Source organism: Psychrobacter sp. 1Y4, assembly GCF_051847555.1.
Genome location: NZ_JBPYDE010000006.1, coordinates 57,672 through 115,342, shown reverse-complemented (window position 1 = coordinate 115,342; position 57,671 = coordinate 57,672). Strand labels below are relative to the sequence as shown.

The 57,671-nt window shown below is 43.1% G+C and carries 44 protein-coding genes, 1 other RNA gene and 1 pseudogene (2 of these 46 cut by a window edge); 22 read left to right on the top strand and 24 right to left on the bottom strand.

What is annotated here, in order from left to right; all coding sequences use genetic code 11:
• The 3 genes and pseudogenes from ACS8FC_RS06910 to ilvA form a co-directional block, all read right to left on the bottom strand.
• Positions 1-75, bottom strand: the 5' portion of a protein-coding gene (locus tag ACS8FC_RS06910) for an RNA-binding S4 domain-containing protein (RefSeq protein WP_439261531.1). 366 nt of this gene lie to the left of the window's left edge; 75 of the gene's 441 nt are visible here — the first part of the coding sequence; its start codon is at positions 73-75; its stop codon lies off the left edge, out of view.
• Between the two features lie 81 nt (positions 76-156).
• Positions 157-294, bottom strand: a pseudogene (locus ACS8FC_RS06905) (excalibur calcium-binding domain-containing protein); the annotation flags it as partial.
• A 359-nt stretch (positions 295-653) separates the two neighbouring features.
• On the bottom strand, positions 654-2,207 hold the full coding sequence (gene ilvA / locus ACS8FC_RS06900; protein ID WP_439261530.1) for a threonine ammonia-lyase, biosynthetic: 1,554 nt from the start codon (positions 2,205-2,207) through the stop codon (positions 654-656).
• A gap of 267 nt (positions 2,208-2,474) precedes the next feature.
• Here ilvA and rpiA point away from each other — a divergent pair, with 267 nt between their 5' ends.
• A complete protein-coding gene (gene rpiA / locus ACS8FC_RS06895; RefSeq protein ID WP_439296267.1) occupies positions 2,475-3,134 on the top strand; it encodes a ribose-5-phosphate isomerase RpiA in 660 nt (219 codons plus the stop codon).
• 135 nt (positions 3,135-3,269) lie between these two features.
• Here the strand turns inward: rpiA and argF are convergent, their stop codons facing one another.
• The 3 genes from argF to dnaB form a co-directional block, all read right to left on the bottom strand.
• A complete protein-coding gene (argF, locus tag ACS8FC_RS06890) occupies positions 3,270-4,193 on the bottom strand; it encodes an ornithine carbamoyltransferase (protein WP_439261528.1) in 924 nt (307 codons plus the stop codon).
• 191 nt (positions 4,194-4,384) lie between these two features.
• Positions 4,385-5,491: an alanine racemase gene (gene alr, locus ACS8FC_RS06885; RefSeq protein ID WP_439296266.1), complete on the bottom strand. Its 1,107-nt coding sequence runs from the start codon at positions 5,489-5,491 to the stop codon at positions 4,385-4,387.
• Between the two features lie 211 nt (positions 5,492-5,702).
• Positions 5,703-7,103, bottom strand: coding sequence for a replicative DNA helicase (gene dnaB / locus ACS8FC_RS06880; protein WP_299220218.1), 1,401 nt, complete (start codon positions 7,101-7,103; stop codon positions 5,703-5,705).
• Between the two features lie 345 nt (positions 7,104-7,448).
• On the opposite strand from dnaB, the gene pdxA reads away from it, so the two are divergent.
• From pdxA to ACS8FC_RS06865, 3 genes are all read left to right on the top strand, one after another.
• Entirely contained in the window at positions 7,449-8,519 is a 1,071-nt protein-coding gene (gene pdxA / locus ACS8FC_RS06875) for a 4-hydroxythreonine-4-phosphate dehydrogenase PdxA (protein ID WP_439296265.1), read from the top strand.
• A gap of 177 nt (positions 8,520-8,696) precedes the next feature.
• Positions 8,697-9,581, top strand: a complete 885-nt coding sequence (gene rsmA, locus ACS8FC_RS06870; RefSeq protein ID WP_439296264.1) for a 16S rRNA (adenine(1518)-N(6)/adenine(1519)-N(6))-dimethyltransferase RsmA — start codon at positions 8,697-8,699, stop codon at positions 9,579-9,581.
• The gene (locus ACS8FC_RS06865; protein ID WP_439296263.1) at positions 9,578-10,414 is read left to right on the top strand and encodes a symmetrical bis(5'-nucleosyl)-tetraphosphatase; all 837 of its coding nucleotides are present in this window, start codon (positions 9,578-9,580) and stop codon (positions 10,412-10,414) included. The genes rsmA and ACS8FC_RS06865 overlap by 4 nt, the downstream gene beginning before the upstream one ends.
• A gap of 77 nt (positions 10,415-10,491) precedes the next feature.
• Here the strand turns inward: ACS8FC_RS06865 and ACS8FC_RS06860 are convergent, their stop codons facing one another.
• Positions 10,492-11,421 carry a LysR family transcriptional regulator gene (locus ACS8FC_RS06860; protein WP_439296262.1) on the bottom strand — a complete coding sequence of 310 codons (930 nt, stop codon included), beginning with the start codon at positions 11,419-11,421 and terminating at the stop codon, positions 10,492-10,494.
• A gap of 105 nt (positions 11,422-11,526) precedes the next feature.
• On the opposite strand from ACS8FC_RS06860, the gene ACS8FC_RS06855 reads away from it, so the two are divergent.
• Positions 11,527-12,513: a zinc-dependent alcohol dehydrogenase family protein gene (locus tag ACS8FC_RS06855; protein ID WP_439261522.1), complete on the top strand. Its 987-nt coding sequence runs from the start codon at positions 11,527-11,529 to the stop codon at positions 12,511-12,513.
• A 132-nt stretch (positions 12,514-12,645) separates the two neighbouring features.
• Here ACS8FC_RS06855 and ACS8FC_RS06850 read toward each other — a convergent pair whose 3' ends face one another.
• Positions 12,646-13,521, bottom strand: a complete 876-nt coding sequence (locus ACS8FC_RS06850) for a LysR substrate-binding domain-containing protein (RefSeq protein WP_439296261.1) — start codon at positions 13,519-13,521, stop codon at positions 12,646-12,648.
• Between the two features lie 110 nt (positions 13,522-13,631).
• Here ACS8FC_RS06850 and ACS8FC_RS06845 point away from each other — a divergent pair, with 110 nt between their 5' ends.
• Together ACS8FC_RS06845 and ACS8FC_RS06840 are read left to right on the top strand one after the other, a co-directional pair.
• Positions 13,632-14,336 (top strand): SDR family oxidoreductase, encoded by a 705-nt coding sequence (locus ACS8FC_RS06845; RefSeq protein ID WP_439296260.1) that lies wholly within the window; start codon positions 13,632-13,634, stop codon positions 14,334-14,336.
• A gap of 14 nt (positions 14,337-14,350) precedes the next feature.
• Positions 14,351-15,220 (top strand): DMT family transporter, encoded by an 870-nt coding sequence (locus ACS8FC_RS06840; protein ID WP_439296259.1) that lies wholly within the window; start codon positions 14,351-14,353, stop codon positions 15,218-15,220.
• 128 nt (positions 15,221-15,348) lie between these two features.
• Here the strand turns inward: ACS8FC_RS06840 and ACS8FC_RS06835 are convergent, their stop codons facing one another.
• The 10 genes from ACS8FC_RS06835 to ACS8FC_RS06790 form a co-directional block, all read right to left on the bottom strand.
• A complete protein-coding gene (locus tag ACS8FC_RS06835; RefSeq protein WP_439296258.1) occupies positions 15,349-17,796 on the bottom strand; it encodes a site-specific recombinase in 2,448 nt (815 codons plus the stop codon).
• 321 nt (positions 17,797-18,117) lie between these two features.
• Complete coding sequence (locus ACS8FC_RS06830) at positions 18,118-19,902, bottom strand: acyl-CoA dehydrogenase C-terminal domain-containing protein (protein WP_439261517.1); 1,785 nt, start codon at positions 19,900-19,902, stop codon at positions 18,118-18,120.
• Between the two features lie 348 nt (positions 19,903-20,250).
• Positions 20,251-21,513: an extracellular catalytic domain type 1 short-chain-length polyhydroxyalkanoate depolymerase gene (locus ACS8FC_RS06825; protein WP_439261516.1), complete on the bottom strand. Its 1,263-nt coding sequence runs from the start codon at positions 21,511-21,513 to the stop codon at positions 20,251-20,253.
• A 56-nt stretch (positions 21,514-21,569) separates the two neighbouring features.
• Positions 21,570-21,995 (bottom strand): hypothetical protein, encoded by a 426-nt coding sequence (locus ACS8FC_RS06820; protein WP_439296257.1) that lies wholly within the window; start codon positions 21,993-21,995, stop codon positions 21,570-21,572.
• Between the two features lie 216 nt (positions 21,996-22,211).
• Complete coding sequence (locus ACS8FC_RS06815) at positions 22,212-24,005, bottom strand: acyl-CoA dehydrogenase C-terminal domain-containing protein (protein ID WP_439296256.1); 1,794 nt, start codon at positions 24,003-24,005, stop codon at positions 22,212-22,214.
• A gap of 359 nt (positions 24,006-24,364) precedes the next feature.
• The gene (locus ACS8FC_RS06810) at positions 24,365-26,074 is read right to left on the bottom strand and encodes a putative bifunctional diguanylate cyclase/phosphodiesterase (RefSeq protein ID WP_439296255.1); all 1,710 of its coding nucleotides are present in this window, start codon (positions 26,072-26,074) and stop codon (positions 24,365-24,367) included.
• 112 nt (positions 26,075-26,186) lie between these two features.
• Positions 26,187-27,065, bottom strand: coding sequence for a 16S rRNA (uracil(1498)-N(3))-methyltransferase (locus tag ACS8FC_RS06805; protein ID WP_439296254.1), 879 nt, complete (start codon positions 27,063-27,065; stop codon positions 26,187-26,189).
• 211 nt (positions 27,066-27,276) lie between these two features.
• On the bottom strand, positions 27,277-28,125 hold the full coding sequence (locus ACS8FC_RS06800) for a methylenetetrahydrofolate reductase (RefSeq protein WP_439296253.1): 849 nt from the start codon (positions 28,123-28,125) through the stop codon (positions 27,277-27,279).
• 11 nt (positions 28,126-28,136) lie between these two features.
• The gene (gene ahcY / locus ACS8FC_RS06795) at positions 28,137-29,561 is read right to left on the bottom strand and encodes an adenosylhomocysteinase (protein WP_439261510.1); all 1,425 of its coding nucleotides are present in this window, start codon (positions 29,559-29,561) and stop codon (positions 28,137-28,139) included.
• 339 nt (positions 29,562-29,900) lie between these two features.
• Positions 29,901-31,850 (bottom strand): TonB-dependent receptor, encoded by a 1,950-nt coding sequence (locus ACS8FC_RS06790; protein WP_439296252.1) that lies wholly within the window; start codon positions 31,848-31,850, stop codon positions 29,901-29,903.
• A gap of 412 nt (positions 31,851-32,262) precedes the next feature.
• Between ACS8FC_RS06790 and ACS8FC_RS06785 the strand changes: the two genes are divergently transcribed.
• Positions 32,263-34,215, top strand: coding sequence for a mechanosensitive ion channel family protein (locus tag ACS8FC_RS06785; RefSeq protein WP_439296251.1), 1,953 nt, complete (start codon positions 32,263-32,265; stop codon positions 34,213-34,215).
• 74 nt (positions 34,216-34,289) lie between these two features.
• Here the strand turns inward: ACS8FC_RS06785 and ACS8FC_RS06780 are convergent, their stop codons facing one another.
• The 5 genes from ACS8FC_RS06780 to ACS8FC_RS06760 form a co-directional block, all read right to left on the bottom strand.
• Positions 34,290-34,922, bottom strand: coding sequence for a DNA-3-methyladenine glycosylase family protein (locus ACS8FC_RS06780; protein WP_439296250.1), 633 nt, complete (start codon positions 34,920-34,922; stop codon positions 34,290-34,292).
• A 132-nt stretch (positions 34,923-35,054) separates the two neighbouring features.
• A complete protein-coding gene (locus ACS8FC_RS06775) occupies positions 35,055-35,786 on the bottom strand; it encodes a Smr/MutS family protein (protein ID WP_299220268.1) in 732 nt (243 codons plus the stop codon).
• A 69-nt stretch (positions 35,787-35,855) separates the two neighbouring features.
• On the bottom strand, positions 35,856-36,722 hold the full coding sequence (trpC, locus tag ACS8FC_RS06770) for an indole-3-glycerol phosphate synthase TrpC (RefSeq protein WP_439296249.1): 867 nt from the start codon (positions 36,720-36,722) through the stop codon (positions 35,856-35,858).
• Between the two features lie 78 nt (positions 36,723-36,800).
• A complete protein-coding gene (gene trpD / locus ACS8FC_RS06765) occupies positions 36,801-37,892 on the bottom strand; it encodes an anthranilate phosphoribosyltransferase (protein WP_439296336.1) in 1,092 nt (363 codons plus the stop codon).
• 146 nt (positions 37,893-38,038) lie between these two features.
• Complete coding sequence (locus ACS8FC_RS06760) at positions 38,039-38,662, bottom strand: anthranilate synthase component II (RefSeq protein ID WP_439261504.1); 624 nt, start codon at positions 38,660-38,662, stop codon at positions 38,039-38,041.
• Positions 38,663-39,400: 738 nt separating this feature from the next.
• Here ACS8FC_RS06760 and glnA point away from each other — a divergent pair.
• Positions 39,401-40,810, top strand: coding sequence for a type I glutamate--ammonia ligase (glnA, locus tag ACS8FC_RS06755; RefSeq protein ID WP_439261503.1), 1,410 nt, complete (start codon positions 39,401-39,403; stop codon positions 40,808-40,810).
• A 222-nt stretch (positions 40,811-41,032) separates the two neighbouring features.
• Positions 41,033-41,839 (top strand): DUF4124 domain-containing protein, encoded by an 807-nt coding sequence (locus ACS8FC_RS06750; RefSeq protein ID WP_439261502.1) that lies wholly within the window; start codon positions 41,033-41,035, stop codon positions 41,837-41,839.
• 96 nt (positions 41,840-41,935) lie between these two features.
• On the opposite strand, the gene ACS8FC_RS06745 is transcribed toward ACS8FC_RS06750, so the two are convergent.
• Positions 41,936-42,652, bottom strand: coding sequence for an SIMPL domain-containing protein (locus tag ACS8FC_RS06745; RefSeq protein WP_439261501.1), 717 nt, complete (start codon positions 42,650-42,652; stop codon positions 41,936-41,938).
• 266 nt (positions 42,653-42,918) lie between these two features.
• Between ACS8FC_RS06745 and ffs the strand changes: the two genes are divergently transcribed.
• From ffs to ACS8FC_RS06685, 12 genes are all read left to right on the top strand, one after another.
• Positions 42,919-43,015: signal recognition particle sRNA small type (gene ffs, locus ACS8FC_RS06740), an RNA gene on the top strand.
• A gap of 208 nt (positions 43,016-43,223) precedes the next feature.
• A complete protein-coding gene (locus ACS8FC_RS06735) occupies positions 43,224-43,820 on the top strand; it encodes a LemA family protein (protein WP_439261500.1) in 597 nt (198 codons plus the stop codon).
• Between the two features lie 35 nt (positions 43,821-43,855).
• Entirely contained in the window at positions 43,856-46,819 is a 2,964-nt protein-coding gene (locus tag ACS8FC_RS06730; protein ID WP_439296248.1) for a M48 family metalloprotease, read from the top strand.
• Positions 46,820-46,942: 123 nt separating this feature from the next.
• Positions 46,943-47,866, top strand: coding sequence for a hypothetical protein (locus tag ACS8FC_RS06725; RefSeq protein WP_439261498.1), 924 nt, complete (start codon positions 46,943-46,945; stop codon positions 47,864-47,866).
• A gap of 138 nt (positions 47,867-48,004) precedes the next feature.
• Positions 48,005-49,114 (top strand): 3-phosphoserine/phosphohydroxythreonine transaminase, encoded by a 1,110-nt coding sequence (serC, locus tag ACS8FC_RS06720; protein ID WP_439261497.1) that lies wholly within the window; start codon positions 48,005-48,007, stop codon positions 49,112-49,114.
• A gap of 361 nt (positions 49,115-49,475) precedes the next feature.
• Positions 49,476-51,308, top strand: a complete 1,833-nt coding sequence (locus tag ACS8FC_RS06715; protein WP_439296335.1) for an extracellular solute-binding protein — start codon at positions 49,476-49,478, stop codon at positions 51,306-51,308.
• Between the two features lie 86 nt (positions 51,309-51,394).
• Positions 51,395-52,174, top strand: coding sequence for a hydroxyacylglutathione hydrolase (gloB, locus tag ACS8FC_RS06710; RefSeq protein WP_439296247.1), 780 nt, complete (start codon positions 51,395-51,397; stop codon positions 52,172-52,174).
• A 42-nt stretch (positions 52,175-52,216) separates the two neighbouring features.
• Complete coding sequence (yejB, locus tag ACS8FC_RS06705) at positions 52,217-53,290, top strand: microcin C ABC transporter permease YejB (RefSeq protein ID WP_439296246.1); 1,074 nt, start codon at positions 52,217-52,219, stop codon at positions 53,288-53,290.
• Positions 53,290-54,372 (top strand): ABC transporter permease, encoded by a 1,083-nt coding sequence (locus ACS8FC_RS06700; RefSeq protein ID WP_439261494.1) that lies wholly within the window; start codon positions 53,290-53,292, stop codon positions 54,370-54,372. Before yejB ends, ACS8FC_RS06700 begins: the two co-directional genes overlap by 1 nt.
• 31 nt (positions 54,373-54,403) lie before the next feature.
• Positions 54,404-56,086: an ABC transporter ATP-binding protein gene (locus tag ACS8FC_RS06695; protein ID WP_439261493.1), complete on the top strand. Its 1,683-nt coding sequence runs from the start codon at positions 54,404-54,406 to the stop codon at positions 56,084-56,086.
• Positions 56,087-56,142: 56 nt separating this feature from the next.
• Positions 56,143-57,357 (top strand): low temperature requirement protein A, encoded by a 1,215-nt coding sequence (locus tag ACS8FC_RS06690; RefSeq protein WP_439261492.1) that lies wholly within the window; start codon positions 56,143-56,145, stop codon positions 57,355-57,357.
• Positions 57,358-57,515: 158 nt separating this feature from the next.
• Positions 57,516-57,671 carry the beginning of an iron-containing alcohol dehydrogenase gene (locus ACS8FC_RS06685; RefSeq protein WP_439296245.1) on the top strand. The gene runs 1,161 nt beyond the window's last position, so 156 of the gene's 1,317 nt are visible here — the first part of the coding sequence; it begins with the start codon at positions 57,516-57,518; the stop codon falls past the right edge of the window.

The window sequence follows — 57,671 nt, the reverse complement described above, 5'->3', positions numbered from 1 at the left end:
TTTATCGAGCCGCATACGCACAGTATCAGGTTTGCTGTGACTGGGCTGATTATGGTTTTTATTATGTTTACTCATCAAAACCTCATAGATATCAACTAAGTAAGATAATAATGGTGTTTTTTTTACAAATTAAAAGAGTAATGGTCTAAGTTAACATTAGTTACACCATTGTTTTTCACATGGTATACCATCGTGGTTACCGTCCATTTTTGTATTTGGGCAGTTATTTGTAAAGTATGTAGCTTCTGCGCATGAGGTCATCTGAGAGCAATGCTTTCTGCCATCGCATGAGAAGCTTGGTGCTGCTGGCTGTGACGTTAATACTGGACTTGCTGCCAAGATTGATGATGAAGTTGAATCCAAATCAACGTACGTTGGTGGTATATTATCAAGGTCATCAGATGTGAAAGCCACGCCAGTTGATGTATTAGTCGCAGTATTAGATATAGGATTATTCGTGAAATTTTTAGGTTGAAGGACTCTGTAGCCTACCATTGCTAATGTCAGCAATACAGCGATCATCAATATTTTCTTTATCACTGCTCAATACCTATTAATAATATTTACCATAAATGAACGCTATAAGTTCATCAATGGTAGTTTTTCAATCGATTAAAAACCACCATTGATACTAATAACTTGTGTCTATTTTACTACTTTAAAAACAACTGATAGCCGATATTGTCGTTTAGCATCGTACAGTCATAACCGATATCGAGTAGGGCGTCTTGTAATTGACGAGAGTTGCTCTCAGAAGCTTGTAAGCCGACCAACACGCGACCTTCGGCGGCGCCATGATTACGGTAATGGAAAAGCGTAATATTAAAGTCGTCGCCCAGCTTTTCTAAAAATGTCAATAAAGCCCCCGGGCGTTCAGGAAAGGTGATTTTTAGCAACTGCTCGTTTTCAACATGAGCATGACCGCCAATCAGATGACGAATATGCGATTTGGCGATATCGTCATCAGTTAAATCATGTGCTGTATAGCCGTCAGCCGTCAGTTGATTGTTAATCGTTTGACGTTCTCTCTCACCTTCTTTTAAGGCAATACCAACAAAGATTGAGGCAGGCTCCATTGAGTCTGGTGATTTTTTGCTATCAGCGCGGTAATTAAACTCAGTAATATTTCGTCCATGCAGACTACGGCAGAAGTTTAAGAAAGCACCAGTCTGCTCAGGGATAGTGACACCAAAGATGGCTTCTTTTTTCTCCCCGATCTCAGTACGTTCAGCGATATAACGTAGGCGATCAAAATTCATATTGGCACCGCAAATGATACCAACGCAGTTTTTACCTTGTAAATCATTGGCTTCAATATACTTTTTCATACCAGCGACTGATAATGCGCCAGCAGGCTCAACAATACTACGGTTTTCTTCAAAAATATCCTTAATGGCAGCGCAGACTTCATCGTTGGTACAGGTCACAACTTCAGGCTCGACAATCGGTCCTGAACGATCGATTTTTTGCGTACGTACGACGTCAAAAGGCAACTCACCAATTTGAGCAACTGCCACCCCATCGACGAACAAGCCAACTTGCTCAAGTCTGACTCGCTCGTCTGCTTCAAGCGCCGCTTTGAGAGATGCTGATTGTTCCGCTTCTACGGCGATGACTTTGACATGGGGAGCCACTTCACCCAAAAATGCTGCAACGCCAGAAATCAAACCGCCACCGCCTACCGCAACGAAAACATAATCCATATTGCGCCACTGCTGCGTCAGCTCAAGTCCGATAGTACCTTGGCCGGCAATGACCAATTCATCATCGTAAGGTGGGATAAAAGTTAAGCCTTCACGCTCAGCACGATCAATTGCATAACGGTTGGCTTGATCGAAGCTGTCGCCGTGCAAGTCGACATTACCGCCAAGCGCTTTCACCGCATCGACTTTGATATCCGGTGTGGTCGTTGGCATAACGATGATGTTGTTCAACGCTAATTTGCGTGCAGAGTAAGCAACGCCTTGCGCATGGTTGCCTGCTGAAGCGCAAATGACGCCGCGCGCTTTTTGCTCATCGCTTAATTGACTAATGCGGTTATAAGCCCCGCGCAATTTAAAGGATTTAACCGGTTGTAAGTCTTCACGTTTAAGTCGAATATCATTGGTAAAACGCTGGGTCAGCTTGGGTGCAGCCTCAAGTGGCGTTTGAATAGCAACGTCATAAACCGTGGCTTGCAAGATGGCTCGTACCCAATGAGATAGCATAATATTCCCTAAACAAGTAATGAATGAAGATAAAAACGAAATAGATTAGCCTATGCTGATTTTGGCTATCTTGCAAGACTCAATTGCAAGTTTTACTCAGAAATTGACGCTATATTCATGTCAAATAATGAATCATTCCGAATAGTGCAATAAAGCAAGGACTCAATGAGAATTGGTATTACGCTAACATCGAATAAAATCATCGGTTATAATAGCCGCGCATTTTACCTTTTTATAGTGTTAAGTTTATTTTGCCAAGGATTTATGATGAGTGATCAGCAAGCACAAAAGCAAGCCGCAGCCAAAGCTGCTCTAGGTTATATTGAAGATGACATGATACTTGGAGTAGGAACGGGCAGTACGGTCAACTGTTTGATTGAATTATTGTCTGCCTTAAAACTTGCTGGTGCTGTTGCCAGCTCACAAGTGACCGAAGATAAACTTCGCGCTTTGGGTATCGAGATTGTCGATCTAAACTTTGTCGGAACGCTTGATGTCTATATCGATGGTGCTGATGAAGTTAATGAACATCTACAGTTGATCAAGGGTGGTGGTGGAGCACTCACACGTGAAAAAATCGTCGCCGCAGCGTCTAATAAGTTTATCTGTATGGTCGATGAAAGCAAACGTGTAGATATATTGGGCCGAGATTTTCCAGTGCCGATCGAAGTGCTGCCGCAAGCACGTTCGTATGTTGCGCGTCAACTAGCAGCTTTGGGCGGTGAGCCTGTTTATCGTGAGGACTTTGTCACAGATTATGGCAATGTGATTTTAGATACTTATGATTTGGATGTTAGCAATCCAATCGCTCTTGAGAAAGAGTTGAATAATATCGTAGGCGTGGTGTGTAATGGTATTTTTGCGGCCAACCAAGCAGATGTATTGCTAAAAGCGGGTAGTGATGGCGTGACGACATTGACTCGTTAAAAAAGGCTCGTTGAATACTCAACGAGTTACTAATGGTAGACCAAACACTAAAAAGGCAGAACACTATAAATGTGCTCTGCCTTTTTTATGGATAATATCTGATTAATAGTTTGCTTAGTTATCTATGTTAGTCGTCTATGAAGGCAACTTGATTTTATCTTTTAATAAAAATTCCATCAAAGCTTTTTGTGCATGTAGGCGATTTTCTGCTTCATCCCATACTACTGAGCGTGGATCATCGAGCATATCGTGAGAAATCTCTTCGCCGCGATGGGCAGGTAAGCAGTGCATAAACACCACTTCAGGATCGGCCTTATCCAATAGCGACGGTGTCACTTGATAAGGAGCAAAACGACGCGCGCGAGTATTTTGCTCGGACTCTTGCCCCATACTTGCCCAAACATCAGTGACGATTAGGTTAGAATCTTTTGCGGCATCTTGAACATTTTCAACCAAGCTGACACAGTGAGAAAAGCGCTCCATTAATTTAGGATCTGGCTCAAAACCGTACGGCGCTGCGACACGTAGCTCAAAACCAAATTGATTAGCGGCTTGCATAAATGATGAGCACATGTTGTTACCGTCACCGACCCAGGTGACGATTTTATTTTCAATACTGCCGCGATGCTCATAGTAAGTTTGCATATCAGCGAGCAGTTGACAGGGATGAAACTCATCGGTTAGAGCGTTGATAATTGGGACGCCTGAGTACTTGGCAAAGGTTTCAACCTTTTCATGACCAAAGGTGCGAATCATTATAATATCGACCATACTTGAGATTACGCGAGCTGAGTCTTCTAACGGTTCGCCGCGACCAAGCTGCGTATCGTTTGGCGACAAAAAAATAGCGCTACCGCCAAACTGCCCCATACCCGTCTCAAAGGAGATACGCGTGCGAGTTGATGACTTCTCAAATATCATACCAAGCGTACGTCCGACAAAGGGCTGATATATCTCGCCTGCATGCTGCATCTTACGCAGCTCGCTTGCACGTTTGATCAGGTTTTCTAGCTCTTGTTTGGTTAAATCAGATAAGGTCAAAAAATGGCGCAAACTCATAGCAGTCCTAGCAGTCGATCACAGTCAATGAAACGTTATCAGCCGTCAATGGCGACAGTCAGCTTTAAGCTGTAGTGACAACAAACTTTTAGTATAGCGTAATTACTTTCAATGTAAACGCCAAATTTCGATAACCGTTGGCAGTCAGGTAGTGGGCCTGTAGCAGTAGGTTAAGCAAGAATACAGCTGCCCTATGCCCGCTTAGGACGAGCACTCAATCTACATAGTAGCTCGTAGCCAATCGTGCCTGCATGACTGGCCACTTCATCAACATGTGGCATGGTACCCCATAACACAACTTTGCTATCAAGCGCGATATCTACAGGAGCTGCACTCAAATCAACCACAATCATATCCATAGCAACTCGTCCACGGATAGGACAGTGGTAGCTTATATTACTATTGGCATCGACAATACAAACATAAGCATCGTCGCTAATGACACGTGGATAGCCGTCTCCATAGCCGATACTGACGAGAGCTGTCCTAGTGTCTTGCTTTGCAGTCCAGCGGCTGCCATAGCCAATGGCTTCACCAGTATTGACTATATGCATCGCCATAATACGAGCACTAAATTCCATCGCAGGTCGTAGGTTTAAGTCATCAGCTGATTGATCGATGACAGGGGAGCTACCGTACAGCATGATACCTGGACGTACCCAATCATGATGGTGTTCAGAAAAGTTTACTATGCCTGCAGAGTTACACAACGAGCCTTCGACATTTGGGGTTATATGCTGTTGCAAATACTCCAACATGTCAGAAAAGCGCTGTATTTGAGTGGCGTTTAGCGGATGGTCACGATCATCAGCATTGGCAAAATGTGTTGTAAGAATAAGTTGATAACCTGCATCGTGTAAACGCTGTGCCGCTTCTATAATTGTCTTTTCATCAAAACCTAAGCGATTCATACCCGTATTGTATTTTAGCCAGACCTGACGCGCTGGGCTATCCTCGGCTGGGATGTTCTCTAGTGCCCAGTTTAACTGAGGTGTGTGGTGAATCACGCAGCTGCAAGCATTATCGATGGCTTGCTGCCATTCATCAGCGCTAAATACCCCTTCGACTAGGCCAATCGCCTTATCCCAGCCCAATTGCCGTGCCTCTAATGCTTCAGTAAAGGTTGCCACACCAATACCATCTGCTTGATTTAATGCTGGCAATACAGCGGCCACGCCATGACCATAAGCGTTGGCTTTTACCATCGCCAGTACTTTAGCACCAGGCGCACGTTGTTTGACTTGAGTTAAATTGTGAGTAAGAGCAGCAGGGTCAATAGTAATGTTAGCGGTGCGCATAGTTCATTTCTTTATTAGTGTTTGGACGTTAGATAGTAGTTATAAATAGCAGTTGTAGTCAATCCACTATAAAAATGATACAGCAAGACTGGTATATGTTTTTCGCAGCCTCTGTCAGCGTAGACACAGCAAGCAAGAAAAATTTATACCAGTTGCGCATCACGTTACAGCGTAACGATTTTATAATAAATTGATAGTTGTTAATTTGATATTATTCATCGTCAAAAGTCACCCCTTGATAGTACTCAGGGGTCAGGTTGATAAAGCGGGTAAATTGACCCTCAAAACCTAGTCGTATGGTACCAATAGGGCCGTTACGCTGCTTACCAATGATGACTTCAGCCACACCTTTATGGTCTGAGTTTTCATTGTAAACTTCATCACGATAAATGAACATAATCAAATCGGCATCCTGCTCAATTGCACCAGACTCACGCAGATCAGACATGATCGGACGCTTATTGGGCCGATTCTCTAGGCTTCGGTTCAGCTGCGATAGAGCAATGACTGGGCATTCAAGCTCACGTGCTAGAGCTTTTAGGCTACGAGAGATTTCCGATATTTCTCCGACACGGTTACCATCAAGACTGGGGACTTTCATCAATTGTAGATAATCGACAATGATAGCGCCAATCTTACCATCATGGTTTTTTGCAATACGGCGGCAACGTGAGCGCAGCTCTGATGGTGGCAGTGCAGTACTGTCATCGATATATAAATGTTTGGATTGTAGATGCTGAATGGCATTCATCATCTTTGCCCATTCATCTTCGTTCATTTGTCCTGAGCGTAGATTGGTTTGATTAATCGCGCCCCACGAAGACAACAGACGCATGACGATAGATTCAGCGGGCATCTCCATAGAAAATACCACAACAGGCAGGTTTTCGTTAAACAACACGCCTTCTGCCAGGTTCATTGCAAAAGTGGTCTTACCCATAGACGGGCGTGCGGCGACAATGACCAAATCGCCCGCTTGCAGGCCTTGAGTTTTGTTATTTAGCTCAGCGAATGGGGTTTGCAGTCCAATCATACCGTCGGGATTGGATTTGAGCTCTTGGATTTTATCAATTACGTTAGTCAATACTGAGGTGATACCGACAGGTCCGCGCTGCTCAGCACGTTTGTTATGCTGCTCGTTGATACTAAAAATTTTACCTTCAACACTATCTAAAATATCACTAACGCTTTGATCTTTTGGGTTATATGCTAGAGTCAACATGTCGTTGCCAGTGGTAATAAGTTGGCGTAGAGTTGACAACTCTCGTACACGCTGAGCGTAGGCGGTAAGATTAAATAAGGTCGCTGGACTTTGGCTTAAAATGTCAGCCAAATAGCTGTCACCACCAGCAGTTTTGAGCAGCTTTTGAGCCTCCAGCCAGTCATGCACCATGACAGTATCATAAGGCTCATTTACCGCTGCTAAGTGAGCAATGGCATCGAATATGTGCTGATGACGTCCTGCATAGAAGTCATCTTTGGTGACGATATCAGCAATCTTGTCATAGGCCTCTTCAATACTCATCAAAGAAGCCAGCAATGCTTTTTCAATATCTATATTGTGCGGAGGCTGCTGATTGAGTAAATCGTCGGTTTTACTGGTGTCTGCCATGTGTACCTAAGTATATATATGAGTTGATGTATTGATAAGTTCATGCCTCTAAAAAAGACACAAGTATTGTGCTTGCTATGGACGTCGCATTAGACGCTATATTATAAAATGGCGCATCCAGCATTAAGAGTAAGTACCATAAAATAAGCTTCAAATAATGCTACAATCAAAAGCGAAATTCTAGCACATTATGATTACCATAAGACTGTTTATAGATACTTTTCTCTATCTTTGTCAGGCATATAACGGGTATATTTGGTAGGTATTACCATTATCCAAATGATTAACAGATATATATAAAATACGGTAAAATCAAATAGTTAAATAAAAATAAGAGGTGGATGTATGAGTCAAAAACAACCCTTATTAATCACCACAGGTGAGCCTGCTGGTATCGGGATGGACGTGGTTTTGTTACTTGCACAAGAAGGTAAGCTACAAAATTTTAATCGACCAATCTGGATCACAGCTGATGCCAATGCTATGCAGGCACGTGCAGAGCAACTACTAACTACTGGCGCACTAAAAAGCTGTCCAACTTGGCAAAGTATTACAGTGACTCCATCATCAATGACTGATGTAAATAATGCGGATTTTAATGTAGCAAATAATGCATTCTTATTGTTGGATGTACCTTGCCCTGCACCTGTGCGGGCAGGTCATATTAACACCAAGAATGCAGCAATGGTCGCCAAGCAATTAGAAATCGCTCATCAACTTGCAACAAATGAAACGGTAGCCGCTATCGTTACTGGACCGTTACAAAAATCTGCGTTAATTGACGTCGACATTAAACTTTTAGATGGCATGATGTTTAGTGGGCATACCGAGTTTTTTATGCAGCAAAGTGGTTGCAAAAAAGTAGTCATGATGCTGGCCAATCAGGCAATGAAAGTTGCGCTGGTGACCACTCACTTAGCGCTAAGAGATGTCCCTGCCGCTATCACCGCAGACAATGTCCGCCAGACAGTGCAAATTGTACTTGATGATATGCAATCGAAATTTGGTATGGCGAGTCCACGTATATTAGTTTGCGGGCTCAATCCACATGCGGGTGAAGGTGGACATCTAGGCATGGAAGAGATTGAAATTATCAATCCAGTATTACAAGAATTTATTGCCGCTGGCGTAGATATCTCTGAGGCCATGCCCGCCGACACGTTGTTTACCACTAGACATCTGAATAATTGTGATGCGGTGATTGCTATGTATCATGACCAAGGACTGCCTGTGTTAAAGTCGCATGGTTTTGGCGATACGGTTAACTTAACACTAGGATTGCCTTATATTCGCACCTCAGTCGATCATGGTACAGCGCTGGACTTGGCAGGTCGCGGCGAGGCAAGTGCCACAAGCTTGTATCAAGCATTAATCATGGCGAATGAAATGGCTGATAAATCATTGACTACATCATAAATGCGTAATTTAGCTCAGGGCTAAAATGCAGCCAGATTATAAGCTATGGTATAATTTTGCACCAATAACAAAGCTATAAAAGTCACCTTGTTCATCGTATTATATTGTCGATGTTCAAGACCAAGCAATTGTATTGCTCTACATTCTCATTTTTATTTTACTAATTAAGAATCTTTTATGTCCACAAACTCGTTTGATGCCAAGACACTAGCAGCTAGCTTGCGAACTGCCAAACACCAACCGCGAAAACGCTTTGGTCAGAATTTCTTGCATGACAGCAGTATTATTCGCCAGATTGTTGATAGTATCCGTTTGGATCGTAATGACAACTTAATAGAAATTGGTCCTGGTATGGGCGCGTTAACTGAGCCGTTATTGGCAGAAGTGGATGCCATGACTGTGGTCGAGCTCGACCGTGATTTGGCCGATAGTTTACGTATCCGTATTGGCGCAAACAGTCATCCCAATTTTACTATTGTAAAAGAAAACGCGATGAACGTGGATTATCGTGAATTTTATAGCACCGAGCGTGGCAAGTTACGTGTGGTGGGGAACCTGCCTTATAATATCTCAACGCCAATACTGTTTCATCTGCTCAGTTACTCTGATGTCATTCAGGACATGCATTTTATGCTACAAAAAGAAGTGGTCGAGCGCATTACCGCTGATGTGGGTAGCAAAACTTATGGTCGTCTGTCCGTTATCATGCAGTATCATTGTGAGACGGACTATTTACTGACCGTTCCTAAAGGCGCATTTAACCCACCACCAAAGGTAACCAGTGCTGTCTTTCGTTTGACGCCTCATATCGAAAAGCCCATTGTTGCAGAGGATGAGCAATACTTCGCTATCGTAGTACGTGAGACCTTTAACCATCGCCGCAAAACGCTGCGTGCTATTTTCAAAAAATCAACGCTACTGCCGACATTGAGTGAAGACGACTTTGCTGCTTGTGGTATCGATCCACAAGCGCGTCCAGAAACACTGAGCGTTAGCGACTTTGTAGCTTTGAGTAATCAGGCAAAAGTACAGAAGAATAAGACAACCATCGAGGAATTATGAGTTTTCGCCATCAATATGTTATCGGTGACTTGCAAGGCTGCTATGCAGCGTATCAAAAACTACTGCAGACACTTGATTTTGACCCTGCACAAGACAAGTTATGGTTTGCAGGAGACTTAGTAGCACGCGGAGAGGATTCGCTAAGCACTTTGCGTCACGTAAAGGTGCTGTGCGAGCAAGGTGCGGCTGCAACCGTCCTAGGAAATCATGATTTAAACTTGTTGGCCGTATGGCGCGGGGCAGCTAAAATTAAGAAAAAAGACAAAACGGCGCCGATTTTTGCGGCAGAGGATAGAGATGAGCTATTGCAGTGGCTACGACGTCAGCCGATCTTGGCATACCCTGATGAACATACCGTATTGGTACATGCTGGGATACCACCGCATTGGAGCATTGAGTCTGCTGCACAATATGCGCAGCAACTAGAAGCACAATTAAAAGGCAGTTTGAACCAACTTGATCGACTGCTACCGCATTTATATAGTAAAAACGCTGATGATTGGCATGACAATATCAATGGCTTTACCAAGATGCGCGCGATAGCCAATTATTTCACGCGGATGCGGCTGTGCAAACAAGACGGAACACTAGAGTTTAGCTTTACGTCCAGCTTAGATCAGCACATGCCCGATGATTTTATGCCTTGGTTTGAATGGCAAGTACCGCGGACGCGTAAGATATTATTTGGTCATTGGGCAGCTCTAAAGGGTGAAGTGGACTTACCGCATGCTCGCGCGCTCGATGGTGGCTGCGTTTGGGGTAACTCTCTACTGGCTTACCGACTTAGCGATGGTAAAGTCATTAGCTCAAGCGCCCACTGTCCAAGCCCGTAACGAGGACTATAGCTAACCGCTGACCTTGATATATAAGGCTAAATAAGCAGTCTGTTTTAGATGGTCTATTAATAGGTTTAAATAACTGGCTTTGCTAGGGTATAGTCAGGCCAGATTGGCGAGTCACCAATCCTCTCTATTAAGAAGTCGATAAAAACCCTAACTTTTACCGTCAGAACATTCGATTTTGGATAGATGAGCCACAGGCCCGTCTGGTCATCAATCGTGTAGTCGGGTAGGACATGGATCAGCGAGCCGTCAGCCAGTTCGCGGTGAACACTCCATAGTGAGTTCATTGAAATGCCTGCTCCAGCAATGGTTGCGACTTTCTGACTCAAGCCATCGTCAACGATAAGCCGGCTCTCGGTCAGTCGTGGATCGAACTCCTCAGTACTGCCATCATACCCAACAAACTTAATCGGTGACGGCTCTTTGAATACAATGAATTGATGCGTCGCAAGGTCATCTGGTTGCGTGGGCGTGCCCTGCTGTTTCAAATATTCGGGTGAAGCGCAAAGGATTCGCATATCGTTAGCCAATTTTCGCCCTTTTAAGCTGCTATCTGATAGTGTTGAATTGCGCAATGCAAGATCAAAACTGCCTTGGATAAGATCAAACTCCATATCCGTAAGCCGCAGGTCAAGAGTGATACCTGAGTACAACTGTAGGAACTCAGGCAGGATAGGCGCGATGTAGAGCTGGGCAAAGGTGCTTGGAGCCGTGAACCTTAGGGTACCTGTCACAGTTGCATTGCCATGACCTAAAGCTGCGCGTGCAGCATCTTCTTGAGCTAAAATTTCCTTAGCATAAGGCAAAAATTCCGCCCCTTCCAAAGACAAAGCCACCTTGCGCGTGGAACGATGCAAAAGATCCGCACCTAACAACTTCTCTAGTTTTGCTAATTTGGCACTGGCCATAGATGGCGCCATACCCAGTTCCCGACCAGCGGCACTGATATTGAGTTTGTCGGCCGCCAAAACAAATAGACGAACGCTTTCTGTATCCATTAGATTATATCCAAATTACGAATTCTGTAATTCATAATAGCCAGTTTATTTCATTTTTACAAAATATTATACTGATTCTAACAATTAATCTTTAGGAGAAGCCCAATGAAAGCAATGATACTTAATGAATATGGTGACAATGCTAAATTTCAATTAGATGAGCTACCTCAACCTGATGCAAAAGCTGGACATGTAGTAGTGCGAGTGGCTGCAACTAGTGTAAATACAGTTGATACCATGATCCACCACATGGGTAATGATCTACCGTTTTCACCCGATCTGCCGGCAGTACTCGGTATGGACTTTGCAGGCACTATTGAAACTGTTGGTGAGGACGTGACCGACTTTGCTCCAGGCGACGAAGTATATGGCTGCGCTGGAGGACTCGCAGACTTGCAAGGTACGCTGGCAGAATTCATGCTAGCTGATGCCAAATTGATTGCTCAAAAACCAAAAAGCCTGTCAATGCGTGAGGCTGCGGCATTACCATTGGTTGGTATTACTGCCTTTGAAGGTTTGCAGAGAGCGGGTACTGGTGCAGGACATAAGGTACTAGTTCACGGCGGCGCAGGTGGCGTAGGACACGTTGCTGTACAATTGGCCAAACATTTCGGTGCTGACGTCTATTCAACTGTCTCCAATGAAAAGCAGATGGCAGTCATTGAAGGTTATGGTGCCACGGCCATTAATTATAAGACTGAAGACGTGGTAGATTATGTCGAAAAATATACCGACGGTGCGGGTTTTGATATTGTGTTTGATTCTGTTGGCGGGGAAAATCTAACCAAGTCTTTTGAAGCGGCTGTACTGAACGGACAGGTTGTAACGACGGTTTCTATGCTGGAACTGGATTTAACGCCGGTGCATTTTAAAGGCTTATCGTTGCACGTTGTCTTTATGCTTATTCCAATGCTGCAAAACTATAAGCGAGAAGATCATGGCGCTGCTTTAGCGAAATTAGCCAAGATTGTGGATATGGGTGCACTTAAACCATTACTTGATGAAACGCAGTTTGATCTCAAAGAAGTTGGCAAAGCATACGACCGGCTAACCAGTGGACAAGCAATCGGTAAAGTGGTTGTAGAAGTCTGAAGCATTGCTAAAACTGACTTGTCGCTTTAGCACATATTAAGCTGAATAAGTCTTTGACGACTAAACCGCCAAAACAGCCGTATTAACTTGGCAGCTTGGGCGGTTTTTTAGGCTATAGCTATTACAAACTAATCAACCAACAACTAAGTTTTCAACAAACCATTCCCATACCGCGTCTACAGCAGGTCGTGATACTGATGTGCGTTTACGAATAAGGTAGTAATCAGGCTCAACGGTTAGATCTAACTCACTGACTTGTAGCAAACGCCCCGCAGATAAATCCGCTTTTACAAACGCCTGACAAGCAATCGCAATCCCTTGTCCTGCTAAAGCCGCATCTAAAGCCAGCGCGGTTTGGTTAAATACGGCACCTGGCAGCTTATCTGTCGTATTAAGAAAACGTGGCCAATGGTTGTGTGAGTCATGCAGCAGTGGCATTCCTTTTAATTGCTTGAGTGACATAGGAAGCGTGATGTCAGCGACAAAATAAGGGTTAGCAACAGCTACCAGTTTTTGTTTGAACAATAACTGCGTATCAAAAGAGGAAGAAAATGGTGGACGTGTGAGCCGTACCGCTATATCTACCTGATCACGATCAAAATCTGCAATAGATTCAGTAGCGACAGTACGTAAGTCAATATCAGGAACCGCAGTTGTTAGCGCTGAAAGGTTGGGCAGTAACAGCTTAGTGGCAAATGTCGGTGTCACACTCATGGTCACTGTCTTAGGTTCTTTGAGTACTTGAGTGGTGGCCTTTTTTAAAATCTCAAAAGCCCGTGTGACTTCTGCAAAGTAGATTGCGCCTTGAGCAGTAAGAGCCACCCCCTTTGGCAGCCTTTGAAACAGAGCAAACCCCATATGCTCTTCTAATATACGCACCTGCTGAGCGACCGCTCCTTGGGTTACAAAAAGCTCATCAGCAGCCGCACGAAAATTCAAATGACGCCCCGCTGCTTCAAATGCACGTAAGGCATTTAAAGAGGGTAAAATGCGATAAGCGCGTGTCATAGTCATTCCTTAGACAATAGATTTTCTACAGTCTAGCATCTTTTAATATCATGCGAGATACCTGCAGCCATTAGTTATAATAGGTAAATCAATCACTAATGGAGAAAATCATGACTATAGAAAAAGTGGCGCTTATTATGGCAGGTGGCTCAGGAATGGGTGCAGCGGCAGCGCGTAAGCTTGCTCAAGATGGTTATCAAGTGGCTATATTATCGTCCTCAGGTAAAGGAGAAGCACTAGCAAAAGAGCTCGGCGGAGTCGGTGTCACCGGTTCTAACTTGGTAGATGCCGATGTACAGCGCTTAGTTGACTTAGCAATGGAGACATGGGGCCGTATTGATGCGCTGGTAAACTCTGCCGGCCACGGTCCACGTGCGCCTATTTTAGAGATTACCGATGACGATTGGCATCAAGGGATGGAGGTTTATTTTCTCAGTGCGGTGCGTCCGATTCGCCTAGTGACACCAATCATGGTGGCACAAGGTGGCGGCGCTATTGTCAATATTTCCACGACTTGGGCCACAGAGCCGACAGCAACCTTCCCAACCTCGACAGCGTTTCGAGCCAGTCTGGGTGCGTTTACTAAGATTTTCTCTGATGACTACGCGTCACAAGGTGTTCGCATTAATAATGTCTTACCTGGTTGGATTGACAGCTTGCCTGAGGTCGATGAGCGCCGTGAAAATGTTCCGATGGAACGTTACGGTAAAGCCGAGGAAGTTGCTGCAACGATCGCCTTTTTATTATCAGAGGCAGCTGGATATATTACGGGTCAGAGTATACGCGTTGATGGCGGTGTGACGCACTCTGTCTGATAAAGGGTAATGCTATGTTTAGAGCTTATACAGCGCTAGTATTACTCGGTGTGATTTGGGGGTCTAACTTTATTTTTATGAAGTGGGCCACCGCTTTAATCACGCCTTCTCAAACTGTCTTTCTACGAGTGTTGTTTGGATTTATACCTTTAGCGTTAATAGCATGGCGTCATAAAGTCATTACTCGAAAGCAACTTGCGTATTTGCCGCATTTTATCATTATGTCTGTGCTTGCAACCTCCTTCTACTATTATGGGTTTATTGCTGGTACTGCATTGTTACCCAGTAGTATTGCAGGGTTATTTAGTGGCTCGATACCAATATTTACTTTTTTAGGGGCAGCGCTTTTTTTACCAGAGGAGAGACCCACTAAGCAGATGGCGCTGGGAGTTGCCTTAGGGTTTGCAGGTATTGCCTTGAGTGCGCGTCCATGGCAAGGCGGCATGAGTATATCTCTTGCAGGTGTGTTATGGATGCTCGCGGGTTCTTTAAGCGTTGGGGCATCATTTGTTTATGCGCGGCGTTTTCTATCGCATCTAAAACTATCACCATTGGCATTAGCCACATGGCAGATTGGACTCGCGGTGATGACGCTTGCCGTGCTCATTGATTTTGATGGTATAACTCATATAGCGACAGATGCCCAAGCACTGTGGGGCACTGTACTAGGACTTGGTATATTAGGAACGGGCGCCGCTTTTTTAATTTACTACTTTATCATCGAGACTTTAGGCTCTGTGCGTGCCGCTGGTGCGACGTATATTGCACCTATCGTTGCTGTAATAATTGGTGCGATTATAGGAGAGGCTATCACTTATGTAGAAATTATCGCCTTGCTACTTATTCTGGGTGGTGTACTGCTCATTCAGACAGGCAGAAAGTAGGATGAGCCAGCGTGACTTTGAAGGTTTAGGTGGCAAATATCAATGAAGTATCAAGAAAACATTGTTAGACCTCTTATCAGCAGTAATATCAGCAGTTGACCAGGTATAAAGCTCCCAAAACTGCCCTATTAATTAGGCAGTTTGGGCGGTTTTTTAGGTTTCGGCAAGGGCGTTTTTGCATCCCCTGTAGCCTTGTTATCAGCGTTTTTATCATGATTGCTGGTTTTGTTACTATTAACGTCCCCTAGTGTTTTGGTGGTCTTATCATATTGAATATCACTATAGTAAGGCACGCTATTTAGCTCTTCGTCTACTAATCCATCATCAAGGTCGACAACCTTTCTAGTCACGTTCTTATCTACAGCACCCTCCTGTCCATGATCTTGAGACTGATTTTCATAATATATGTCTGTGGTTGTTCGTTCACCTTTTGCGTCAACAGAGACTGAGTTAGGTATGATTTTGACATCAGATAAGCGCCGTATCACATAATTACTGGGTAATGGTTTACCGCCTTTTTGTCCGGCAGTATCATCAAATATCATATGACCTTGACTATCAATACGGGCATACTTCATCGGTTTGTCACGCGGCCAAAAAAAGTCAGATGGATGACTGACAATATGTCCAAAAACAAGCTTGGATAGTCTACGCCACTCAAAAAAGCGGACTTCTTTTGATCGTAAGGCGACTAGAAGTGCCAAGGAAAAACTGACCATTAAGTTGACGATACCGATAAGTGCGACGCCAAGAATAGAGATCAAAACCACATCCCAACTTATCTGAGCCGCTGACATATTGAACAGTCCATGAGCCAAATTGGCAGACGCAAATGCAATATGACGAATATCAATCGGTAAACCAAATAAATAACCAATGGTCGCCGTGCTACCTAAAAATACGCCGAATAAAAAATTGCCCATGATAGCGCCAAGATTGGCCTCTATAAAGCCGCTCAAGCGTCGAAGCCATCTTTTGGGTAATAAACGCTGAAGTAGCCAATGCCTATTAATGCGAGCGCCAATTTTATTGTAAACCGCCAAATTGTCATAGTAGCCTGCAATAAGACCGGATAAAAACAGATATACCCCAGCGATGGCCGCATGAGGCAGTGCTAGCGATCGAAAAGGGTCTAGATCATGAAGTAGGTGCCCCGCTTTTTCGGTATCAATCATCGGCGCACCTGTATATTGTAACCATGCAAAAGAGATGATCAATGCAACAGGAATCGCTAGCATGATATTACCCATGATAGCGATAAACTGGGTGCGCAAGATATCGACTACTAGCTCCGATAACTTCGTCAGCTGGTGTGATTTTTTACCTGAGCCCTCTGATATGGTTGAGGCAATAGCGGCAGCAGTCATCGCTGGCTGCTTAGTTGCCACAGTACCATGAACAATATGAATAAAAACAAAACCTAAGCCATAGATCATGCTGTTTATAAAGGCTCGGCCCATTGGTGCAAGGGCCAAATGATAGGCTAAGATTTTAATAGTAGCCATAAAGGCAATAAAAAACCCACCAATGGACGCTTTTTTGAACATTTTTTGATAACCAGCTTTGTCTGTGCTGATATAGTGCTCACCCACGCGGCTGGCGTTTTCAGTGACTTTACGTGATAACAGCTTAGTATTGTTATCGATTAGGTAGCCGATACTATAACGACGATTGGCAGTGGTAATGAGAGTTTGAATCAGGTTGATTACCGCTTTGTCGCGATTCTGACCGCTATCAGCCACCAGCTCCGTTAAGATACGCATGCGTTGTAAGCTTTGATCAAGTCGTAACATCATATTGGTCAAGCGAATGGAGATACCAGTTTTATAGATGCGTTTGCGTACCGTTGCAACGATATCTTCACATTGCTCAAGCATGACCAGTAGCGGAGCAGGATTGACCGCATGTTCAGGCGTAATGTCCGTTAAAGTGTCAAGCTCATGCGCTTGTCGATACTGATTGACAAACAATACGGCTTCTTGGTTTTGAGCAACAAAAGATGCAGAATAGTTCAAAATCTGCGGATAAGCTTCCATTAAGTCAGGATGCAGACCAATACCGCTAATACGGTAGGATAAAATGACTATCGCATTTAAAATACTGTTTTTGGCGGTCGCTACTAAGTATAAATGCTCTTCTTTAACATTAAGTAGATCAACCAACGCTTCCCATTTGTCTTTTTCGATGTGAGCAAGCCAGCGCTCATCTTGACGTTTATAGAACAGATAACCGACCAATTCAACGACAGAATCATCTTGGGGCAGGAGCGGTAAGAACCGATGACCAAGCAAGCGGCGTAAGCTACTAAAAAACCCCTCATCTGACATGATACCAGTATCAGTATATAGGGAGATTTGACGATATTGGATAATGAGTTTTAGTACAAAGCTTGCAAGACCATCACTATATTCTGGATGCTGACGCAAAATGTCGATAAGGGTTTGGATGTTTTGATTGGCAAGTGCAGGCTCGTTTTCAGTGACCCGTAGCTCATCAATTAAACGCCGAAGTACAGATGGCTCTGGCACGTCACTTAAGGCGGTAATTTGTTGTAAAATGCGTTTTATCTCTGACACAGCGTACTCTTTATCGTTATTGTTCTGTTGGTTGATGTGCTACTGTTTTGACAGTTGTGATAGGGATTATGAGGTACTATTTTTAGCGGTTATACAGAGAGTTTGTATTGATATATTTGTTGAGTGTTAGATACAAATATCGGTGTTAAGTTGATAGCCAATGCAGGTTATTTTAATCGGAAGTGCAAGGTCATGTTTAGTTATTTTGTTAGCAGTTGTTTTAAATATAGTTTTGGCAAAAAAAAGGACAGTAATTATACTGTCCTTTCTCATTAATGAATATATCGATAATTAAATAACTATCAATTCTATAAACTTTGTTTAGCTGGCAGGTACGTTAAAATAGTCTAAATCAAAGTTCATCATCGGATCACTACCAGCTTTGACCATCTGTGCATGGGCATCGATGCGCGGTAAAACGCGACCAACAAAGTAATCAGCAAGCTTGGCTTTATTGGTATAAAACTCGCCATCTTTACCGTTAGACGCTTCAACCATCAAGGCAAACATGTATGAGTAGCATAGGTAGCCGACCGCATGCATGTAATCAACCGCGCAGCCATTAATCTCATTTTTACGAGAGCCAATATTGGTTAATACTGTTTTAGTCAGCTCTTCAACGGTATCAGCAGCATCTAATGTCGCTTGCTTGATGCCATGATCAACTTGCATCGTACTAACATAATCACGGATTTCGCCTAAAAAATGAGCAATATATTTACCATCATTACGAGCGACTTTACGGCCTAACAGATCAAGTGCTTGAATACCGTTTGCACCCTCATAAATCTGGGCGATACGCGTATCACGTACGATTTGCTCCATGCCCCATTCGCGGACATAACCATGACCACCAAAGACTTGCTGGCAATCGATAGTAGCTTCTAATGCTTTATCAGTTAAGAAGGCTTTTGCGATCGGCGTTAGTAAGGCCACACGTGCAGCAGCGGCTTGAGCTGCTTCAGGATCTGTGCTGAATTTTTCAGTATCGAGTTGTTTTGCAACATACATCGCAAAACAGCGTGATGCCTCACTATTGGCTTTAGCATTCAATAGCATACGGCGCACATCGGCATGATGAACGATAGCATCGGCTGGTTTTTCTGGACTTTGTAGTTGAGTATCACTACGACCTTGAGCGCGTTCAAACGCATAAAGCGCTGCATTTTGATAAGCAAGCTCAGTACCGCCAAGTCCTTGCAGACCCATCGTTACGCGCTCATAGTTCATCATAATGAACATTGACGATAAACCAGTATTCTCAGCACCAACCATCCAGCCCTTGGCATCGTCAAAGTTCATGACACAAGTGGCTGAAGCTTTGATACCCATTTTATGCTCGATTGAGCCAGCTGATAAGGTATTACGTTCGCCTAAGCTGCCATCATCATTGACTAAAAATTTTGGTACAACGAATAAAGAGATACCTTTTGAGCCTTCTGGCGCATTTGGGGTTTTAGCCAATACTAGATGAACGATATTCTCAGTTAAGTCGTGTTCACCGCCAGTGATAAAGATTTTGGTACCAGAGATATTATAGCTACCGTCGTCATTTGGTATGGCTTTGGTTTTGATAATACCTAAATCAGTACCTGCATGCGGTTCGGTTAAACACATAGTACCTGACCATTCACCTGAATACATTTTTTCTAAATATGTCTGCTTTTGCTCTTCTGAGCCCGCCGCGTTAAGACACAAGGTTGCACCAACTGTTAGGTTGGGGTAGAGCGTAAATGACTGGTTGGTGGTAAAAAGCATCTCTTCGGTAAGCATAGTAACCATTTTTGGAAAACCTTGGCCACCGTACTCAGGATTACCGCCAAGTCCGACCCAACCTGACTCAGCATATTGCTGATAAGCTTCTTTAAAGCCTTTAGGGGTAGTGACGACGCCATCACCATGATAAGTCGCGCCTTCTTCGTCGCCAGTACGATTGATAGGCAACAGAACGTTTTTACTTAATTTGGCCATTTCTTCTAAAATCATATCGACTGTTTCCATGTCGACATGAGATAAGTTGTCATTGTTTTGCCAAAACTCAGGCGCCTTAAAGACATCGGTTAATATAAAACGCATGTCAGTTAGAGGGGCATTATAAACAGCCATAAACATTCCTTTGGTTTAAGATTAATAAAGTTATATACATATTTGCTTATATTTATCATGATGTTCTTTAACCGTCATGGCAAATAATGCAATGGTTTTTATTAAGTTAGAGTCTGAGATAGTCAGTAAAGTTTAGCAAATTAGTGGCTAAGCTTGTGTATCTCTTAGTGAATAGTGCGTACACCAAAAGTTGACTACTGCTATTGTAGTGCTCAACTAAGAAGTTGCTACGTTATGTGAAGCTTCTCGACTGGTATTAATTTTCTTTCCTGCTGTGTCTACACTGACAAAGGCTACAAAAAGTTCATACCAGTCTGGTGCAATGTTTGTATATTAAACCAATTATAATTATTGATTAAAGAAAAACCGCAGCATCTCTTTTGATGCATCTGGTCCTTTAGGGTCAGTGTAAGACCCGGCGCTATTGCCGCCCGCCCAGCTATGCCCAGCACCGTGGATTTTCCAATATTCTAACTGGCTAACTCCTTTACTGTCACGAATCTCTAACTGAGTACTACGACAGTTTTGCTCAGAACATTGCTTATGTTGGTGAGTGGTTAAACCAGTTTCTTGCGCTTGTAAGCGCTGCTTTGCTTGCTCAAAGACCTGCTCGCCATTACGAATACTTACCGTATGATCCTGATCACCATGAAACACAATCATTGGAACGAATTTATTATTACTTGCAGGTTTTAAAGGAGCAGAACCGCCTTGTCGCATCGTCATCATTGCAGACGGCAAATCGGTGGCACTGCGATAAGCCAACCCTGAATGAACGCCAACTGCAGCATACATCTTAGGATAGTTCTCTGCCATAATCACAGCCATTGCAGCGCCTGCAGATAGCCCTGCAATATACACCCGTGATGAGTCCACTGCGTAATCCTCAATAATGGATGTAGTCAAGGCTGCAAGCCATGCAGGCTCGCCTTTACCTTGTTGTTGATCAGAAGGTTTAAACCAGTTCCAACAGCGATTGGGGTTAGCAGAAGCTGGCTGAGAAGGGTAGACGATCAGGCAACGATGCTTTTCTGCCAATTCATTCATACGTGTACCTACTGCAAAATCTTCTGGTGATTGCGTACAGCCGTGGAGCATGACTATTAAAGGTAAGCGTAGGCCGTCTTCCACCGCTTGCGCATAGTTTGAGGGAATATATAGCCGGTAGTCGTGACTGCCTTGAGACGACTTCAGGTTGCCTTTGAGAAACTGTGCATTGTCAGGAATGAACGGCTCACTATGTGTACTGACCCCAGTACGTAAGGCACTTATATCCATAACTGATGGCAAGTCCAGCTTAAAATGCTTCATTTTATCTGTAAAATCTTGCAATTTATCAGGCAGCTTACTAAATAGCTCATCAGTGCCTGTTGGCTTGTCTGTCGGGGACGTGCGATCTTGTGACATTGGCACATCAGATGTTACATCAGGCGCCACATCCTTGATAGGCGTCACATCTTTAATAGGGTTTTTGTCGGTATGGCTGGCTGGTGCTGCCCCACTTAAGTTCTTTTGAATGGCAATGGTGGCTTCTTTTAGCTGACCAGATTTCATAAGTTCCATTGCTTCTTTGAGATGCGGCGGTGTCATATTAAATTTTGAAAAATTCATTGGCTATTTTCCTTGATATATCTATAAAATTTGGGGGAGATAGTAAAAGCAGATGCTTAAACCATTTTGTTAGCCAAAACTGCTTTTATCTCTGGGCTTGCCTGCAGGACGCCTAATACGGTAATGCTTTCAATAGTGGCTTCCACCAGTTCTGGAGTTACATCGGCGGCGATGGTCGCCAGACCCAATACTTGAATATGTAATTTTTCATTACGCTCTTGAACGGCTTCAAGATCGGCGCGTGTGTAATGACGTAGTCCTAACTCTAAGGTTTTACGAGCCACGGTTTGCCGTACCACATCAGCATGTATGGTTAGCTGATTACGTATCGCAGTGCGAATAAAATCCGTGCGATTAGAATAGAAGCCTTCCTGCACCATCAAATCTACTTGCCCAAGATCTACGTAGCCAAGATTAATTGTGACCTTTTCTGTCTCGCCTGCGCGAGCACGAATAGGCGTTGTATTTTTGCTTGCCATCATATGATCCTTACAATGAACTCTCTTAATTTCAGTATTATACTCCAAATGGAATCCATAGGGAGTATAAATTAGATATTTTAATAAAAATTAACAAGCCAATACCAAAAAAATCGGCAACACACCTAAGTATGTTGCCGATAGTGGTACCGCGTCTAAATCCTCAGTCGATCAAAAGTAGTAGTATTTAATCGTAATATAATCTATTACAGCTCGATTCTAAAAAGCAAATTGATCAACGTTCATAGTCATGTATGGCTCAACACCTGTACTGATGCGCTGTACGTGCGTCGTAGTACGCGGTAACAACTTAGCAAAATAGAATTGTGCTGTCTTCACCTTGGCATCATAGAAGGCATGTTCACTGTTGCCATTTTTAATTTCAGTTTGAGCAATAAGTGCCATACGTGCCCATAAGTAGGCAAGGGTAACATAGCCACTAAAATACATGTAATCAACGGCAGCACCGCCAACGGCGTCTGGGTTTTCAGTGGCTTGCATACCAATACGTGAAGTCAAGTCACCCCATTCTTTTAGATGCCTGGCAAGTGGACGGATGAACTGTCCCATCTCATCATTGTCTTTATTTTCTTCACAGAACTTCTGAATAATATCGACAAAGTTTGCCAGCAACTTACCTTGTGAGCCTAAGACTTTACGACCAAGTAAATCAAGCGCTTGAATCTCAGTGGTACCTTCGTACAGGCAAGCGATACGGGTGTCACGGACGTTTTGCTCCATACCCCATTCACTGATAAAGCCATGACCACCATAGACTTGTACGCCATGATTGGCGGCCTCTAGACCCGTTTCGGTTAAGAACGCTTTAGCAATCGGCGTCAACAGTGACAGCATTTGGTCAGCAAATTTTAGGTCATCGCCTTCACCTTTTGCGACCGTATCGGCAAAATGAGAGAGATAATATACTAGCGCACGGCCACCTTCAGCAAAGGCTTTTTCAGTCAATAGCATGTTGCGAACAGCTGGATGTACAATGATAGGATCAGCGACTTTGTCTGGTGCTTTTACACCTGATAATGAACGCATTGCTAAACGATCTTTGGCATAAGTCAATGAACCTTGGAACGCATATTCTGCAGCAGTTAAGCCTTGAACAGCAGTACCAATACGTGCCACGTTCATAAAGGTAAACATGCACTGTAGGCCACGGTTTTCAGGACCAATCAAGTAGCCTTTGGCACTATCAAAGTTCATTACACAAGTGGCAGAGGCTTTGATACCCATTTTATGTTCGATAGAGCCGCAAACAACGTTGTTGTTTTCGCCTAAGCTATTGTCTTCATTAACTATCATCTTTGGCACGATAAACAGTGAGATGCCTTTAGTGCCAGCAGGTGCACCTGGTAGACGCGCTAAGACGATATGAATGATGTTTTCAGCCAAATCATGCTCGCCGGCTGAGATGAAAATCTTTTGACCAGTGATGCTATAACTGCCGTCGTCATTCGGCTGCGCTTTGGTACGAATAATACCCAAGTCAGAACCTGCATGTGCTTCAGTCAAACACATGGTGCCTGACCATTCGCCAGTGACCATCTTTTCTAAATACGTGTCTTTTTGGCTATCAGTACCATGATGCTCGATGGTTTGGATAGCGCCATGAGATAAGCCAGGATACATAGAGAATGACCAGTTAGCCGTACCTACCATCTCATTGATGACCGTAGATAATGAAAATGGCATATTTTGACCACCAAACTCTTCTTCAGCAGAAAGCGCAGGAAAGCCAAGCTCGCAGTACTGTTGATAAGCTTCTTTAAAGCCTTTAGGGGTGGTGACCTTGCCATTATCAAAATGACAGCCTTCAGCATCGCCGCTTTGATTCAGTGGTGACAACTCATTTTCAGCAAAGCTTGCAGCCATCTCAAATAGACTGTCCATTAACTCGCGATCAGCTTCTTGAAATTTTGGTAAGCGTTTATAGTGGCTTTCGCTATCAAGTAGCTCATGCATGACGAATTGAATATCACGTAATGGGGCTTTGTACTGCATAACTTCCTGTCCTTTTTTTTGGTATGACCGACAGCAAACAAACGACTTGGTTTGTGGTTATTTTGACTGTTAGTATGTTACTGATATCAGATTTGCCTACACAAAAGACTTAGGGCTACGATATCGGTCATATAATATAACGTTGAAAAATGCTAAAAGAATTATGACTGTATTAGTAAATTCACCTCAAAAGATAGGCGTTCACTAGAAATTATACAAGTTTGGTTATAATACTGATAAGTCATCAACCCAACTTGCATCCTTTATATAATCAGCGTTGAAGGACAAAAAATAGTGCTAAATACGGTACACAGAAAAGCTATATAAGCCAATCACTATAGTAGTAGTGATAGATTAAATTAATTGAAACGTGCGTCTGGAAGAGACGCATGACTCAACATTTTAGTTGCTATGTCAGCTGAGACAGGGCGGCCAAACCAGTAACCTTGTCCATACTCGCAGCCCATTTGTAATAACAAATCACGTTGCTGCTCAGTCTCGATTCCTTCGGCGACGGCGCTCATATCCAAAGCAGTAGCCAAGTCTAAAATAGCTTTAACAATGGCAGACTGAGTACGATTATTCACTATTTTATCGATAAAGCTCTTGTCAATTTTAATAAAGTCGAAGGGGTACTCTTGTAAGTAACTAAGAGAGGCGTAACCCGTACCAAAATCATCTAATGACAAACAGACTCCCAGCTCTTTTAGCGCAATAAGCTGTTGCTTAACACTTGCATGCCGCAGCATTAAAGATGACTCAGTAACTTCAATATGTAACTGATGAGGTTGAATAGAATGGTGCGTGAATAGATTGGTTACAAAGTCAAAAAATTCAATATGGCTAAATTCTGCAGCATCGGCATTGATGCAGACATGTTGCGTAAAATTCATCGACTCCCAAATACGAAGCTGCTCAGCGATTTGAACAGCCATCTGACAAAATAAATCAAATGACAGTTTGTGCTTAATAATAGCTTCAATAAAATCTTTTGGTTGTAGCAATCCACGCGTAGGATGCTGCCAACGTACGAGTGCTTCAAAACCAGCGATAGCGCCCGATTCTAAAGTGACTTTAGGCTGATAATAGGGCACGAACTGCTTGGCCGATATGGCTTCACGTAGCTCAGTCTCTAACTGCAAACTGTCGATTGATTCGTGGTTTATCTCGTCGTTATACCAGCAGACATCATCTCCGCCATGCTCTTTGGCATAATGTAACGCTTTTTCAGCTTTATTTAGCAAACTGCTTAACTGGTTACCGTCTTTAGGATAATAACTGACCCCAACCGATATCTGTAAATAAATACTGGTATTTTTTAATACAAATGGTCGCTCGCACATATGCATCAAGCTATCAAGCTCGTGGCGTACTAGATGAGCATCACTAAACTCGAACAATAGCCCAAAATCATCACCGCCTAAGTGTGAAAAACATAGTAGCTGGTTGAGCTCAAGGGCGTTTACTCTAGCAACAAACTCTTTTATAAGCTCATCAACATTGTCTTGTCCAAGGTTATTGACCAAAATACGATAACGATCAATATTTGCTCGAATAATCACTACTTCTTGGAAGCTATCCATTAAGACATCATTGGTCTGACTCAAAAATACTTTACGATTGGGTAGTCCTGTTAACTGATTATGATTGAGTAGATGCGCAACTTGTTGTTGGTCTTCGACGACAGAGGAGATATCGCGTACCATTCCAATATAATAGACAGTTTTGTCTACATAAATCCTGCGATAAGATATATGACAATTGAGTGTGCGTCCATAACGGTTTAGTAGAGCAAAGTTATTTTCATAAAAACCCTCACCATCTAGTCGATTGGAGATATCTTTTAAGATAGACTGCTCTTTTTTTGATAAGAACTCAGCAGCGTAGATACCAAGAGGTCGTCCAATCATGTATGGCTCTTCAAAACCAATCATTATCTCATAAGCAGGATTGATGGACAGGTAGCGTAAATTGGCGTCTAAAATAAATACAGCGTCTTCGAGACGCTCGCACAGCTCCGACATTAGTTGCTGCTTAACTGATGGTGAAAGGGGCGCAAAGGTAGTCATAATTGAGACTCAATAGTCAAGCAAGGATATTAATATTATATTAAAGTCATAAGATAGCGATGGTATATAGAATATAGACAATTGTCTACTAAAGATTATTTTTGATGAGGACTCATGTTTTTCGTTGGTGCAAATAATGAAGCGCATGTAATGTGGCTAGAGCGACAACAGGGGCGGTTTCGGTACGTAAGACTCTGGTCCCAATTTGCCAAGGTGCAAATCCAAAATTGGCGGCTTGCTGGCGTTCATTCTCGCTAAGACCACCCTCAGGGCCAATCAACAGTTCAATATAAGGTGAAGCTTGTGTCAGTACTGTTGGCAACGACTCAGGCATGACAGGTTGATCTGGCGCCGGTACGCTAAGCTGCATACGTAGATCAGCTGGTTGTCGCAATATCTGATAGTAAGGGTCTTGGCTAAGCGTGGAGACAATAGAGCTAACAATCACTTGTAAGTCTGTATCGTTGGTGTCCAAGCCTTGCAGCCAGTCGTCAATAGAAATCGGAGCAAAAATAAGGGGTGGCCGATTTAGTCCGCACTGTTCGCTTGCGGCAATAGCTACTTGCTGCCAGTGTAGTAGCTTTTTATCTACTTGCGCTGGTTTGAGATTCACCTCACCATGATGACTGCTTAACAATTGAATACCAGTCACACCCAGCTCAGTAGCCTTTTGAATCGCATAATCCATCCGATCTCCACGACTCATGACCAAGCCTATTTTGGTATGGATAGGAGCATTGCGATCTTTGTCTGTATGAGCCAACAACGTCACCGTAGCGTTTTTTTTGCCGATGTTTTGCAGCTTTACATGATACTCGCCGCCAAAGCCATCAAATAAAATACCTTTATCTCCGACATTTGCACGCAGTACGCGGCCCCAATGATGTACGATGCTTTCTGTTAAGGCAATATCTGTACCAATGGAGAAAGTACTTAATTTAGGGTAGTTGGCATCAATATCACTGCTAGTAGCATAAAAAAAACGTCTCAAAATGACTGAATCCTATATTTAAACGACAATATTTCATTTCTTATATATTTTAGCAAAATATTGTTTAGATAAAAGTATCTCTATAGTAAATAGAGCTTAATATAAAAGTAATTTTTTTATAAAGTTATAACGGTTTGAATGTTTTATATTTAGCATAAAAAAACTGGCACTCCGAAGAACGCCAGTTATGATAAATAATCTGTTATAAGAACTAAGAGACAAGGCCCAAGGCTTCTACTAAGCGCTTGTTTGGCTCAACTTTATTCATGCTATAAAAATGCATGGCTGGCACGCCCTCATTGATAAGACGCCCGCACAAACGATAAACCACCTCAAAACCAAACTCGCGAATAGCGGTGCGGTCATCGCCAAAGTCAGCCAACCGTTTACGCACATAACGTGGAATATCAGCGCCACAACTATCGGCAAAGCGAACGAGGTTACTTGAGTTGGTAATCGGCATGATACCTGCAACCAGCGGCTGAACAGCAGTATCGATACCACGTTTTTCTAAGGTATCTCGCAGATATAAATAGCTATCAGCATTGTAAAAAAACTGCGTAATAGAAGCATTTGCACCAGCTTGGTACTTATTGACCAAATTATCAACATCGAACTCGAAGCTTCGCGCTTGCGGATGCATCTCAGGATACGCAGCCACTTCGATGTGAAAATGCTCGCCTGAGTGCTCACGAATAAACTTAACCAAATCTAGCGCAAACGGTAGCTCACCCATACCGACCTGACCTGACGGTAAATCACCGCGTAGGGCGACCAGCCGCGTGATACCTAGACTCTTATAATGCGTTAGAAGCTCAGCAATCTCGGCCTTGTCGTCACCGATACAAGACATATGCGGTGCAATATCAGTCTCACCGCGCGCGCACAATGCTTGGACAATATTTAAGGTACGGCTACGAGTCGAGCCACCTGCACCATAAGTCACCGAAAAGTAGCTCGGCGACAGTTTATTGAGCTCATCATAAGTACTAAGTAGCTTTTCGTGTCCCAGCTCAGTTTTGGCTGGGAAAAACTCAAAAGAAAAAGCAGGCTTACTCACAATCGCGCTCCTTAGTATTTATAAGCATCAGGCTTAAACGGACCTTCAGCTGGAACACCTAAGTACTCAGCCTGTTTCTCAGTCAGCTTAGTCAATGTACCGTTAAAGCCTGCAACCATCGCAGCAGCGACTTCTTCGTCAAGCTTTTTCGGCAATACTTTGACATATAAATTATCGAAGCGCTCATCAACAGGAAGCTCAGCAAATCTTTCTTCGAACAGATACATTTGGGCTAATACTTGGTTGGCAAATGAGCCGTCCATCACGCGTGATGGGTGACCTGTGGCATTACCTAAGTTGACTAGGCGACCTTCGGCAAGCAAAATCAGATAATCGTTTTCATCATCTGAGCGGAAAATTTGATGCACTTGTGGTTTGATCTCAACCCAGCGCCAGTTGTCACGCATAAACTGAGTATCGATTTCGGTGTCAAAGTGACCGATGTTACAGACGACGGCACCAGGCTTTAGCGCCGCTAGCATATGTTTATCGCAAACATGATAGTTACCAGTCGTGGTAACAATCAGATCAGTATCTTCTAACAGGCGAGTGTTGATGTTATCCGCGCCGCCAGTGTTGTCACCATTGATATACGGAGACAATACTTCGTAGCCATCCATACAGGCTTGCATAGCACAGATAGGATCGACTTCTGATACTCGTACGATCATGCCTTCTTGGCGTAAGCTTTGGGTTGAGCCTTTACCCACATCGCCATAACCGATAACTAATGCGCGGCGACCAGCAAGGAACATGTCAGTAGCACGTTTGATAGCGTCATTTAAGCTATGACGGCAGCCATATTTGTTGTCGTTTTTAGACTTGGTAACCGCATCGTTGACGTTGATTGCAGGTACTTTTAGCGTGCCTTTACCCAGCATCTCAACCAAGCGATGCACGCCAGTGGTGGTCTCTTCTGAGATACCGTGGATGTTATCAAGCATCTGGGCATAATCGTTATGAATTAACGCGGTTAAATCGCCGCCATCATCCAAGATTAAGTTAGCATCCCAAAGCTGACCTGATTCTTCGCCGCCAACGTGGATTTGTTGACGCAAGCACCATTCGTACTCTTCTTCTGTTTCGCCTTTCCAAGCAAATACAGGCACACCCGCAGCAGCAATAGCTGCAGCAGCATGGTCTTGAGTTGAGAAGATGTTACATGAAGTCCAGCGTACTTCAGCACCTAGCGCGACTAATGTCTCGATAAGAACGGCAGTCTGAATCGTCATGTGGATACAGCCAGCGATTTTGGCGCCTTTAAGCGGTTGCTCATCTTGGTAGCGACGACGCAGACCCATAAGGGCAGGCATTTCGGCTTCGGCTAGCGTGATTTCACGGCGACCATAATCAGCAAGGCTGATGTCAGCAACTTTATAGTCGGTGAAAGAGGGGTTGATCGTATGGGCAGATGGTATGTTAGACACTGCGTCCATAATATGCTCCTATCAGTTAATAGATAAAAAGAATAAAAACGCAGGTGCCGTTATTTGCGCTGTTCATAACCAAAAATGGTAATGAACAGTTAACCGAGCCTAACATAACAAATGATTTGCAAAGCAATTTAGCTCAAATGCAGTAATCGATAATTATGGCGCAACACCTCTCGGAGGTCGTTATTGTAATTGATGAATCCGTGATTGTCACCTATTGGATAACATAAATATTAGACAGTAAAGGTATGAGTAATCTTGTTTTTTTGATCAGCACAAAAAAAGACCATCATTGGATGGCCTCTCTTATTCTTAATAAATGCTTTTTAATTTGCCAGCAGTTTAGTACCAATCATAAGTTAAAGAGCCGAAATAGCTGGTGCCTTCTGTGGCATATTCATTACCGAATTGGCTGGCAAGGGTATAGTCCTCGTCAGTAATATTATCCACACGCAAGTTAGCGCGAAGATTAGGATTGATATAAACAGCGCCGCTCAAATTAAGCAACGTGTAACTATCAAGCTTATTGTTTTCGGCCGTGACTCTATTATCAGTATGTTTGGCTTCAAGGCGAACATCGAACGTAGGTTGCTGATAACCCACATAAACCATACCGCTGTTTTTAGGACGATAGGCAAGCTGTTGATTATAGCTGGCGCTATTTGCCGTTTTGTCCTTTGCGTCTAAGTAGTCATAACCGAGACCAAATATGAAGGCATTCATATTCCAGTCTGAGGTCAAGCTCAATCCTTTGATTTTCGCTTCACTGATATTTGTCGCATTAGAAATCAGGTCTTCTGCATCGGTATAATAGCCTGTCAGTCGTGACGTTTGAGCTTCATTAGCGTATTCAACGAATACCTCTGTGTTCTCCGTTTTTTCGGGCTTTAGATTGGGGTTGCTAAAACCAGGCCAGTATAAGTCATTAAACGTTGGTGCACGAAATCCAGTGGCATAGTTGGCACCAATTCGCATGCCAGCCAACGGGCGTATAGCTGCGCCTAAATTGTAGGTGCTCTCATTACCATACTGTGAGTTGTCATCTAAGCGATAGTTGGCTTGCAGGTCATAATAATACTCTGACAATTGATAACCAACAAAAGCACTTTTGACCGTTCTATCGTCAGGGTTGTAAGTGGTTTGCACGGCAGGATCAGGGAAGCCTGAAAAATCCAAAACATCTGATGCGTCTAGTTTCTGTGACAACCATTCTGCGCCAACAATCACAGTACCAGGTCGCGCGTTAATACTGGTCTCTAAGCGTGCTTGCTCTTGCGTGGTATCGTACTGACTGCCTTCTTGATAATTAATAGAGTTGGCATCATGAGAAGTGGACTTGTCAATACTTTGACCATAGCTAAGCTTACTGACCGTCAAAGGCGTTTTGTATTGAAGATAAGCATTTGCACTGCCGTTTTTTTGATCTGAAGAGGCATTTGGAAACGCGTTTCCTGCTGAGTCAATATCAGTGGTAGAGTCGGTATACAAGGCACTTATTCCCGCGCTTAGCGAGTCTGATAGCTTATGCTGCAATGCCAAACTGGCATTGGTAGATTTAAAGCCATCATCGTCTGCGTTGAAATCATAGGAGTCAGAGTTGGCAATAGCGTTAAACCCATCTGTTTCATTGCGACTGACACCCAAGCTTAATGAGGAAGTGTCATTTTTAAGCTGACCTGTTATACCGACTTGGTAATGATTGTTACTACCATAACCAACAGTCGTAGAAACATTGGATTGTTCTACATTATTGCCCTTGGTGAAAATTTGAATAACACCGCCCATGGCGTCAGAACCGTAAATACTAGAACCAGAGGCACCGTATAAAATTTCGATGCGATCAATTTGGTCTGCGGATAACAAGTTCAGAGAAGGGCTGCCTAAGGAGATAGAGCCATATCGTATACCATCGATAATCACCAATACTTGCTTACTATCAAAGCCACGCATATAAAAATTACTGGCTGTACCCATGCCGCCACTTTGGGTAATATTGATACCAGGCTGATTTTTTAGTACATCAGTGACAGTTTGACCTCGATAACGCTGCAACTCTTCGCTATTAATCACCCGAGTCTGAGCAATAACGTTACTGGTTTTAGTAGGCGTACGCGTGGCGGTGACGACGATTTTATCAAGCTCAACTTGTGGCAGCTCATTATTATCAGTGACAGTATCTAGTTCAGGGCTGACAGGTGTGACAGCCATTGCTGTATTTATAGAAAGTAAGCCCAATACGCTTAAAATACTACAACGTAGATAAGTAGATGAAGAAGAGCGTGATAATAACATAATGATTTCCAAGGTTACGAAAGCAAAGATTGAGAAAGAAGTGTTACAAAAAGTAGTGGACAGCTTATACAACGCTTATTATCTATAAAAACGATTACTTTATAAACCATTTAAACCTAATGTTTCCTCATGGTAAGTTGAATGTTTTTCACCATACACTGCGAGAAGTTCATGCAAATACTTCGGCAATATTTTTATAACTCTTTAATAGATGAGGATGACATAGTATAAATAAGAATTAAAAATATAAATTACTATGAAAACGTGCAATCAAAGCCACTAATTTTATGAATAATTGTTATGATAGCGGCAGATATTATCCATTATCACCAGTTGTGCTACTACTAAAGTTAAGAGGTTGGTTTTGTTCATTAAGCGTGATCTGAGTTTTAACACTATATTACCCCTATTGATGTCATCAATTAAAATGCCATTGGCAATGATTGTACTTTTGGCCTTGATGATATTGAGCGCGATAATGCCTCATAGCGTCATGGCTGCTGAACCTGGTGCGCTTGGTGTAAGTACTGGTAGTGAAGAGACCGTACGTCAAACATTGCCAGACTCATTTGGACGCGACACACCACGCCATACAGTACAAGGGTTCATCAGTGCACTGGGCGAAAACGATTATCTATTGGCCAGTAATTATCTTAATCTAACCAAATCTGATAATCCAACGACGGCAGTACGCGAGTTCAAGCAAGCGCTCGATGCTGGTGGACGCTTTCAGCCTGACTTACAAATCAGTAATACCCCTGAAGGTAACCTAACCGATCAGTTGCCACCAAGCCAAGAAAATGTGGGCAGTATCAGTATTGGCGAAAAAAGTGTGCCGTTGTTACTTGAAAGAGTGGTGTCCAAGCAAGGTGAGCAGTACTGGCAGTTTTCTACTGAGACGCTGAGCTCTGTACCAGAAGTATTAGAAAACACAGAGCCTACTTTGGTGTCTCGCTATACAATCGAGTCATTAGAAGGTAAAAAGCTATTTGGCTATCAATTGGCTGATTTGGTTGCAGCCCTTACTATGGTTGTTAGTAGCTTTGTGCTGACTTATATCATGGTTTGGCTATTGTATCATTTACTAAAAATTGTTTACCCGCGTGTACGCAATACCCCGTTACCTGTACCAGACAAAGTTATCTTGCCACTGGCTGTCGTTATCATGGCATTGATTTTATCAGAAGTGATGGTCTATGCTGGCGTGTCGGTAACGCTACGGGAACCCGTTAACCGTTTTACCGAAATTGCTTCTTGGCTTGCGATAACATGGTTGCTGCTACGAGTCATCGATGCAATCTTTACCCGCGCGGTCAACCTAAGCTATAAGAAAAACTATACTGAACGTGTCTCTATCTTAGGACTATTGCGAAAAGTCGTCAAAGCCTTGCTGCTTATCTTTGCTGTTATTGTCATTTTTGGCAATTTGGGTTTTGATTTGACGACTGGTATTGCCGCATTGGGGGTTGGTGGTTTAGCATTAGCACTTGGTGCACAAAAGACCATTGAAAACTTAGTGGGTAGTGTGGTCGTCGTAGCGGACTCGCCAGTGCGGATAGGTGACTATTGTAAGTTTGGCACTTATGAAGGTACGGTAATTGATATCGGTATTCGCTCATCGCGCGTACGTACGCTATCACGTACGATTGTGACCGTTCCTAATGGCGATTTTTCATCTATGCAAATTGAGAACTTTACTTCTCGTGATATGTTCCAGTTTTATCATAAATTATATCTCAAACGTACAGCTGATATTGATGTGGTCTTTAAGATGACCAAAGACTTAGATGAGTTTTTAAATGAGCATTACTTAACCAACCAAGAATGGAATCAGGTAAATATTGCCGAGCTGCGTCAAGACTGTTACGTCATTCAGCTACAAGCATATATCAATGCGAATAACGTAATGGAATTCTATGATAAACAAAACGTTGTGTTCGTTGATGTGCTCAATCAGGTAGCAAAGTATAAAGTCGAGCATGCGCTACCAACGCAGCAGCTGATTGTCAATCAAGCTGAGCTTGAACATCATATGGAAAATGATATTGAAAATAACGATGGTGGAAAAAATAATAGTGAAAATAGCGACAGTCAAAATAAATCTGCTGAACCATTAGAAAATGGAAACAATACTAATAATGATGTCGATACTATGACGGATACCGATAGCAAGCAAGATGATGCTATTAGTTTAGACAAAGATGTCGATAGTAATAAAAAGGACAAGGCAGCTAATAAGAAAAAAGAAAAAGCTAGAAAGGCTGAGGCAAGAAAAGCTCACAAAAGCAAGAATTATGCTTTAGCAAAGCGTAAATTTAAACATGCTAAAAAGAACTTTAGTCTTTCTATATGGAATCAGCCTTAAGTAAAGTTTACGCTACTGCTTATGATGCTATCAACATTTGATACCATTAATGCTATGAAGATAAGTCATCAGTTTTATAATGGGATAGCAGTTTTATTACGTAGCAACCCGTAATACGACCAAAGCAATAGACTGGCCGCACTACGGTGCGGTGACCAGTCTTGCGTGAGTATGTTTAGTTGTTTTGGTGTGGGCCTCTCAGGCAAATCCAATAGTGTCATCGCGGCAACTTTAATCGCCAAATCATCGACAGCGAGGACATCGGCGCGTTTTAGAGAAAACAATAAATACATCTCAGCCGTCCAGCGTCCGATACCTGTAACGGCTGTCAACGCTTTTATTACTGCCTCATTTGGCATGGTTTCTAGTGCCGCAAAATCTATATCGTGCGCCACCAAGGATCGGACATAGCGGGTTTTTTGTTTAGATAAACCTTGCTCTCGTAACGCCTCGTCTGTTGCTTTAGTAATCTTTTGCGGAGTTGTCAAATTGGCATCAACCAATCGTTGCCAAATACTGGCTGCGGCAGTGACTGACAACTGTTGCCCAACCATCGCTCTCATTAATTGCTTAAACCCACCTGCATTGTGCCTAAGGTTTGGCACGCCAACTTGCTCATAGGCGGCCGCGAACCTTGGTTCGATAACTATCAAAGCGCTAATGTGGTTTTTTAGCTCCTCAGAATTTTCAATGGTTTGTATATTCATAATTGATTTACTTTATTTATTACTGTACTGAAATTACTGTACTAAAATTCAGCAGATATGCAACACAAGAAATACTCATTTGTATAAAAAAAGACTGCTTATTGGCAGTCTTTTTTTACTTTACCCTAAGGTTTATTCACCATCGACTTTAGGCTTTTTGAGCAATACTAGCACTGCGCCATTGCCGCCATCTTTGGGCGGGGCAGAGCAAAAGGCCAATACTTCTGGTAGCTGTCGTAGCCAGCCATTTACGCAAGTTTTTAGAATGGCCTCAGAACCTTTGCCATGGACGATTTTTACCATGGTTTCATTTTTTTGCTTGGCTTGGCTAAGTAGCTGAGTCATCGCTTCGCGTGCTTCTTCGATGGTGCAACCATGAATGTCTACGGCGTCATACCAGCGCAGCTTACCTTTTTTAAGCTGATCAAAAATCTTGTTCTGTAGAGTCGGCTGTTTATAAGATAAATAGGCTTCGCTAGCGACCGGATTGAGCAGCGCTTGCATATCTGACAAGCCTGCGCCTAGATCGCTTGCTTCACCACCTTGAGCAGCAGCGCGCTTTGATAGAGTAGTGGCATCAGGTTTGCGTGCTTTTGCTGTACTAGCAGGAGAGCGTACGTTTTTGTCTTCAAGCTGATTTACACCGTGCATCGCTTGCATAAACAGTACTTTATCATCGTCGATATGTTCACTGTCTAATTGTTTGACCGTCTTTTTGACCTGCTTTTGCGTTGGCAGTGACACAGGTTCTGTCGGTTTTTGGTTTTCACCTTCAGGCGAGTTGGTATCGCGTCCTTTACTCAATTGGCCTTTTAGCTCTTTGAGTTGATCCTGCATTTCTTTTGAAAATAGAGAGTTTGACATAAAAGTTAGTGTACGTTGGTTGATGGAGAAATGATTAGATAATTTATATGAGGGTCATTTTTAGTTACTTTACTCGTCTGTAGCGACGCCTGCAAGTAAGGATTGTAACGCTTGTCCAGGATGATAGGTTTTCATAAACTGCTCACCGATTAAAAAGTGCTGGATATTGTTATCTAACATCAAGCGAATATCAGTGCTGCTATGAATGCCGCTTTCAGTGACGATAAGCGGTTTATACGTGCTATCAATATCAGCTGCTAATGCGTCGATTAAGATGTTTTTTAGATCGAGTGTGGTTTGCAGGTCAACATCGAAAGTGTTGAGATCTCGATTGTTAATCCCGTAGATGTTGTGCGATGAGCATGGTAACTTAAGCGCGCGCTCAAGCTCGACTTTGGTGTGTACCTCAATCAATACATCCATACCAAGCTCAATACTGAGCGCATGCAGCTCATATGCTTGCTCATCATCAAGGCAGGCCATAATGAGTAGTATGCAGTCAGCACCCAACAAGTAGGATTGATAAATTTGGTACACATCGATCATAAAGTCTTTACGTAGTATCGGCAGGCTTGCAGCATTAGCAGCGGCGATAAGGTAGCTATCATGGCCTTGAAAGTAATCACGATCGGTGAGAACAGACAGACAACTGGCACCTGCATGCTCATATTGCTGGGCAAATAAAGCCGGGGCAAAGTTGTGATTGATGATGCCTTTAGAAGGAGAGGCTTTTTTGATTTCAGCGATGATGCCGATACCACTCTCGCTAGTGCTGGCCGCGCGCAATGCCTGAGCAAAGCCGCGACGCGGACGCGTATCAGCCGCTACTTGTGCTTGCAGCTCTGTAAGCGATAGTTCCTCACGAGCCGTTTTTACTTCTTCTACTTTGGTTGCGACAATTCGCTGTAATACTGAAGGTATGTCTGAGTGGGTCATGCTCGTATCCAGTTATCGTTAAAGGTAAATAAGCAGCAGTGGCTGATTGACTATTTTAGATAAAGAGTCTTGCATTGGTTACGCGTTGGCTGCCAGCTGCTGAGTATATTGTGCTAAAGACTCAAGCTTGGTTAAGGCGTCACCATTTTGTATCACCTTTTGCGCGCGGCTGACACCATTTGGGTAGTTGCTGGCAAGTCCCGCCGTATATATCGCTGCCCCTGCGTTTAGTGCAATCATATCACGCGCTTTGAGTACTGCACGGTCGTGGGTATCGGTGCCTGATAGGGCCGCGCGTATCAGCTCAAGACTTTGCTTTGGTGAGTCTACATCAAGGCCAATGAGCGTTTGTGACTCGACACCGGCATCTTCTGGCATCATCTCATAAACTGATATTTCACCGTCTTTTAACTCAGCAACCGTGGTCGAGGTCGCAAGGCTGATTTCATCTAGGCCGTCCTTTGCACCGACCACCATGACATGACGCGCGCCTAAGTTTCTCATCACCTTAGCGATAGGCTCACACAGCTCAGCGGTAAAGACGCCAATCACCAGATTGGGTACGCTGGCAGGATTGGTTAATGGGCCTAAAATATTAAATATCGTCCGTGCTTTTAGCTCACGACGTACTGGGTTGGCATTACGCATGGCACTATGGTGATTGGGCGCAAACAAAAAGCCTATCCCTTCATTTTCTATACATTGTTTGGCTTGCTCAGGACTAAGTGCCAAGCTGATACCTGCTTGTTCTAATAAGTCTGAGCTACCAGATTTGGTAGACACACCGCGGTTACCGTGTTTAGCCACTTGCGCGCCAGCTGCCGCAGCCACGAGGGCTGAGGCGGTAGAGACGTTGAATAAGTTGGCACCATCACCGCCAGTACCGACGATATCGACCAAATAGTCGCAGTTTTTTGGGTCTATATTGGCAGCCAAAGCACGCATAGCGCTGGCCGAGGCGGTAATCTCATCAATAGATTCACCCTTCATGCGCAGACCAGTCAATATAGCCCCCATCATGGCATCGCTACATCTGCCTTGCATGATAATCAGCATGACTTTGTACATCTCATTAAACGTTAGATCAATGTGCTGAAAGATTCTACCTAATGCTGTTGTTAATAGTTTATGCGTCTCTTCGTCAGATAATTGAATAATATCATCTGGCATATCGGCGGCTAGTTTATAGTCTTCCTGTAACTGATCAATGGTCATTAAAGTCTCACTTTTTTATATTTATATTCGTTTTAATTGGCTTTTTGGGCGTGTCAATTTATGTTTTTCAAAAGTGCTCCGTACATGAGCTTAGACAACATTTATCCCACTTGTGGCAACTCATCTACAGACAATACGGCCAAATTATGAGCCTGTAAAAAGTTATTAAGCAGCTGATATCCTGCTTCACTTAAGATAGATTCAGGATGAAATTGAACGCCTTCAATGGCAAAGATATTGTGACGTATACCCATGATCTCCTCAATGCTACCATCCGGATTTTGTGTCCATGCAGTTACTTCTAAACAATTCGGTAAGCTTGCTTTATCAATGACAAGAGAGTGATAGCGCGTAACTTGCGAGGGGTTAGGCAAATCAGTAAAAATACCTTTATGGGTATGATGAACAGCGGATAAACGTCCGTGCATCACTTCGCCAGCTTTGACTACTTGGCCGCCGAATGCTTGGCCAATGGCCTGATGTCCTAGGCATATACCCAAAATAGGAATAACACCTTTAAAAGTATCAATAACGTCTAAAGAGATACCAGCACGATCTGGATCACACGGACCAGGGCCGATGACGATAACATCAGGAGCTAGGGTTTTGATTTGTTCAATAGTGGCCTGATCGTTACGCCAGACGGTGATGTCCTGCTGTAGTTCACCGAAGTACTGTACAATGTTATATGTAAAGCTGTCGTAATTATCGATCATTAGAATCATTCTGATTTTAACCTATTGATAAGATGTTTTATAAGAGCTCTATTATTAGACCTTTCATTATTATATATACAGACACAAAGTAAGTTTTATAGAGGCTGAATATCTTACCACTATTTTGCTGGGTATCAAATGACACATGTAACAGTCGGCTGTTTTTACAAGTCTTATGTTCTATGATAAAAGTGTCTTTTACATCATCCATACTTCATATGAAAATAAATTTATTGCGCACTACTTTGCGTCAACAAGAGAGCTTAAGCACTAACTTGGTGCGTAATTTACGCTGTCTCTTCTCATTGTTGTGCAGATGGTAAGGGTGTTCTATCAAAAATGGCTTTTACTGTTTATATGGTATTTGTAGATCTATCCTACATATATCACGGTTTGAGAGCCAAAAATAATTTTAGACTATCATTACAAAATAAGTTTGGCATAGGCTTTGCACCCTTATATTTGTAACTTGGTACTGGTATAAATTTATATCCTATCATTCATTATTGTAAATTTAAGGTTAAAATCTAGCGGATAAGCTACTTAAGATGTTATAACTGTTCAGCATTATTGAATAGATACTGCTAAAATAGCGCTAGCATTGTATGAGCTTATGAGTGATAGAGCAAATGGTTGAATATTACTGCCATTATAAATCTAAGCCAACACTTAAATATAATAGTAAATGTCGTATCTTAGAATTGAACAATAAACGTAACAACATGACCATCATAAGGGAGACTATTCATGTCCAATAAATTACTGGATCTTATCAAATCGTCTAGTGCAAAGTGGGTTGATTTTCGTTTTACCGATACCCGCGGTAAAGAGCAACACATCAGCTTTCCGGCGCATAGCGTTGATGAAGAGGTGATGGAAGATGGTAAAATGTTTGATGGCTCGTCTATCGCTGGCTGGAAAGGCATTGAAGCTTCAGATATGATACTGCGCCCTGATCCAGAGACTGCGTTTGTTGACCCGTTCTTCGACGCCGTTACTGTGGTAGTTACCTGTGACATCATTGAGCCATCAACGCTACAAGGCTACGACCGCGACCCACGCTCTATCGCTCGCCGTGCAGAAGAGTATTTGAAATCTACCGGTATCGGTGACACTGCTTACTTTGGTCCTGAGCCTGAGTTTTTTGTCTTTGACGATGTAAAATGGTCGATTGAGATGTCAGGTGTGAGCCATAAGATTACTGCTGAAGAAGCAGCATGGTCGACGAATAACGACTATGAGTGGGGTAACATGGGGCACCGTCCACGAGTAAAGGGCGCCTATTTTCCTGTACCGCCGATTGATAGCTCTCAAGACATGCGTTCTGTCATGTGTGAGCGCCTAGAAGAAATTATTGGGGAGGGCTGCATTGAAGTCCATCACCATGAAGTAGCGCCTTGTCAGTCTGAGATTGGAGTGGCGTTTAATACGCTAGTGCGTAAAGCTGATGAAGTACAGCAACTAAAATATGTCGTACATAACGTTGCGCATCAGTTTGGTAAAACCGCAACCTTTATGCCAAAGCCTGTAGTCGGTGATAATGGGTCTGGTATGCACGTCCATATGTCTATCTCAAAGGACGGTGTCAACACTTTTTCAGGAGATGAGTACGCTGGTCTGTCTGAAACGGCGCTCTATTTTATCGGTGGTATCATCCATCATGCCCGCGCGTTAAACGCGATTACCAACCCATCGACCAACAGCTACAGACGCTTAGTACCACATTACGAAGCGCCTATCAAACTGGCATATTCTGCTTCTAATCGCTCAGCATCTATCCGTATTCCGCATGTGAGCAGTCCAAAGGCGGTACGTGTCGAAGCACGCTTCCCTGATCCAGCGGCCAACCCGTATCTAACTTTTGCCGCGCTACTAATGGCTGGTCTTGACGGTATTCAAAACAAGATGCACCCAGGCGATGCTGCTGACAAAAACTTGTATGATTTGCCGCCAGAAGAAGAAGCACAAATCCCAACAGTTGCAGAAAACTTAGAAATCGCCCTACAAGCATTGCGTGATGATCACGAGTTCCTATTAAAAGGCGATGTGTTCACTGAAGATATGCTTGAAGCGTTCATCGCGCTCAAAGAAGAAGAAGTGCAACGCGTCAATGTCACTGTGCATCCGGTAGAGTTTGACCTATATTATAGCTGCTAATTTATCCTCAATACTTTATGCTAGTTTTTATAAAAGAGTCGGTAAAGTCAATCTTGACCGGCTTTTTTGGTTTGTTTAAACGGCGTTTCCCATTAAAGAGCAGTAAGAGCAGCAATGCGAACTGTGACGCTACTATTAAATCATTGCTGATTTAATAGTAAAAATCCCGCATAATGATTTTATTGATATACTAATAATAGACACATAGTAGGTTGCCTCATTATGACGTTATTAACAAAACAAGTTTTCTCAAACGTTAGTTTTTCTAAAAGCAGTTTTGGCTTAAGAATGCTGTATGGTGTGGCTGTGCTTGCGGTCAGTTTGCCTGTAGCTATTGCAAATGCTGCACCTATCTATAAAGTAGTCGACGAGCAAACAGGTCATGTGACTTTTACAGACCGCCCTCAAAGCTATGAGCAAAAAAGCAACAAACAAGTTAGTCAAACTGATGTCGTGACCACGGTTACGACTAATAACAATACTAATAACCGCTCAGATACAAACTTCAAAGGCACGTCTGCAACATCTTCTCAGACAGCTGCTTCCTTAGTCTTGCAGCAAGCGGCTTCTAATAATGCAACATCTGCACAAGTTAATTATCAATTAACGATGTTAGAGCCTAATGAGGCGCGTGCCTATAGGCGTCCTGCACAAAGTATCAATGTTAAACTAGAGCTTAGACCTGCACTACAAGATGGCGATAGCGTCAGTATTTATTTGGATGGTAATGAAGTGGCGCAAGGGCTTAGCGCTTCTATTGCAACAGTAGATATTTTACCAGGGACGCATAGTATCCAAGCTATTATCAAAAATAAAACAGGACAGACGCTCAGCCAAGTCGAACGCACAGTATATGTCATTCAGAATACGGTGATTTTGCAAAACAAAAAGAAGATTGCTGCGCAAATGCTGGCCTATAACCGTTTGCCATGGCATCAAAAGGTGTTATTAAGGTTGCGCCAAAAGGACAGTTTTCTGCAAAAAATAGAAAGCAGTCGACCTGTCACTGATGATGCTTTTATTAAGTAAACATAAAGAGCAGCTACCACAGCAGGTAACGGCTCTTCATGTTTTGACTTAGTCATAATATAATGCGGACAGATTGTACCAATTTAGGTAGCCTAGCTACTTAGTCAGCTCAATAGTACCATTGGCTGTCACAGATATAGTGCTATTACCTGACTCAAAGTTTTGGTTAGGTACTGAGGCATCTGCTGCTTCTGCTCTCATACTCATGCTACTATACATTGGGCGCGGATAATTGCTACCAGTATTTAGATTGACGTTCACCACGCGATAACCACTAGCATCCCAAGCACGTGTTAGGTTTTTAGCCTGCTGTTGAAAAGCGCGAGAAGCATCGGTCATCAGCTTTTGCTCTAGCGCGTCTTTTTTATTATCTGACACTCCAAAATTTAAATTTTCCATCACCAGCGTTTCTTGCAAATCTGCAATAAGCTGGCTAGTCGCTGTAAAGTCAGTACTTTTTAGATCTATAGTCGCTTGTCCCGTCCATCCCGTAATTTTGTTGTCTTTGTCGTAGCGAGGGTAGGTGCGCTGCTGACCAGTACTGACTGTCACGCTAGGGTAGCGTTTAGCGATTTTCATAGCGTTATTGATAGTGGTATTGAGCATTGTAGCCAGAGCTTTAGCGTTGGTTGCTTGCGCTTTTTTGTACATACTAGCGCGTACTTCATCATTTTGTATCTCTTCTTTAACTTCTGTTTGAAAAGTAAGCTGATCATAGCCTGTCGGTTCTGCATGTGCGCTGCTCATCATTGCAGTCAACAGGCATGTGGTACCAGTGGCTAATATCGCTTTGTTAAGTAAAGTGCTTTTCATAATAATCTCCTAAATGCAATTAATATTGATATAAATCAGCCTTAAAAAGACAGTCCTTTCTAGGTTTGAAGCGATAGGCTCTCATTTTATTTTATTAGGAAATACCTAGTAAACTGAGCTTCATTCATTAAAATAGCAAAATCTAGACGAGTCCTTGTAAAGGTTTTGTCACCAAATCTCGCTGCTATCGGTGTTATGTCATTGGTAGTTTTGAAAAAGGGGTTGTAATAATGAAAAATTCTTGTATAATTTGCAACTGGTGGCTCCATTGGTAGCCTCGCAACATTGTTCTATGAATCCCGCCAGGACCGGAAGGTAGCAACGGTAATAGTTATAATGTGTGCCGAGGATGTGCTTTTGGAGTCGCTTTTTTTTGCTTAAAATTTGATAACTGCTTCGATAAACCCTTTCAAAAAGTTTATATGATGTATTAAGCCCTTCATTGCAAAGGGCTTTTTTTGTGCCTGCATTTCGTCTGATTGTGTCTTTTCATTGATTAAGATAGGTTAAAATAATATGTATTAAGTTTTATTTACGCTGATGTTAATACTGAAAGATTTGAGGCTTATTTATGAAAACGTGCGTTTGGCTATTTATCATTGTTGTTGTGCTAGTTGTTGTTTTTGGGGTGTCGATATTTAACAAACTAGTAAGGGCACGCAACCAAGCGAAAAATGGCTTTGCACAGATAGATGTGCAGCTAAAGCGCCGTCATGATTTGATTCCAAACTTGGTAGAGACTGCCAAACGTTATTTGACCCATGAAGAAGAAACGCTGACCCGCGTGATTAGTGTGCGTAATCATGCCCAAAGCTTGCAGGACTCTAATAAACATCAGCCAGACTCGCTTGAGCATATGGCGCTATTTGCCAAAGCAGAAAGCATGTTGTCTAAAGCATTGGGGCAATTCTCAGCTGTGGTGGAAGCGTATCCTGAGCTAAAAGCAGACAGTATGATTAAAGAGTTGATGGACGAGCTGACCAATACGGAAAATCGTATAGGCTTTGCGCGTCAGCATTATAACGATAGCGTGATGTTTTATAACAATGACCGCGAAGTGTTCCCAAATAACCTTGTCAGCAGCACTTTTAGTTTTCGTCCGCTCAGTCCGTTAGTGTTTGAAGACAGAAAGGCCATTGCTCAAGCACCTGTCGTCAATATGGGTTAAAACTTGAACAGATTGGGTTAACTTGAGATAAGCTGATGGATTTTTTTGCTGAACAGCGGATACGGACGCGGCGCAGCCTGTTACTTTACGGGTTGTTTTTTTTGATTGTACTTGCACATGTGATGCTGGCGCTTGGGGTTATGGCACTGCTGCTAACGTTATTTACCGATGGTATTTATTATTGGGCATTGATACTGACGGTTATGTGGACGATAGGCAGCTTTGTTGTTGGTAGCTTTTTAGAATACAGACGTTTAAAATCTGGTGGCCGTGCTGTTGCCCAGCGTGTGGGTGCTGTGCGTTTGTTTATTGATAACAGTCAGGACGCTTGGGAACATAGCCGCGGAGTCGCTCATCAATATGAGCCTGACTCGAAAGTTCGTTTTAGCGCTCGTCATATAGCGGTACGTGATGAGCGTGATTTTCCGCCAGTTTATCGCCGTTACTATGAGATCGCTCAGCAGTTAGCTATTGCTTCAGGCTTACGTATGCCAATTCTCTATGTGCTGCCTGATGAGCAAGGCATCAATGGTTTCGTGGCTGGTCGCGATAGCCAAGATATGGTGCTTGTCGTTACCCAAGGCGCGCTAGATAAATTGTCTGATGAAGCACTATACGGACTTATTGGTCATGAATATGGTCATATCCTGCATGGCGATGCGACATTCAATTTGCAGCTAATGGTGGTATTGGCAGGCTTGCAGATAGTCTATGACTGGAGTGATCCAATATCCAGTCATCGTTATTTTAATAGCGATAGTATTTCCCATAAGTCTTTATCACAGAGGCAAGTTGATACGCTGGGACGTAACATAGAAGCACAAACCGCCAATTTCACCACGCATAGTGAGTGGGTCGCTTACTGGCAGCAGCAATCGCAACAACAGCAGTCCTCAGCCAAGCGTCAGTCTAAGTGGGTACAAACGCCACCTATAATCAATCGGCAAGCTCCGCGCAGTGTTTGGACTTTGCTGCTACATGGATTGAGCTTTTCGAGTATGGCCAGTGCGCAGTTGATTAAGCATAGCTTTAACCGTCAGCGTGAATTGCTCGCCGATGCGACCAGCGTGCAGCTGACTCGCTCGCCTGCGATTATCGAAACTTTAAAAGCCATTCATCAAGATTCACTTGGTTCACGCTTATCAAATATCGCTGACATTAACGGGCTGAGTCATTTCTTTTTTGCCAGCAGTGGGGCGGATCTGGGGGATGTCTCGTGGTTTGCGACCCATCCTAGCTTAAGCGAGCGCATGAGGGCCATCAATGCAAATGCCTATCATGACTTTGCCGTTCAGGTCGCAAGAGAGAAGCGCATAAATCAGCAAAAAATAAAAGAGATATATGAGCAGCGTCGCCTTGGTGATTGGGGAGCAATAAAAGAAAATAGCCTAAGCAATAATAAAAACGCGCACCAATCTTATACATCTAAAGCTCAATCAATATCTGTCAATCATGCTGTTGATAATATTTTCATCGAAAATCCTAGTGATATTACTCACAATAAAGCTTCAGCTTTTTCTACTGATGAACCTAGCAGCAAATGTGAAACAGAAGCGGGACTTGAGTTGGTCGTAGAGGAAGATGTGGTCGTTGATGGGCGTTTGCAGGCAGCAGAAGATATTGGTACTTATCAGCTGTTAAAACCATGGATGGCAAAACCTAACAGCGATTTGCCATCAGCAGATTTGATTAGTATTGACGATATAAAGAAAGTCACGCTACCACAGCATGTGCTCAATCACAGTCATCATCCATTAGGGGCGCAAGGATTAATAGAAGCCGTCATGCTGTGCCATCAAGGACAGACACTATCTACGACTGGCATGTGTGATTTAAAAGATATTTGGATTGGGCTTCCAAACGATAGAGCATGTGCTGCTGACACCGATGCTCATACTAATAATAAGATTAAGACTGATACTTTCAATAACCCTCAACTTTTAGCACATACGCTAGACCATACATTATTAAAAATAATTGCAAATCTTGACCGACGTTTAGACAGTGCTTTGATTGCATTCGCTATGAAGCAACTTAGCCAGCATGATTTATCAGAAAGCAGCATTAATCAACTACGTCTAAAAAGCGAAACCAGTCGTAGTAACCAAGCCCATCAGCATTATGTGCAGCAAAAAAAGTGTCGTACGATGCTGTCGCGCTATCAACAAGGCTTAATTAAGTTGTTTGGGAAGCAGCTATCAGCCGATCTGACCAACAGCTTTTCTGATAACCTATCAGATGGAAAAGATTTAATGATTGATGAACAATCAATACCGACTCATTTAAAAAGCGCATCAATTTCAACTCCAGCGCAGCAAGTCTCACCAATTCTATCGTTATGGCAAGCGCTGCATTTACAGCAATTACTGCCAATATTTTCCGAAGTTTTAAACGATAATGATGGAGACATTCAGGCTGAATGGCAACCGCTATTACAGAGGGGTATGAATGAGATATGTGTTCAGCTCGATCCTTCAGGACAAGTGTTTAACAGTCTTGATGTGGCTAAGAGAGCCATATTGATATTGCTTACATATCGGCTATCGAAAGATGTCAAAGGTCAAGTGATATTGACGTTAGATAGCTCAGTACATGTGTCAGGGCTTGGCTATAATAGTGACAGCGTTGCGCACTATATCGTCGATCTACGCCGCCATGCGCGCTTGATTGATATTGATTTAACCATGATCAGTGATGCCAATTTGCAGTGGTTATTATTAACTGCTCAAAGTCTAAATAGCGTTCAGCTATTGGCTGTCATTAGTACTGTGCCTGTCTACCCCGCGTCTATTGCTACGGACTCTATAATAGAGACTCAGGGGAAAGAGAATTATCCAGAGACACAACAAGAAAGCCGTCAAATAGACTATAATGAGTATCGACAATGGCTAAGTACATTGCATACCGTCATGTTACACGATACGATAATCAGTCAGGATGAGTACGACTGCTTGATGGCACTCGCAGAGCACTGGCTAGGCGTTCGTAAGCTTTTTTGATTGCAGCTTAGTTGACACCTCAGAAGTCATTCAACAGCTATGATGGATACTTTGGTTAAGCTGTCAAACTAATCGGCCCATCTACAAATGATTTAAACAAGATAAGTAGGACAATAAAGAGACATGAGTGATATCCAAGATCCGCTAATAGTATTGCAGCGCCGCGTGCAGCAACGCCAAATTCTAGCGATGATGGGTATCGATCAATGGGTACAGTCGAATTCAGCAACGTTAAATATTGCAGATATTTCTGCGGCTCCTGAAAATCAGCAAAGCCTACCTAGTCAAAGCGCTTCGAACCAAAATGCTGCACAACCAAGCGTTGAAGCAGAAGTCGTTGAGCGTTTAAATCATAACTTTTTAGACAATGAATCAGCAGACGCTATATTGGATACAGAAAATACATCTGCTAGCGATTATGAGGTTATTCATGATAGTGAAGAAACTCAAGATATCAGCTCACAAGCCAATGAGCAAAGCCCAGTAAGCTACAGTTTTGACAGTACGACAAGCCATGCAGCGCACTCTCCAAGCGCTAGCGACTCTGAAGATAGTTTACAACAAATATCACAAAACGTTGAGCAAGCGGTTGCCCCTTTAATAGAAACAGTTACGACAACTTCCATTACGTCTATCAATCAAAATAATATTGCCGAAACCAATAATGATAATAGCCTTAAAAAGGTAGCACCATTTGACTTGCAAGGTGGTCGCTATGGCGATTGGGTAATTTTGGTTGATATTCAAGCACTCAACAATGACAGCGAAAAGCTATGGCAAAATATCACGCAAGCATTGTCAATCACTTGTGAAACAACGTCGTTTCCGATATGTGAAGGTATGGAGACTGCCGAGCTTGCCAATGCTAGTTTTGCGGGATATGTGTTTAAGATTGGCCGTAGTGAAGAGATAAAAATTATCTCATTAACCACACTGCCTGAAGGCCTTGAGCATCCTAATCTTACCGCTTTAGCTACCTTGGATGAGATGCTCGCTGATAGTAACCTTAAGCGTCAGCTTTGGGAACAGTTATCAAGTCAGAGTTAAGTGTTTACCGCAATGGCTATTAAAAATAGAGATAAGACTAAAGGGGTTTTAAAGCTGACGTTTAAAAAACTAGCTGTTAAAACTATATAATAACGATGATATAACAACGATGATTTCATCATATCAAGGATATGGATTATGACCAGTAAAGCCGCTTCTAACCGTGTACCTAACTTTTCAGCTGGACCCGCCACTATACCGACCGCAGTGCTAGAGCGTGCGCAAAGTGAGCTGCTTGATTGGCAAGGCCGCGGTATGTCAGTCATGGAAGTAAGTCACCGTAGCAAAGAATATGTCGCGATTACCGAAAAAGCAGAGGCGAAATTGCGCGCATTGATGGATATTCCAGATAACTATAAGGTGCTATTTTTGCAAGGTGGTGCCAGCTTACAGTTTTCAGCGATTCCATTGAACCTATTGAATGGAGGACGCGGTGACTATCTGACTACCGGTGCATGGTCAGGCAAAGCCATCAAAGAGGCGCAGCGTTATGCGAATCTAGGCCTCGGTAAGGTTAATTTGGTCGCAACTGGCAAAGACAGTAACTTTACCGATGTGCCAACCCAAAGCGATTGGAATCTGAGCAAAGATGCGGCTTATTTTCATTACTGTGCTAATGAAACCATTCACGGTCTACAGATATTTGAGCCGCCACAAATTGATGCGCCACTCATTGCTGATATGTCTTCTTGCATTTTGTCACAGCCAATCGATGTAGCTAAGTTTGGGATGATTTATGCGGGTGCACAAAAAAACATCGGTCCAGCAGGACTGATCATTGTGATTATTCGTGACGATTTATTGGGGCAGGCAAGTGAGTGGTGCCCACTGCTCATGAACTATGAGCATCAAGCTGAAAAAGAATCCATGTCAAACACACCAGCGACGTACTCTTGGTACTTGGCAGGATTGGTGTTTGATTGGTTAGAAGAGCAGGGCGGCGTTGCTGCTATCGGTAAAATCAATCAGCAAAAAGCAGATTTACTCTATAAAACCATTGATGACAGCAGTTTTTATAACAATCCAGTTGCGCCTGAATATCGCTCTATCATGAATGTGCCGTTTACGTTAGCAGACGATAGCCTTGATAAAGTGTTCTTAGAAGAATCAGAAGCCGCAGGCTTAATGAACTTAAAAGGTCACCGTGATGTGGGCGGTATGCGTGCCAGCATCTATAATGCAGTGTCGCTAGATTGGGTGCAGCAATTGGTTGACTTTATGATTGCATTTGAAAAAAAGCACGCTTAACCAAGCTAACAAACTATAGGTCTTAAGTTTTTGATACTAGGTTAATACTAAAAGAAGAGCGCAACTGATAACGGTTGCGTTTTTTTGTTATATACCCCACTCTAAACACTTTAAATATGTTGGCATAGGCTGGGTTGAAAACCCAGCCTATGAAAGTTCATGCTAAGTTGAGAGTCAGATGTTATCTATAGGCTTTATGGATTTAATAATAAGCCAGTTGTCATACTTAACACTGCAAACCATTAGGTTAAAAAACTGAAGTTTGTTATGATAAAATTTTGTGGCATGCTTGTTTTGTAGTCAGGGCTTAAATTTTTGTTAGTCAAATTGATTGAGTTTAGAGGGTAGTTACAAAGTCATGATGATAAAAAATGCCATGCTAAAAGCCGTCTTACTTACTATCACTATCAGCTGGATACCAGCCAGTATCGCGGTACCCATCACCACTACCGCGCTTGGTCATAATAGCCCTACAGAGTATATTGACGCACCATACATGCCTTATGCCAATCCAGATGCGCCGACAGGGGGGATATTGTCGCTTGATGCGCGTGGCACCTTTAATGCCGCCAATAAATGGATGACCACGGGTGTAGCAATGATTGGCACCGACTACTTATATGATACTTTGATGACGGGCTCATTAAATGAAGCCTTTACCATGTATCCGCAGCTGGCAAGCAAGGTGACTTATGACCCTGATGACACCAGTTGGATTATCTATCATATAAATCCTGCCGCGCGCTTTTGGGATGGCTCGCCTGTGACCAGTCAAGATGTCAAAGCCACTTATGATGCGATATTGAATAAAGGGCCGATGTATATCCGCAGCTATTTGGGAGATATCAAAGACATTGAAATTATTGATAAGCGGCGAGTAAAGTTTATATTTGCTTCCGATGATAACAAAGAGATTTTATTAACAGTCGGGCAGTTTCCAATTTTTGCTAAATCCTCTATCGATGCTGACTTTGAAAAAATTAGCCTAACGCCATTGATGGGTAGTGGACCTTACAAGCTTGGCCGCGTCGATGCAGGGCGTTCGGTCAGCTATATACGTGATCCCAATTATTGGGGTCGTGATTTGATGGTCAATCGCGGTCGTTATAACTTTGATATGATTAAGTTTGTCTATTATCAAAGTGATGAGATTGCTTTTGAGGGTTTTAAGTCAGGGCAATATCGTTTCCGTCCGGAAAATAAAGCGTCGAACTGGGCAACCGGTTACAATTTCCCAGCGGTAAAAGCCGGCCTTATTCATAAAGAAAGCATCAGCAGTCAGAATCCCGTACCGATGCAAGCACTGGTTATGAATATGCGCCGGCCACTTTTTCAAGACATTCGCGTGCGTCAAGCATTAACTGCAGCTTATGACTTTGAGTGGATGAATAAGACCTTATTTCATGGACAGTATGAACGATTGCAAAGCTTTTTTCATGGCTCAGAGCTTGCCGCCACTGGTACGCCATCTGCGGCTGAGATGCAGGTACTAACACCTCTATTATCTAAGCTTGAGCCAATTCAACGTCAAGCAGTATTAGCAGAATGGCAACTGCCCACCAGTGATGGTAGTGGCTTTAATCGTAAAGGACTATTAAAAGCGCGTAAGCTGTTGCTAGATGCAGGGTTTTATTATGACGATATGCAGCTATATCAGCCCGGTGGCAAGCAGGCTCAGATTGAGATTTTGATGACAGGCGAAACCATGGGCCGTGTATTACTGCCTTATATTCGTAATTTAAAACGCTTAGGATTTGATGCGACTCTTCGCCAAGTGGATGGGCCGCAGTATTACGAGCGAATGCGCCGCTTTGATTATGATATGGTGGTCGATGTATTTGCTCAAAGCTTATCACCTGGCGCTGAGCAAGCAGCGTTTTGGGGGAGCGCAGCGGCTGATCAACCTGGCAATAGAAATACAGTCGGTATTAAAAACACAGTCATAGATGAGATGACTGTCGCCCTTGCAAACGCTGAAAATCGTGACGAGATTATTTTATATACTCAGGTGCTCGATCGTCTGCTGCGTGCAGGTCATTATTTAGTACCGTTATATGGCAAGTCTGGCACCAATGTGGCCTATTGGGATCAGTATCGCCACACTAAACAACTCCCAACCAATGCTGTCGGTATCGATTATTGGTGGGTTGATAAAGAAGCAGAGACACGTGTGAATCAATATTTAAAACAATAAATGATAGTGATTTTTAAGTTTTATTTCATATCAAAATTTTGATAAAAAACATTAGTAATAAAGATACCTACAGGTAAGGATTCAATATGAGTATTCGTATTCACCCAATTAAAGCGTTTAACGATAATTATATCTGGACATTAATTAATGAAAATAACAAACAAGCAATTGTCATTGATCCAGGTCAAGCTGAGCCTGTCATTGCCTATCTGGATGATAATCAGCTAGAGCTAACGTCAATTTGGACGACGCATCATCACCATGATCATATTGGCGGTGTCGCAGAGCTACAAGAGTCCTATCCGATGACGCACCTGGTCGCACATAGTGAGCATACGGTAGATGAAGATCAGACTATCAAAGATGGCAGTACGGTAAGTGCCTGGGGCTGCTCTGCACAAGTTTGGGATATCTCAGGTCATACCGCCAGCCACATGGCTTATATACTAGATGTCGATGGCAACAAGCATTGCTTTTGCGGTGACACCTTATTTAGTGCAGGCTGCGGACGCGTGTTTACTGGGACGGTTGAGCAGTTGCATGACAGCTTTAAGCGTTTAAATGGCTTGTCAGCTGAGACGTTATTATATCCAGCACACGAATATACCGCCAACAACTTGCGCTTTGGTCTCTCTATCGAGCCTGACAATGAAGCGATGCAGCAAGCGTTAGTACAAGCAGAAGAGAAAACCGCACAAGGCATCCCGACGTTGCCAGTCACTTTGGAGCACGAGCGCGCAATTAATGTGTTTTTACGCACGCAAGAGCCGAGTGTGATTACGGGTGTGAAGTCTAAAGTAACTATCGAAGATGACAAGTCTTTGACTGTATTTGCCGCGTTACGTGAGCTTAAAAATAACTTCTAAACGCTAAATTGTCATACCTGTTTATTCTAGGAAGCTGCCATTATGGGTCGTTATATCTTAAAAAGGTTGCTATTGATATTACCGACGCTATTTTTGATATTGCTGGCGAATTTTGTGATTGTACAAGCAGCGCCTGGCGGTCCTGTTGAGCAGCAACTGGCACTGATAGAGCAAGGTGCAAAAGACAGTGCGCTTGGTGGTAATATCGGCGCGGGCAGTGCAGGCGGCAACGGTAGTAGTACCTATCAAGGCACGCGCGGCCTATCTGAGGAAATGGTAGCGGCGATAAATGCGCAGTACGGTTTTGATAAATCGGCACCCGAGCGCTTTTGGCTAATGCTAAAGAATTACGCCCAGTTAGATTTTGGTGAGTCGTTTTTTAAAGGCCAGACAGTGACCGACCTCATTATAGAAAAACTGCCAGTATCGATCTCGCTTGGGCTTTGGAGTACATTGCTCATTTATATGATAGCCATTCCACTTGGCGTCTACAAAGCCATGCATCATGGTTCGGGTATCGATAAATTCACTGCTATGCTGCTTGCCATTGGGCATGCGATTCCTGTGTTTGTGTTTGCCGTCATATTGTTGGTGTTCTTCGCCGGTGGTAGCTACTGGAATATCTTTCCACTGCAAGGATTAACTTCCGAGAACTTTGATCAATTAAGCGCACTTGGTAAAGTAAAAGATTACTTTTGGCATCTGGCGCTGCCGCTGCTGGCAAGTACCGTTGGTGGTTTTGCAGGTTTAACCTATTTGACCAAGTTTAGCTTTTTAGAGGAGCTGGGTAAGCAATATGTGCTAACCGCGCGAGCAAAAGGCTTGGGCGCACGTCAAGTGCTATATGGTCATGTCTTTCGTAATGCGATGCTGATTATCATTGCCGGTATTCCAGCGGCTATCGTTGGAATTTTCTTTGCTGGTAATTTCCTTATTGAGATTATCTTTAAGCTTGATGGTCTAGGGTTGCTTGGTTTTGAAGCCATTCAGCAGCGCGATTATCCAGTGATATTTGGTACTTTATTTATTTTTACTTTGGTGGGGCTGTTATTACAGTTAATAAGTGATTTAAGCTATCACTTAATCGATCCCCGTATTGATTTTGAGGGGCGTTAATGTCAAGTCATCCATTGCCTTCAACATCCTCAACCGCATCTTCTATTCCTATAGAAAAAAAACGCCGCCTAAATCCTATTTGGCAGGCACGCCTAAACCGCTTTCGCCATAATCGTCTTGGGGTCATATCGCTGTTTATTTTTGCGCTGATATTTGTCATTTGTATGGCAGCCAATGTGATTGCCAATGACAAGCCCCTGTTGGTGCAATATCAAGGCGATTACTACTTCCCCGTACTAAAAGCCTATCCTGAGACGACTTTTGGCGGTGTATTTGAGACCGAAACCAATTACAAAGACCCGGCGGTGCAAACGCTGATTAACAGTCAGGGTTATTACGTGATGCCGCCCATTCCCTTTGCCGACCAGACGCCAAACGTTGAACTGGGCATTCCATATCCGGCCGCACCCAATAGCCAGAACTGGCTTGGTACTGATGATATGGGTCGTGATGTGCTAGCGCGGATACTTTATGGCATGCGAGTGTCGCTGTTGTTTGGTCTGGCTCTGACGCTGGCGGGTGCGTTAATTGGCATTATCGTCGGTGCGATACAAGGCTATTATGGTGGCTGGGTAGATCTGGCAGGGCAGCGCTTTATGGAGGTGTGGGGCGGTATGCCTCAGCTGTTTATGATTATTATTTTGGTCAGCTTATTTAGCCCCAGTATCTTGATGCTGTTTGCAATGATGCTGCTGTTTGGTTGGATGGGGCTGGTCGGTTTGGTGCGTGCAGAGTTTTTACGCGCGCGTAATTTTGATTATGTCCGTGCTGCTCGTAATCTTGGCGTGTCAGACCGTCACATTATGATGAGACACATCTTACCCAATGCGTTAGCCTCAAGCTTATCGCAGCTGCCATTTATATTAACGGCTAATATTATTGCTTTAACAGCGCTAGATTTTTTAGGGTACGGTTTACCGCCTGGTTCACCGTCACTTGGTGAGCTGATGGTACAAGGCAAAAACAACCTCAATGCGCCTTGGCTGGCCTTATCTGGGTTTTTTAGTCTGACTTTTATCTTGTCATTGCTCATCTTCGTTGGCGAAGCGCTGCGTGATGCCTTTGATCCGAGGCACTCCTGATATGACAACTGATAAGGTGATAAACGCTAACATGATAACTGCTACTAAGCAAAATAACCTTATAGGTAACAATCATAGCAATACACAAAATAAGCTCATGCTGATAGTAGATGAGCTTAGCATTGTGACGACTTCAGGTAATGCGGCAAGTGTGCCTTTAGTTGATAAACTATCGTATGAGCTTAGGCAAGGACAAACGCTAGCCATCGTTGGTGAGTCAGGCTCTGGTAAGTCGATCGCCAGTCTTGGGCTGTTGGGCTTGTTACCAGATAGCTTGAGCGTCATGGGTGAGGTGCAGTTAGCAGATGCAACAGGAATGGCTACATTGCCGATAAGCAACCATAAAACACGTGATGCAGCGCTGCGCTCCATTCGTGGTCAACGCATCGGCATGGTGTTTCAAGAGCCAATGACGGCGCTCAATCCATTACATACCGTCGCTAAGCAAATCGCAGAGTCTCTGCGTCTCAGCGGTGTAGCCAAAAAGCAATGGCGCGAAAGAAGCATCGCTTTGCTAGACGATGTCAATATTAACGAGCCTGCTGACAAGCTAAATCGTTATCCGCATGAGTTATCGGGTGGTCAACGTCAGCGGGTAATGATTGCTATGGCATTAGCGCAGCAGCCAGATATCTTAATCGCTGATGAGCCAACCACTGCGCTTGATGTCACCTTGCAACATGAGATTCTCGCCCTATTAGATGATCTCAAGCGTCAGCATAATATGGCGATGATATTAATTAGTCATGATCTTAATTTAGTTAGACGCTATAGCAACGACGTCATCGTCATGCGCCAAGGGCAGACTATCGAGCAGGGGCCAACTGCAGCGGTATTTAGTCAGCCTAAAGCCGACTATACTCGCTCGCTTATTAAGCAAGATTTTGGGCAAGCATTGGAGTTATTGGTTGATAACAATGAGCAGCAACCAATAGTATTGCAAGTCAGTAACCTACAAGTACAGTTTCCGATTGAAAAAAGCTTGTTCGGAAGTACTAAACGCTGGTTCGATGCGGTAAAAAATGTCGATATGAACCTGCAAAAAGGGCAGGCACTCGGTATCGTTGGTGAGTCAGGCTCTGGAAAAACCACAATTGCACTCGCGTTAAGTCAATTACTCAGCAATCAAGCGCGAGTCGGTGGCCAGACAATAGTTAATGGACAAAACATCGCAGCATTATCAAAACGCGATCTACGCCGCTTTCGCTCGCAGATTCAAATGGTATTTCAAGACCCCTTTGCCAGTATTAACCCTCGCATGACGGTCATGCAGATAGTGGAGGAAGGACTTTTAGTACAAGGCATTGATAAAATATCCCGTCAGCAGGCAGTGATGGAGAGCTTAGCAACGGTACATCTGCCAACTGAGTTTGCGCAGCGTTATCCACATGAGCTATCTGGTGGGCAGCGTCAGCGGGTGGCACTTGCACGCGCACTCATTATGCAGCCAAGTCTATTGATACTGGATGAGCCTACTTCGGCACTTGATAGCACTACACAAGTCACGGTAGTCAGCTTGCTACGAGAGATTCAAGAAAAACTGCAAATTAGTTATATATTTATCAGCCATGACTTAAAAGTCGTACGTGCATTGTGTCAGTATATTATGGTGCTAAAAGCAGGCATGTGCATTGAGTCTGGATCTACCGAAGATGTTTTTGATAATCCAAAGCATCCGTATGCACAGCAGCTATTGCAGGCGAGCATGCTATAGCTAAGCAGTCAGCACTGCACAAATATACTAATCTTAGAACAATTGGAACATCTTACATGATTGACAGGCTCAAAATAAAACCTATCCAAGCACGAGATACTAATGAGCCAAATAGACCTTCAACCACGCTTGAGCTGCTGTTTGATTTAGTCTATGTCATTGCCGTTGCTGCCGCTGCAAATGGTTTTTATAATCGCTTAGGCGAGCATGACTTTTCAGGATTTTTAACCTTTATCGTGGCATTTTTTATCCTGTGGAATGCATGGACTAGCTTTACGTGGTTTGCCTCAGGATATGATCCTGATGATTGGTTTTATCGCATATCAGTCATGTTTCAAATGTTTGGCTCATTGATGATAGCCGCTAATATCCACCAGTTTTATGAGCAAGGGCTGACATGGATTGGGGTAATGGGCTATGCCATTATGCGACTGGCGAGTTGTAGTCAGTGGTGGCGCGTTTATCGACAAGTACTAGGTCATAAAAAGGTTGCTGCACGCAGTATGGTGGGCTTGTTAACCCTCCAAGCACTTTGGATAACTTGGCTGTTTTTACCCACGTCTCTACAGACACCTGCATTATTTCTGTTTATCGCAGCAGAGTTACTTATGCCTGTATGGGCACGCTCAGAGCAGTTCAATAATTGGCATCCTGGACACATTGCCGAGCGTTATGGTCTATTGACTATTATCGTATTGGGCGAGGGTGTGGTGGGAGTTAGTAATACGATTCAATATTTTTTAGCCAACTCTTCTTCTGCTGCCAGCTCTATTATGTTCCTAGGTTCAAGCTTAGTGGCATTGGTTTTCTCTTTATGGTGGTTATATTTTATCGTCCCTTTTGATACGATTTTAAATAAAGAACGACGCCGTCATGACTTGTTTTTATTTGGTTATGGTCATTTTTTTATCTTTGCCTCAATCGCAGGTCTAGGCAGTATGCTCAATTTGGTCACTGAGTCCGTAGCGGGTGACACAAGTGATGGCGCAAATCAAGTCATCTCACAGACGTACGCGATGGGCATGTTGATGGGTATGTTGAGCGTATTTTTATTGACGCTCACTATCTTGCGAGAGTTAATGTGCCGTAAATCGAGCCATAATGTCATTGCAATGGTCATTGCTTTAACCATTATTGGGCTAAGTTATACTGCTGTGGCGCAAGGTTTAAATATTACTTATGGTATTTGGATGAGTATTTTAGCGCCTGTAATGATGATTTGGTATTTTGGTCAAGATAATAAGCATTGGTTGACCAAAAGGAGCGATTAATAGCTAACTTGCTGTAATAGAGCGATTGTTTGTCTTGAAAGATGTGTCAGATAAGTAAGAACATATCAGTTCACAATAATAGCTACATTTAAAGAAATACACTGTCACAATGGGACTAGACAGTAGTTAATTATAATATGATTAAAAAGGATTTTTTCATGTCCACAAAAAAACAAAGCTTTATTGCTAAGTTGTTACATACCAATGGTTTACAGCATGCAGGCTATTTGACGGTTGCTAAGACTCGCGCTAAGGCGTTAAAAGCCTTTTCTTATGTGGTATCTATCAGAAGACCAATGTTATTCGTTGGCGAG

What these genes read in the sequence shown, in the direction of transcription:
- ilvA (WP_439261530.1), bottom strand. Translation starts at nt 2,207, where the DNA reads ATGCTATCTCATTGGGTACGAGCCATCTTGCAAGCCACGGTTTATGAC.
- rpiA (WP_439296267.1), top strand. Translation starts at nt 2,475, where the DNA reads ATGAGTGATCAGCAAGCACAAAAGCAAGCCGCAGCCAAAGCTGCTCTA.
- argF (WP_439261528.1), bottom strand. Translation starts at nt 4,193, where the DNA reads ATGAGTTTGCGCCATTTTTTGACCTTATCTGATTTAACCAAACAAGAG.
- alr (WP_439296266.1), bottom strand. Translation starts at nt 5,491, where the DNA reads ATGCGCACCGCTAACATTACTATTGACCCTGCTGCTCTTACTCACAAT.
- dnaB (WP_299220218.1), bottom strand. Translation starts at nt 7,103, where the DNA reads ATGGCAGACACCAGTAAAACCGACGATTTACTCAATCAGCAGCCTCCG.
- pdxA (WP_439296265.1), top strand. Translation starts at nt 7,449, where the DNA reads ATGAGTCAAAAACAACCCTTATTAATCACCACAGGTGAGCCTGCTGGT.
- rsmA (WP_439296264.1), top strand. Translation starts at nt 8,697, where the DNA reads ATGTCCACAAACTCGTTTGATGCCAAGACACTAGCAGCTAGCTTGCGA.
- ACS8FC_RS06865 (WP_439296263.1), top strand. Translation starts at nt 9,578, where the DNA reads ATGAGTTTTCGCCATCAATATGTTATCGGTGACTTGCAAGGCTGCTAT.
- ACS8FC_RS06860 (WP_439296262.1), bottom strand. Translation starts at nt 11,421, where the DNA reads ATGGATACAGAAAGCGTTCGTCTATTTGTTTTGGCGGCCGACAAACTC.
- ACS8FC_RS06855 (WP_439261522.1), top strand. Translation starts at nt 11,527, where the DNA reads ATGAAAGCAATGATACTTAATGAATATGGTGACAATGCTAAATTTCAA.
- ACS8FC_RS06850 (WP_439296261.1), bottom strand. Translation starts at nt 13,521, where the DNA reads ATGACACGCGCTTATCGCATTTTACCCTCTTTAAATGCCTTACGTGCA.
- ACS8FC_RS06845 (WP_439296260.1), top strand. Translation starts at nt 13,632, where the DNA reads ATGACTATAGAAAAAGTGGCGCTTATTATGGCAGGTGGCTCAGGAATG.
- ACS8FC_RS06840 (WP_439296259.1), top strand. Translation starts at nt 14,351, where the DNA reads ATGTTTAGAGCTTATACAGCGCTAGTATTACTCGGTGTGATTTGGGGG.
- ACS8FC_RS06830 (WP_439261517.1), bottom strand. Translation starts at nt 19,902, where the DNA reads ATGGCTGTTTATAATGCCCCTCTAACTGACATGCGTTTTATATTAACC.
- ACS8FC_RS06825 (WP_439261516.1), bottom strand. Translation starts at nt 21,513, where the DNA reads ATGAATTTTTCAAAATTTAATATGACACCGCCGCATCTCAAAGAAGCA.
- ACS8FC_RS06820 (WP_439296257.1), bottom strand. Translation starts at nt 21,995, where the DNA reads ATGATGGCAAGCAAAAATACAACGCCTATTCGTGCTCGCGCAGGCGAG.
- ACS8FC_RS06815 (WP_439296256.1), bottom strand. Translation starts at nt 24,005, where the DNA reads ATGCAGTACAAAGCCCCATTACGTGATATTCAATTCGTCATGCATGAG.
- ACS8FC_RS06810 (WP_439296255.1), bottom strand. Translation starts at nt 26,074, where the DNA reads ATGACTACCTTTGCGCCCCTTTCACCATCAGTTAAGCAGCAACTAATG.
- ahcY (WP_439261510.1), bottom strand. Translation starts at nt 29,561, where the DNA reads ATGGACGCAGTGTCTAACATACCATCTGCCCATACGATCAACCCCTCT.
- ACS8FC_RS06790 (WP_439296252.1), bottom strand. Translation starts at nt 31,850, where the DNA reads ATGTTATTATCACGCTCTTCTTCATCTACTTATCTACGTTGTAGTATT.
- ACS8FC_RS06785 (WP_439296251.1), top strand. Translation starts at nt 32,263, where the DNA reads ATGTCATCAATTAAAATGCCATTGGCAATGATTGTACTTTTGGCCTTG.
- ACS8FC_RS06780 (WP_439296250.1), bottom strand. Translation starts at nt 34,922, where the DNA reads ATGAATATACAAACCATTGAAAATTCTGAGGAGCTAAAAAACCACATT.
- ACS8FC_RS06775 (WP_299220268.1), bottom strand. Translation starts at nt 35,786, where the DNA reads ATGTCAAACTCTCTATTTTCAAAAGAAATGCAGGATCAACTCAAAGAG.
- trpC (WP_439296249.1), bottom strand. Translation starts at nt 36,722, where the DNA reads ATGACCCACTCAGACATACCTTCAGTATTACAGCGAATTGTCGCAACC.
- trpD (WP_439296336.1), bottom strand. Translation starts at nt 37,892, where the DNA reads ATGCCAGATGATATTATTCAATTATCTGACGAAGAGACGCATAAACTA.
- ACS8FC_RS06760 (WP_439261504.1), bottom strand. Translation starts at nt 38,662, where the DNA reads ATGATTCTAATGATCGATAATTACGACAGCTTTACATATAACATTGTA.
- glnA (WP_439261503.1), top strand. Translation starts at nt 39,401, where the DNA reads ATGTCCAATAAATTACTGGATCTTATCAAATCGTCTAGTGCAAAGTGG.
- ACS8FC_RS06750 (WP_439261502.1), top strand. Translation starts at nt 41,033, where the DNA reads ATGACGTTATTAACAAAACAAGTTTTCTCAAACGTTAGTTTTTCTAAA.
- ACS8FC_RS06745 (WP_439261501.1), bottom strand. Translation starts at nt 42,652, where the DNA reads ATGAAAAGCACTTTACTTAACAAAGCGATATTAGCCACTGGTACCACA.
- ACS8FC_RS06735 (WP_439261500.1), top strand. Translation starts at nt 43,224, where the DNA reads ATGAAAACGTGCGTTTGGCTATTTATCATTGTTGTTGTGCTAGTTGTT.
- ACS8FC_RS06730 (WP_439296248.1), top strand. Translation starts at nt 43,856, where the DNA reads ATGGATTTTTTTGCTGAACAGCGGATACGGACGCGGCGCAGCCTGTTA.
- ACS8FC_RS06725 (WP_439261498.1), top strand. Translation starts at nt 46,943, where the DNA reads ATGAGTGATATCCAAGATCCGCTAATAGTATTGCAGCGCCGCGTGCAG.
- serC (WP_439261497.1), top strand. Translation starts at nt 48,005, where the DNA reads ATGACCAGTAAAGCCGCTTCTAACCGTGTACCTAACTTTTCAGCTGGA.
- ACS8FC_RS06715 (WP_439296335.1), top strand. Translation starts at nt 49,476, where the DNA reads ATGATAAAAAATGCCATGCTAAAAGCCGTCTTACTTACTATCACTATC.
- gloB (WP_439296247.1), top strand. Translation starts at nt 51,395, where the DNA reads ATGAGTATTCGTATTCACCCAATTAAAGCGTTTAACGATAATTATATC.
- yejB (WP_439296246.1), top strand. Translation starts at nt 52,217, where the DNA reads ATGGGTCGTTATATCTTAAAAAGGTTGCTATTGATATTACCGACGCTA.
- ACS8FC_RS06700 (WP_439261494.1), top strand. Translation starts at nt 53,290, where the DNA reads ATGTCAAGTCATCCATTGCCTTCAACATCCTCAACCGCATCTTCTATT.
- ACS8FC_RS06695 (WP_439261493.1), top strand. Translation starts at nt 54,404, where the DNA reads ATGATAACTGCTACTAAGCAAAATAACCTTATAGGTAACAATCATAGC.
- ACS8FC_RS06690 (WP_439261492.1), top strand. Translation starts at nt 56,143, where the DNA reads ATGATTGACAGGCTCAAAATAAAACCTATCCAAGCACGAGATACTAAT.